The sequence below is a fragment of the Vibrio profundi genome (assembly GCF_043642225.1).
GTDB lineage: Bacteria > Pseudomonadota > Gammaproteobacteria > Enterobacterales > Vibrionaceae > Vibrio > Vibrio profundi_A.
The window spans coordinates 1-57,671 of sequence record NZ_JBHZSF010000007.1 but is presented as its reverse complement, the minus strand read 5'-3'; the positions used below and the strand labels follow the sequence as shown (position 1 = coordinate 57,671).

Below are 57,671 nucleotides of genomic sequence, written 5' to 3'. Positions count from 1 at the left end.
ATGGGTCTAACGCCACATCAGTAATCACGCCCATCTGAGGGATGTGCTCTTTCAAAGAACGTACAGCACGCTGCACTAGGCCTTCAGGGTTGTATGCCTCTGTCGCACACAAGCTTTTCGCATCTTGATTAACAACTGGGAACAACGCTATCGCTGGCACCCCAAGGTTCGCAAGATAAAGAGCTTCTTCTAGCATTAAGTCGATTGAAAGACGTTCAATACCCGGCATAGAGTCAACCGTTTCACGACGATCTTTCCCCATCAAAATGAACATAGGGTAGATGAGATCGTTCACTGATAACTGGTTCTCTGCCATCAATCGACGGCTGAAATCGTGTTTACGCATACGACGCATACGTCGTCCTGGGAATTGACCTTGAATTGAAACAGACACGAGATTCTCCTTGCCCAATCTTATAACTTACGAATAAATACTTGGCAAAAGCATATCACTCATTATCTAAGACGCTAGCAGTAAAGAGAAAATCCGGGCCAAAAAAGGGGACTATTTACAAAAAATGACCTTCTCCTCACACTGCCGTATACTCTGCACAACTCAAGCTGTTCAGGACAACACCATGATAGATACACACGCTCATATCTATGCCAGCGAATTTGATAACGATAGAGAAGAAGTCGTGCAACGTGCTTTGGCTCAAGGCATTGATAAAATTCTACTACCGAACATCGACTTAGAATCTATTGAACCGATGCTAAAAACTGAGGCTCAATTTCCTGAGGTGTGTCGTTCAATGATGGGGCTTCACCCATGTTATGTGGATGGTAACGTCGAAGAAAACTTAGCCACCATTCGCCACTGGTTTGAAAAACACGACTTCATTGCTGTTGGGGAAATTGGCATTGATCTCTACTGGGACAAAACATTCAAAGTAGAGCAAGAGATGGCATTTGTCACCCAGTTAAACTGGGCAAAAGAACTCGATTTACCTGTAGTCATTCACACTCGTGATTCCATTGACGAAACGCTAACCTTACTTCGCCAAGAACAAGATGGATCATTACGAGGCGTCTTCCACTGCTTTGGGGGCAGCGTTGAAGAAGCTAAAGCCATTAATGAATTAGGTTTTCACTTAGGCGTGGGTGGTGTATCGACCTTCAAAAATGGTGGGATGGATAAAGTGATACCTCACCTAGATATGGATTATGTCATTTTAGAAACAGACTGCCCGTACCTTGCACCTGTTCCACATCGTGGGAAAAGAAATGAACCTGCTTTTACACACTTGGTCGCTCAGCGTGTGGCTGAATTAAGAGAGGTGAGTATTGAAGAAGTCGATACCATCACTTCTAGAAATGCCAGAGCACTATTTAATATATAGCATGATATTTCATATAATACCTTAGGGTTATGTATTGAAGTGCATAGGCATCTCATTTATTATACGCGCTTACAATAAATTACAAATAAAAGTGAGCCGTATATGTGTGAACACACTATTCACTTACAACGTCATCATAGAAAACTTTGGCATAAAATAGTCGGCATAAAAGAGCTTTATGTTTGTGCTGTATGCGGAAAGAAACTAAAAATCCGCTAGTAACAAATAAAAACGGTTGGCATAAGCCAACCGTTTTTATTTCTACGCTCTGAGATTTAAGCTTCTTCTTGCTCTTCATCTTCTTCAGATGGCTTACGCACATAAAAACGTGCGAAGAACAAACCAACTTCAAATAACAAACACATTGGAATCGCCAATAGAGTTTGTGAAATCATATCGGGTGGCGTCAGCATCATACCGATGATAAATGCCCCGACCACAATATACGGACGCTTTTCTGATAAGCTCTTTGGCGTCGTTGCCCCAGTCCAACACAACAATATAATTGCCACGGGCACTTCAAACGCGATACCAAAGGCTAAAAACAGCGCGAGAACAAAATCAAGATAGCTTGAAATGTCGGTCGCAAACTCTACTTGCCCCAGAGAAATAGCGGTAAAAAAGCCAAACACCAATGGAAACACAACAAAGTAAGCAAACGCCACACCGCAGTAAAATAGCAATGAGCTAGATGCCATAAGCGGCATAATCAGACGCTTTTCATGCTTATATAAGCCCGGTGCAACAAACGCCCACACCTGATAAAGAATAAACGGCACCGCCACAAAGATAGAGGCTATCAGCGTTAACTTTAAAGGCGTAAAGAACGGAGACGCGACATCCGTAGCGATCATGGTAGCGCCTTCAGGCAAGCGATCTACCAAAGGTGCAGATACGAATTCGTAGATATCATTTGAAAAATAAATCAGCCCTAAGAACACCACAATTACGGCCAAAATAGCTCGTAATAATCGATTACGCAGTTCTAATAAGTGGGTGATTAAAGGTTGTGTCTGCTCATTCGAAGACATGTCAAACCTCTTAAACAGGAAGATCGAAAAGGAGCCACTCGAATACTAATCATCATAAGTATATCGCGGCTCCTCCGTGCGAGACTATTCGGCTTTCTTATCTGGCGCTGCTGCTTCGCCGCTACTCACAGGAATACTTTCATGAGTGGCTTGTTCAGTCACACTGCTTTCAGTGTCACTTGGCTTATCAGACTCAGGCTTAGCATAAGGGCGTTGAACTTGAGCAGCGGCTTGTTTTAATTCGTCAACCGATGCTTTTAGCTCTGGAGATAAATCATCCATCCCCATTTGTTCCGCCTTACGCAGGTTATCTTGCAGCTCTTGCACCTTAAGTTCATGTGAAAGCTCATCTTTCACACTGTTTGCCATGCTTTTCGCTTGTCCAATAAATTTGGAAACGCTGCGAATTGCTACTGGTAAACGCTCAGGACCAAGAACGACTAACCCGACGACAGATATTAATACCAGTTCCCAAAAACCGATATCAAACACGACTTACGCCTGCTCTTTGTCTTTCTTAGTTTCAGCAGTGGCTTCAGTCTTCTGCTGTTGCTCAATGTTCTTTGGTTCGAAGTCTGCGTCTTTCTTTTCAGCAGGCTTATCTTCATCGCTCATCGCTTTTTTGAAGCCCTTCACTGCAGAGCCTAAGTCGCCGCCCATGCCGCGTAATTTCTTAGTTCCGAACAGTAAGATCACAATTACAGCAATGATCAGAAGTTGCCAAATACTAATTCCACCCATTCTATTTACCTCGGGTCTGTCTACACAAAAAATTGATTAAGAGAGTCTACCGCTTAACGACGGTAAGCTCGCCAACTTAGCAACCAAAATGTGACACCTGCGATGCCACAGCCCAAACTCAGCTGCTCATAAGGGCTTGAAACTAATATTGCGGAGCATACGACTAAAGTGGCTCCAACACCAAACAGAAACTTACCTGTCGCTTGTTGGCGTTTGCTATCACGGTACCCTTGGTAAAGCTGATCCATTCTTTGATTCATGGCTTTACCTTGGCGCAAACTATCGTAAAGTAGCTCTGGTAATTCTGGTAGCTTTTCAGCCCAGAAAGGCGCGCGTTCTTTCACAGCATTGATGACAGCCTGCGGGCCCACTTGGTTCATCATCCACTTTTCTAAAAATGGCTTCGCCGTTTCCCACAAATCAAGTTGTGGGTAAAGCTGTCGACCCAAACCTTCGATATACAGCAGAGTCTTTTGCAACAACACTAGTTGAGGCTGAACTTCCATATTAAAGCGTCGTGCTGTGTTGAATAAATTCAGCAACACATGGCCAAACGAAATCTCGCCTAATGGTTTCGCGAAAATAGGCTCGCATACAATACGAATAGCGAACTCAAAGTCATCAACGTTAGTGTCGTGCGGTACCCAACCAGAATCGACATGCAACTCGGCAACTTTACGGTAATCTCGATTAAAGAATGCCAGTAAGTTTTCCGCCAAATAGCGTTTATCTTCGCTATTTAATGTGCCAACGATGCCACAGTCCAACCCGATCCATTGTGGGTTATCCGGGTTTTCTGGGTTTACAAACACATTACCAGGGTGCATGTCTGCATGGAAAAAGCTGTCTCGGAACACTTGGGTAAAGAAAACACTCACCCCTCGCTCCGCCAGCAATTTCATGTTTGTCCCGTTCGCTTCAAGCATTGGAATATCAGACACTTGAATGCCATATATTCGCTCAGAAACCATGACAGTTTCATTACTCAGATCAGGAATAACCTCCGGAACATATAATTCTTCACTTCCCTCAAAATTACGGCGCAGCTGTATCGCATTAGCGGCTTCTCGGCGTAAATCGAGTTCGTCTAACAGCGTTTTTTCGTACTCTCGTACCACTTCAACGGGTTTCAAACGACGTGCTTCAGGAAGTGCTTTGGCGACTATACGCGCCATTCGGTACATCAGTTTTAGATCTGCATCAATGACAGGGCGAATATCTGGTCGAATAACCTTCAAAACGATTTCACGCCCGCTATCTTTCAGCTTAGCAGTATGCACCTGAGCTATTGATGCGGAAGCCAATGGTTCAATATCAAAATCCGTAAACCAGGTATCTAAACTGCCACCAAGAGCCGCTTCCATCTGCTGTTTCGCAAGTTGACCATCAAACGGCGCTACTTGGTCTTGCAACAATGCCAACTGATCAGCGATATGTGGGGGAAATAAGTCTCGACGCGTCGACATCATTTGACCGAACTTAATCCACACAGGCCCAAGCTCCTGCAACGCCAATCGTAGACGATGCCCTAGCTCTTTTTCAGGGTGCTGATTTTTAATCCAGAATAACGACTTACGAGCAAGCAAAGGGGCTTTCGTTAACTGATGCACTGGCATCAGTTCATCTAAACCATACTCAAGTTGAACTTTAACGATATGATAAAGGCGTTTTATTTCCGCAGGGGTCATACGTTCTCCAGCAAGCGGTTAAGCTTCGCCTCTAAACGTGCAGTCGCACTTTTTACATCGTCCACTTGGTCACAAAAATGAGCAACTTCCAACGGAGCTGGCGCTATTTTCCATTCTTCCGTTAATACTTGAGCAAAGTGGCTTTGGTGCTTACCGGCTTGTTGTGACACAAAGCCACCGACATTTTTCAGCCCTTGCACTAAGGTATGCGCAACCACATCACCGGTCACTCGAGATAACCACTCTTCGATATCCGGTTTGCAATCCGTCATCAATTGCGCAAATTTCTGAGCAAGCTGAATGTCGCCTTCAAGAACCAGCTTATCTTGCTTGATCAGCTGAGTAATATTCGACTGTTCGCGAAGCTCTGGTAACACAGAAAGGTTCAGCGACAAGTAGCAATCAGGTTGCCCCTCGTAGTCTGCCAATACATCGATTTGTTGGCTAAAAACAAAGGTCAGCGTTTTGTTCAGCTCTTTCAGATTTACCTGAATCACCTGACCTTTTAAACGAGATAAACGACGACCCAATTCTGGATCGTCGTTTACTAACGTATTCAAAGAGGTTTCAATTACCGCGGTCACTAATGGATCGAATGGCATATCAGTCCTTAATTAATTCATACAATCGTGATTACAACTCAATGGCTTAAAATTTGTAGCCACGGTGAAGCGCAACAATGCCACCCGTTAAGTTGTAGTACTTCGTATTTTCAAAACCGGCATCTTGCATCATGCCTTCCAGCGTTTCTTGATCTGGGTGCATGCGGATAGATTCTGCTAAGTAACGGTAGCTATCAGCATCGTTCGCGATGATTTCGCCCATTTTTGGCAATAGGTGGAACGAGTAAGCATCGTATACTTTTGACAACGGCTCTAAGACTGGTTTGGAAAACTCAAGCACCAATAGACGACCGCCTGGCTTTAGTACACGATACATTGAACGCAATGCCTTATCTTTATCGGTCACGTTACGTAGACAGAAGCTGATAGTGATCGCGTCAAAGTAGTTATCTGGGAATGGCAGTTCTTCAGCATTAGCTTGAACATAATGCACGTTACCTACAATGCCGATATCGCGAAGCTTGTCACGGCCAACATTCAACATTGAGTTGTTAATGTCCGCAAGAACAACATGGCCAGTATCGCCAACAATGCGTGAGAATTTTGCTGTAAGGTCACCAGTACCGCCACCAAGATCTAGGATACGCTGACCCGGGCGAACGCCACTGCAGTCGATGGTGAAACGCTTCCATAAACGGTGAACACCACCAGACATCAAATCGTTCATGATGTCGTATTTAGCGGCTACAGAGTGAAAAACCTCTGCCACTTTCGCGACTTTTTCTTCTTTCGCGACTGTTTCAAAACCAAAGTGTGTGGTTTCTGATTCTACTGCTGAATTTGTCTGCACGCTTGTGTCCGTCATGCTGTTGTCTACCATGGTAAGTCCTCATCTACAGCGCTGTATGCCTGAGAGGGCGCTGCGGGCGATTAGTTTACTTTATCCTCAGCAGGTTGTCTTTCTACTAACGAGGCATTTTCTGAAAAAGCCTCATTTTGCGCCATTTCAGTGAGCCCGACCGAAATTGGTTTTTTCACTTCAACACCTAACTGCTTGAAGCTTTCCGCTTGGCGAATCACATTCCCTCGGCCTGTGACCAGTTTGTTCATCGCACCTTGATAACTCTGATTGGCTTTATCTAATGCGCCCCCCAACCCTTCCATGTCATCCACAAACAAGCGTAATTTGTCGTATAACTTACTGGCTCGCTCTGCGATCACTTTGGCATTTTGATTCTGCCTTTCATTACGCCACAAATTATCGATGGTACGCAGCGCCACCAATAAAGTGGTTGGACTGACCAAAATAATATTTTGCTCCATCGCCTCTTTTACCAGGCTAGGGTCAGCTTGAATCGCCACTTGAAATGCAGGTTCAACAGGAATAAACATCAGCACATAATCTAAAGATTGAATGCCTTTTAACTGATGATAATCTTTCTGACTGAGCCCTTTGATGTGCGCACGTAAGGCCAACAGATGATCACGTAAAGCGCTATCTCGCTCTTGATCCGATTCCGCATTAAAGTAACGCTCATAAGCTACTAACGCCATTTTCGAATCCACTACTACCTGTTTGTCTTGAGGTAAGTGAACAATCACATCGGGCTGATAGCGCTTGCCGGCCTCATTTTGCAAATTCACCTGAGTTTGATATTCATGCCCTTCACGAAGCCCCGAGTCGGCAAGCACACGAGCAAGCACTACTTCACCCCAGTTACCTTGCTGTTTGTTGTCACCTTTCAGTGCTTGAGTAAGGTTGACGGCTTCGCGAGTCATGCTTTCATTCAGGCGTTGCAAGTTTTTCAGCTCATGCACAAGGGTATGCCGTTCTTTCGCTTCTTGACTGAAGCTGTCATTCACCTGTTTTTTAAAACCTTCAAGCTGCTCTTTCAATGGCGAAAGCAGCCCTTCTAAACTCTGCTTGTTTTGCTGATCGACCTTCGCTGTTTTCGCTTCAAAAAGCTGATTCGCTAAATGCTCAAATTGCTGCTTTAAGCGATTCTCGGCCTGTTCCAGCAATTGCAGCTTTTCATGATTCGCTAAGTTTTCTTGATCGTGACGCGCTTCTTGCTCACGCAGTTCCGCTTCTAGCTCCGCTTTATGATCTTTGAGGTGATTAATTTCGTCGGCGTACTGCTGACGCTCTTGCTTCACCGCCTCAAAATAGCGCAGCTTTTCCATTGCAGCCATCACTTTGCCGTGTGCTTGTTTAAGCTCATGAGCCGCTTTATCACGTTCATCATCCAACTCATCGAGTTCTTGCTGCGACTGCTCTAATGCTTTTTTAAGTTGAGCAGTATTGGATTCATGCAATTTCTGATTCGCGTCAATCTGCTGTTCGAGTAACTGGTTCTGGAACGACATTTTCTGTTTTATCCACCAGCCAACAAGCGCGCCGCTGCTAATAGAACCCGCTAACGCCGCCAATAATGTGGTTTGATGCTCAATAATCCATTGCATGATAATGATTTAGCCTAAATAGAAATGCTTACTAGAATGGTATTTTGATACTGGATAAATGTCCAGTTTGTCGTATTGAAATTCGCCAGATAGACTAGGCGTCCGTACTCTATCGAATAACGTAATAACGAGATGCTATGAACGAACGTCGCGCTTTAGGCTTTGGCCTTGCAGCGGTACTGCTATGGTCTACGGTTGCTACCGCTTTCAAGTTGACCCTAGCTGAATTTACCCCAATCCAAATGCTCACAATTGCGAGTGTGGTGTCTTCGATCGCCTTGGTTGTCATTTGTTTTATGCAAGGCAAGTTATCTCAACTCAGCACGACATTTTTATCCAACCCTTGGTACTACTTATTGTTGGGGCTCATTAATCCGCTGGCGTATTACTTAATTCTCTTCAAGGCTTACGATTTATTACCCGCTTCTCAAGCGCAAGCCATTAACTACAGTTGGGCGATCACCTTAACGCTTATGGCTGCCGTTTTTCTTGGCCAGAAAATTCGCAAGCAAGATTGGATTGCCTGCGCATTCAGTTATTTGGGTGTCATCGTTATCGCCACCAAAGGCGATGTACTGGGTTTGCAGTTTGATAGCCCTCTCGGCGTTGGTTTAGCTCTATTATCCACACTACTTTGGGCTGGTTACTGGATCCTTAATACCAAAAACAAAGCCGACCCTGTCATTGGCGTGCTCCTTGGCTTTTTGGTCGCCTTGCCATTTGCAATTGGGATCAGCATTTACGAAGGCGCGAACTGGAGCCAAATCAGCACCAAAGGTTGGTTGGCAGTCACTTACGTCGGGCTATTCGAAATGGGCATCACCTTTGTTCTATGGTTGAGCGCGCTGAAGTTAACCAATAACACCGCTCGTATTAGTAACCTGATTTTCGCTTCTCCATTTATTTCTCTAATGCTGCTTGCAACCATTATCGGTGAAGAGATTCACCCAACCACCTTGATTGGCTTAGTGTTAATTATTGCCGGGCTAGTGATCCAGCAAGTGAAGCTATCCAAAAAAAATAAGACGCTCGCCAGCGATAAATCGTAGCGTAAATATCGTCTACGAATAAAAAAGGCTAGCACACGCTAGCCTTTTTTAATCAATCAAGTACCTAATCTGAAAACAACTCGTACGCTAGCTCACTCCCTTCACCGCGCACACCATCGATCACCGAAATGACACTATCAGGAATGTTTAACGCTTTGGCAGCAGGATGGCTATGCAGAAACTCCGCTTTCTCGCTTTCATCCAACATTGAGTCCCAGCGATTATGGATTTCACGTGATAGGTACATCAGACAAGCAAGTTTTTTAGAGACTCTGGCTTTACCTGGGCGGTTTACATTGGCAATCGCATCCGCCATTTCCGGTGGGAATTTCCAAGCTTGCGCCAATCGCGAGCCTAACTCAGGAGCATCAGTCTGAAGCACTTCTCTTTGCACTGCCAAAGCACTTTCACCCGCTTCCACACGTGCGGCTATCTCCGTGGCTTGCTCAGGAACTAACGAGTGAATCATCAACTCTCCGATATTATGGAGCACACCCGTTGTGAACACTTCATTTGGGTCTAACCCGACTTGCCCGGCTAACTTGCTGGCAATCATCGAAATCTCAAACGTGTTGGACCAATAGTCTTTCACATTTAGCGTTTCAATCTTGGGAAAAGCACTGGAGAGAATGGAAGAAGACACTAACGTCCGCACTGCACCACTTCCAACTCGTATAATCGCATCGTTAATGGTGGATACGGGTTTATTGCCGCCAAAATGGGCAGAATTCGCCATCCTTAAAATACGGGCACTCAGCACTTGTTCCATGGACATTTTTTTGGAAAGCTCACCAAAATCGACGTTTTCTCGGTTCACCATTTCAAGCAATTCTTGGAGAATGCTCTCAATGCGGGGAAGTTCATTGAGACGGGATATCAATGCTTGCTGGCTCATTAGCTCACTCCTTTCGCGTATCACCACTCTTAATATAGAACAGTTTCGTCGCTTTAGAGTGAGCAATAATCTAATTACTTTCTAGAGGAGATACCTTACACCCACTGACCTGCAACGTAACCACTCGACCAGCACCATTGGAAATTATACCCTCCCAACCAACCAGTTACGTCCATCACTTCACCGATGAAATACAGGCCAGGCACCTTTTTACATTCCATGGTTTTAGAAGAAAGGTAATCCGTATCTACACCACCTAACGTCACTTCAGCGGTTCGATACCCTTCGGTGCCGTTTGGAGCAATCTTCCAGTTTTCTAGGTGCTCAACAATGGCAGCTAACTGCTTTTCATTGAACTGTTTTAACGGTTTGTCATCGAGATCTTTACGCTCAACCAATACTTCAACCAAGCGCTTGGGTAACACTTTCGCTAAGGTATTTTTCAAGCTCTGATTTGGGTGTTTTTCTCGTGAACGTTCCAATAACTCAGCCACATCGGCGTCTGGTACTAAATTAATAGAAACCGCTTGTCCCGCTTTCCAAAACGAGGAGATTTGCAGCACAGAAGGGCCAGATAAACCACGGTGGGTAAACAACAATGCTTCTTTAAATAACGTGCCATCTTGCGCAGTAATCTCAGCCGGAATGGCGATACCAGAAAGCTCTGAAAAATCTTCTTTATCTTGCTTATGCAAAGTAAAGGGAACCAGCCCAGCCATTGTTGGCAATACAGGCAATTCAAATTGTTCCGCCACTTTATAGCCAAATGGCGTCGCACCAAGCTTAGGCATTGATAGGCCACCCGTCGCCACAACTAATGACTCACATTCCAGCACGTCAGTATTCACGTTCAAGGTAAAGCCTGATTCTGTCTTTTTGATGGAATGAACATCGCACTGATAACGATGTGAGATATTGGGCATATCACATTCGCTCAACAACATTTTGACGATATCTTTTGCGGTAAAGTCATTCACACAAAACAGCTGGCCATGATCGCGCTCTTCAAACTCAATGCCGTGTTTACTGATCATGGAAATGAAATCCCAGTTGGTATATTGAGACAATGCTGATTTCACAAAGTGTGGGTTTTGGCATAAGTAGTTGTTCGCACTGACATCGTAGTTAGTGAAATTACAACGACCACCACCAGAAATTAGGATCTTACGACCTGGTTTTTTTGCATGATCCACGACCAGAACTCGCCTGCCTCGCTTGCCCGCTTCCGCCGCACACATCAACCCTGCGGCGCCTGCGCCAATTACGATCACATCAAATTTTTCACTCATAGCTATCGTTTACCACTGTCTTCTACGATCCGCCAAACCACATGTTGTAGCTGGTACTTCACCCAATAAAAAAGGATGTGCATGACAGCACATCCTTACTCACTTTGCCGCTATTCTAACGGCAAATTTCTACAATGCAATTGGTGAACAATCGCACAATTTCGCGCATCTTTCCTTTCGCAACCTTTCCAGTGGCTTAGCTACACAATAAAGGCAGCAAATAGCGTCACCGCCAATAGCGATACCGATAGGATAAACAGTTCTCTTACTCGGTCACACTTCGATGTAAAAACCGTATCATGGTGATGATGATACTCTTTACTTTTGATGTAGTGGAAAAGACGAACTTGCTTGGTGACATTACCGTGAGTGGTAAAAAAGCCACCGCCATCGACTTGTTGATAAAGCAATGGATGCGCTTCACGCATGATGTAAATAAGCGTGCGCAATGCCGTTAAATAACGAGCCCAATTGACACACGTCACCACCATTAGTGCAAATAGAATAGTGTCTCCGCTAATCATCTTTTCCTCCCTACATCTTCATGAAGCTCAAGAGAAAAAGACAACTAGATGACTACTTTCTCACAGCATTAAGCTGTCGGAGCTTCCATGATTGAAGATGAACCTTCCTTTGCCAATTGCGCTAAATCTTTATCAATGAAGAACAACGCTTTACCGTCTTCACCAACAAGTTCTAGCTTATCCAAAATACCTTTAAACAGTTTTTCTTCTTCGTGTTGCTCTGCAACGTACCATTGCAGGAAGTTAAACGTTGAGTAATCCTGGTTGCTGAACGCAACATGAGCCAGCTTATTGATTTTTTGCGTAATCATTTGCTCATGTTCGTAAGTTTCACGGAAGACTGCACCTAGGCTCTCAAAGTCATGGTTAGGCGCTTCAATCGCACCTAAAATAGGCATTGCACCTGTCTCACTTACATAAGTAAATAGACGTTGCATGTGCTCCATTTCTTCGACTGCATGAGCGCGTAGAAACTCAGCTGCGCCTTCAAATCCTTTGTCTTCACACCAAGCACTCATTTGTAAGTATAGATTGGATGAGAAAAATTCTAGATTAATTTGCTCATTCAGTTGTTCGACCATAGTTTTAGACAGCATTGAAGTCTCCTAGTTACGCCGTAAATTTTGTCTACTATATCATTAATTAATCGATATCTCGTAGCCTATTCCTCATTCACTTTGCTACGCAAACCGATGGATATGCGATCACTTCGCCAAAAATTTAAGATGTGAGCTGCTAATCTATAAGGAGTTAATTAATAGGGAGATAGTCGTATGAGTTACCAACATATTTTAGTCGCCGTCGATCTATCCGACGACAGCAAAGTTCTCGTAGACAAAGCGGTTGCCTTAGCCAAGCCTTTAAACGCCAAGGTTTCGTTCATTCACATCGACATTAACTACGCGGAGCTCTATACCGGGTTAATTGATATCAACATGGCAGAAACTCAGCATCAAGCCATGGAAGCGTCTCGCATTCAACTGCAAAACTTCGCGGAGCACGCGCGCTATCCGGTGACTCATACTTTGGTCGGCAGCGGCGATCTCAGTCATGAACTTTGCGACACCATCAACGAATTTAATATCGATTTAGTGGTGTGTGGACATCATCAAGACTTCTGGAGCAAATTACTCTCCTCCACACGGCAGCTAATTAATGCCTCTCCGGTAGATATGTTAGTTATTCCACTGAAGGATTCTCAGGACTAATATTCCAAACTCAGATAGACTGCAGCGTATCCATTAACGAAATGATTATTATTTATGAGTTATCTCGCTGCTGTCACCTTGCTTTGGGCCTTTTCATTTAGCCTGATCGGCGTTTACCTTGCGGGTCAGGTTGATTCTTGGTTTTCTGTTTTAATGCGCGTTGGCCTTGCTAGCCTCGTCTTTCTCCCTTTCTTAAAGTTTCGCGACATTCCTAAATCGTTAATTGCGAAGCTGATGACAATTGGTGGCATACAACTTGGCCTGATGTACTGCTTCTACTACCAATCTTTTCTACTCCTTTCTGTACCAGAAGTGCTGCTATTCACCGTCTTCACCCCTATCTATGTGACGCTGTTTTACGATCTATTGAAAGGCCGCTTCTCGCCTTGGTATTTCGTGACCGCAGCTATCGCAGTAGTGGGAGCCGTATTCATCAAGTTTGCAGGGGTCAATGAGAACTTCCTGTTTGGATTTCTCGTGGTGCAAGGCGCGAACCTATGTTTTGCCATCGGGCAAGTCAGTTACAAAGTCGTCATGGAAAAAGAGTCCATCGAGCTGCCTCAACATACTGTGTTTGGGTATTTTTACTTAGGCGCGTTATGCGTTGCCTCCGTTGCGTTCATGCTGCTTGGGAACATCGAGAAGCTGCCGACCACTTCGTTGCAGTGGGGCATTCTCATCTACTTAGGGTTGATTGCCTCCGGGGTCGGTTACTTTGTATGGAATAAAGGGGCGTGCTTAGTGAATGCTGGCGCACTTGCGGTTATGAATAATGCACTAGTTCCGGCAGGGCTTGTCGTAAACATCTTGATTTGGAATCGTGATGTTGACTTGTTCAGGTTAAGTATTGGCGGCGGTATAATTTTGCTTTCATTGTGGATCAATGAAACTTGGGTGAAAAAGCGCATCGCGTAATCATAGAGTCCTACAGCTAAGTCGTTTACCAACCAAACGAAAAAGAGCGCCAAATTAGGCGCTCTTTTTTATGAATATCCAACACAACTTAGTGTACTTGCTGCTCAACCACTCGATTAACAGATTCAAAACTGTCCATGGTTTGATTCAAGCGACTAAACTGCTTTTCTAACATTTGGTGTTTTTTAAGCAGCTTTTTCTGTTTTTTAACGACTTTAGCCAGCTTCTTAGCGTGTTTCTTCTGCTTCTTCAGCGATTTTTTCGCTTGTTTGATGGCTTGCTTATCCAGCACTTCACCAGCTAGCTCTTGGCGAGGGTCGACAACATTCACAACAGATTGATCGGTGCGGCTAGGAAGAGTTTCAGCCAGTAAGCCACACGCTGCTTTTTCGGAGTCGGGTTTAGATTGGCAGCTCGCCGGTGGAATCGCAGCAGGTTTGCAGAGGTTATCTTTGTCGGATGAAGAACGGGCACATGAACGACACACGAACTTTGGTTGAGTCACTAAGCTATGGATTTCACCCAAATGCTCCGTAATATCACGACGATTTAACTTACAAAAACGTTTAGCCATGCTACGACTCCAGCTAAGAATAATAATGATTCTTAGTTAGATATACCTTCTGATTTGAAGATAAGCAAGGACTAATTCGTGAGTTTGTGTCACCCACTTTCTAAGTCATTGATGCCTTTACATACACATCAAAACGATTCTTTTTAGTTTCAATCGCCATGCTCGGTTTTTGCTCATCTAACCACGCAGCATAGTCGGGTCTTTTCACGACCACACGCTTACTTGCCAACGCTAATGCAGGCACTAATAAACCATCTGCATCTAAATCGGCGCCAACTAAAGATTGGAAAACTCTCATCTCTTTTTTGACCAATGCCGATTTCTTTTTGTTCTCAGGATGCGGGTACATCGGATCAAGGTACACCACGTCGGGTTGAACAAAATCTGGATCCTGAGCCAACTTGTCGAGCGCATCGTGGCTAGACGCATGCAAAAGCTTCATACGCTCACCAACCCATGCGCCAATATCTGGGTCTTGTTTCGCACGCTCGATACCATCATCTAACAACGCAGCCACCACAGGATGACGCTCAACCATCTGCACTGTGCAGCCTAGAGAGGCCAGCACAAACGCATCACGGCCTAAGCCAGCAGTACCATCTAATACCGTTGGTGTCGCGCCTTTATTCAAGCCAGCCGCTTTCGCGATGGCTTGACCTTTGCCGCCCCCAAATTTACGTCGGTGACCCACTGCCCCACCAACTAGGTCGACAAAAATAGCCCCTAGCTTAGGCTCATCAACTTTTCTAAGCTCAAGTCGCGTTTGCGTGAGCACCAAAGCAAACTCACTGTTTTCATCGTGGGTTAAATGCCAACGCTCAGCCAGTGTGGCTAAACGTTCGGTTTGATTGGAATCTTCGCAAATAAGTTGAAGCTGCAAGGGGTTCTCCACCAAGGTGAGGTTGTCAAAGAGGCCGCAGTGTACCCGATTGATTACAAAATAAGAATGAGTTAGTCAGAGGCACGCGTACGCACACATGCGTTACTTGTTTTTCTCTTGCATAAGTTCAGTCACTAACTCTGCCAGTGGTTTCGGTCGGCCGATGATATAACCTTGCCCATAAGTCACTCCTAACTCGAGGAGCTTATCAATGATTTGGGTATTTTCGACAAACTCGGCCACGGTGCGCTTACCCATTTGCTGAGCCAAATCATTGATAGAACGCACCATCACATGATCCATCTCGTTTACGTCAATATCGCGCACAAACAAACCATCAATTTTTACTATATCGACGGGTAACTTTTTAAGATAACCAAACGAAGAAAGCCCCGAGCCAAAATCGTCGAGCGCAATCAAGCACCCCAACTCTTTTACTTTGGTGAAAAACTCAATGGCTTGATTCATATTACTCATGGCAGCGGTTTCAGTGATCTCTAAGCATAGCTTTTCACATGACACCGAAGAATGCTGAAAACTATCCAGTAAGAAATCGATAAACTCCTGATTTCCCATTGAATGGCCCGACAGATTAATAGAGCACATCCCTAACGCTTCCAACGCCTGAGGGTTATCTTCTAGCCATGCCAGTGTTTGGCTGATGACCTGACGGTCAATCAGGTGAGCAATGTTATATCGCTCTGAAGCCGGCATAAAAATTCCAGGGGAAATGTATTCGCCGTCGCTATTACGAATACGCACCAGAATCTCAAAGTGCATTTTCTCATCATCGTCTTCCAAGCTAAGAATACGTTGGGCAAACAGCTCTAAGCGGTCATTTGCCAAGGCGTCATGCACCAAATTCACGCTTTCCATCTCCAGATGACGCCGCTGCTGAACTTCATCATCTTCATGGAACAAGTTAAAGCGATTACGCCCTTCTTCCTTCGCAGCGTGACAGGCTGCGTCCGCTTGTGCGTGCACCGTTTGTGCAGATGAAGCGGTATGATCGATCAGTCGAATCCCTATAGAACAAGTCAGGTGCAAACGAATGTCATCCCACAGGAACGCTTGTTCGCTCATCATAGAAATAATACTTCGACAGGTATTCACCGCATCACGCTCGGTACAGTCTTTCAGTAATACTGCAAATTCGTCACCGCCCATACGCGCCAATATCGCGTTATACGGCAAGACTTCTTCTAACAGCCCCGCACAAAACAGAATGGCGGCGTCCCCCGCTTCATGGCCGGCGGTGTCGTTCAAGACTTTAAGCTGGTCTAAGTCCAAATAGAGCATCGCATGAGTTCGGATATGGCTTTCCACTTCTTTTAACGCTTTGGTTAACACCATTTCGAAGTAATTTCGGTTATAGGTATCCGTTAGTAAGTCATATCTTGCTTGATATTCTAATTGCTCGGCCAAGGCTCGAGTTTCAGTAATGTCTTCACCGACAATCAATAGTTGTTCGGAATCGACAAGGGGACGAATATTTTCTCGTACCCAAACCGTGTTGCCATTGGCATGACGATACTCAATATCACGACGCCACACCCCTTTGATCGTTTCTTGAGGAAGCAGCAACACTTGGCGCGGGATCAGAGCATTTTCATCGACATAAAATTCACGAGGGCGATGCCCTAGAATGTCTTCCGAGGCATACCCAAGCAACTGCTCGGTAAACTGATTCACTTGCTGAATGCGGTTATTAGCATCAAGAGTGATCATCATGACAGGCTGCTTGTCGTAATACAGACGTAAATTGGACTCACGTTGAAACAACTTATTTTCGGCAAACTTACGAGAAGTGATATCACGAGCTTCTAATAAGAACTGCGTGATACTTAGCTCTTCATTCGGTAAAGGTTTTAAAGACACTTCCAATACCAATCCACCTTGATCACGACACCAGATCTCACCTTCAAAGTGCAAGGTATTGTAGGGTTCGCCAGTCTCAAAATAAGATTTCAACTTTTCAGTGGAAAACTCATCCCAATGTTTATGCTCCCATAACCCACCATCTAGCTGAAAGCCATGACTGTACAGCAAATCATGAAGCTTACTGTTACTGGACACCAAGCGCCCTTTCTCATCAACAATACCTATGTATTGCAAGCTTTGATCAAAAATGGACTCTAGCAATAGTTGGTTCTTACGACTTTTGGTTTCACTGTGCTTCAAGCGTTTAAGATAGTACGCCAGCACCAAAATAATCATCGCCATCCCCAAGAACACACTGCTTAAGGTTTGAATTTCCACTTGGTAACGAACGAAGAAAGGCTGAGGCTTATTGAAGAACGTAGCCGCCGATTCGTTATCCGCCCCTAAGTTCCAACGCTGTATCATCTCGTAATCGAGCTTAATTTCTGGCGATCCAACAACTGGTTTCGGGAGCGGTTGGTCTTTTGCACTCAAGACTTTAAGTAACATCGCGCCAGTTTCTCGGCCTTGAACGTAGCCACTTTGGATCACGCCCCCGACGGCACCATGCCCCAATCCCAAATCATGCACCATATAAATCGGCACACTGGACTCACGATTCAGCGCAATCCAATCTTGGTCATCACTGATGTAGCCTTGTTTGTCACGGTAGTAGACCCAAAACAACACACTGTTCTTGCTTTCCATTTCACGCGTGGCTTTTCTCAATTCTGAGTAGCTTTCAGGTACGTAGTGTTCAAGCAAAGAAGCGTATTCTGGGTTCATGTTGATAAAGCGATCAATCTGCGCCCGCACAGCTTCGCCCGTGATCGAGAAATCGGTCACGACCACAATTTTTTTCACTTCACTCTGCAGGCGCTGAATCAGTGAGATGTTGCTCAGAATATCGATATCTTCAATCACACCGGTCGCATTAATGTCGCTGTGCATTGCCGATGAGTAGTTGTTGATCCCCCCAAAAATCACTGGCGTATCGCCTAGCTCAGGCGCAAGGCGCTGCATAATGTTGAGCGCATTATTGTCACTCACCACAATCGCACTAAACTGCTCATTGGAAAATTTGGTTCGATACAGTTGGTACAACTGCTCTAGATATTCATCGCTTTGGGTGCGCTTGGTGTCTAAATACACCACGCGGTAGGAAATATCAGTTTCTTCATTGTCGATCTGACTTGCCAGCCCCGATTGAAAACGGTCTGTCCAAAAGAAACCGTGATGGTAAGAGTGCACAACCAGAACATCTCGTGATTCAGCCGCAGCAAAAAAACTCCAGAACATCGCGAGAAAAATAAAAGAAAAGCGCACTGATTTCACCTTAACAACATGGATACTGCTAATATTATCACCCCTGAGTATTAAATGTACTCCATCCAATAAGTTTTCGCTCAGTAACAAGGACTTGATATGCCCACTTCACAGGCTCGTTTAGACGACTTAGATCGCGCGATTTTAAAGACGTTAATGGAAGACGCGCGAACGCCTTACGCTGAAATGGCCAAGCTGTTCGACGTGAGCCCTGCCACTATTCATGTACGTATCGAGAAAATGAAGTCGGCCGACATCATTCAAGGTACAGAAGTGATCGTCAATACTAAGAAGCTGGGTTACGACGTATGTTGCTTTATTGGCATAAACTTAAACGCTGCGCGTGATTACCATTCTGCGATTAAAAAGCTGAATGCATTGGATGAGGTCGTCGAAGCCTATTACACCACCGGCGCGTACAATATTTTCGTAAAACTCATGTGTAAATCGATAGAAGAACTGCAATTTGTACTGATTGATAAGCTACAAGCCATTGATGAAGTGCAGTCGACCGAAACACTCATTTCCTTGCAAAACCCTATCAACCGCAACGTAAACCCTTAGCGAGTTTACGGATGCCAGAAACAAAAAGAGCCTCAACAGAGGCTCTTTTTTATTTGTCGTACTCAGCAGTTACGCTTGAATCCCGGCATGACGCAGCATGGCATCAATTTGTGGCTCTCGGCCACGGAAGCGTTTGAATAGCTCCATTGGCTCTTCGCTGCCACCCATTTCAAGAATATTATTCAAGAAACGTTTACCCGTTTCTGTATTGAAAATGCCTTCTTCTTCAAAAGCTGAGAAAGCATCGGCAGATAAAACTTCCGCCCATAAGTAGCTGTAGTAACCCGCGCTGTAGCCACCAGCAAAAATGTGGCCAAAGCTATGCGAGAAGCGGTTCCACTCAATACTTGGAAGTACCGCCACTTTGGATTTCACATCCGCCAATGTCTCTAATACGCGAGCGCCAACTTCCGGATCGTACTCTGCATGCAAAGTGAAATCGAACAGGCCAAACTCTAACTGACGTAAAATAAACATCGCAGATTGGAAGTTTTTCGCCGCGAGCATTTTCTCTAGCATTTCTTTTGGCAGTGCTTCACCGGTTTCAAAATGACCAGAAATAAAAGCCAGTGCTTCTTCTTCCCAGCACCAGTTTTCCAAAAACTGGCTTGGTAACTCAACCGCATCCCAAGGCACACCGTTGATACCGGATACTGCGCCGGCTTCCACTTGCGTCAACATGTGGTGAATGCCATGACCAAACTCGTGGAACAAGGTAACGACTTCATCGTGCGTAAATAGCGCTGGCTTATCACCCACAGGTTTATTGAAGTTACACGTTAGATACGCAACTGGCGTTTGAAGCTCGCCCGATTCGGTCACACGGCGACCACGGCAATCATCCATCCACGCGCCACCACGCTTGTGTTCGCGAGCATAAAGGTCTAGATAGAAACTGCCACGTAAAGTGCCTTCTGCATCAAAGATATCGAAGAAACGTACCGACTCATGCCAAGTATCGACGCCTTCACGTTCAGTCACCGACATCCCAAACACACGGCTTAGCACTTCAAATAAACCGCTCACCGCTTTTGATTCTGGGAAGTATGGACGCAGCTCTTCATCCGAAATTTGGAATAAGTGCTGCTTTTGTTTTTCGCTGTAGTAAGCAATATCCCACAGCTCTAATTCAGAAACGCCAAACTCTTTTTCAGCAAACTGACGCAGCTCTTCGACTTCACGTTCACCTTGAGGTTTAGCTTTCACTGCTAAGTCATTCAGAAAGCCTAAGACTTGATCAGAAGTCTCGGCCATTTTGGTCGCTAGCGACTTTTCACTGTAAGTACCAAAGCCAAGCATTCGTGCAATTTCATGACGCAGTTTTAACTGCTCGGTAATGATCTCAGAGTTATCCCATTGGCCAGCATTTGGACCACGGTCAGAGGCTCGCGTCACATACGCTTCGTATAATTCTTTACGCAGCTCTTGGTTGTCGCAGTAGGTCATAACCGGCAAATATGATGGGATATCCAACGTCAGTAGATAACCGTCTAACTCTTTCGCTTCTGCCGCCGCTTTCGCCGCCGCCAGAGCCGATTCAGGCATGCCAGCTAGATCCGCTTCGTCAGCCACTTGCTTGGTCCACCCCATGGTGGCGTCTAAGACATTGTTCGAGAACTGAGAGCCTAGCTCAGACATGCGTTTACTGATTTCGCCATAACGGTGCTGCTCGTCTGCGGGTAGCGCAATACCAGACAGTTCAAAATCACGCAGTGCATCGGTAATGGTTTTCTTTTGCGCTTGGCTTAGTGACGCAAACTCATCACTGGCTTTGAGCGCTTTGTACGCTTCAAACAAGCCTTTATGTTGACCAACCCATGTACCGTATTCAGACAGCAGCGGTAAACAACTTTCGTACGCATCACGCAGTTCGTCACTGTTCACCACTGAGTTCATGTGGCTGACAGGCGACCAAATGCGGCTTAAACGGTCGTCCACTTCTTCAATTGGAGCAATAAGATTCGTCCAGCTTGGTGCGGTATTGCCTTCTAATACTTGTTCGATTTTACGGCGACAATCAGCAATTACTGTTTCTACCGCAGGTTTTACATGCTCAGGCTTAATAAGAGAAAACGGAGGTAAATCCGTAAAAGTGAGGAGCGGATTAGACATATAAACATTCCTTTGGTTTTCAGACTTTGTCGTCTTTCTTCGAATTGGATCGTCTTAAAGGTTATTCTCGTTCGCCAAAACGGCAAATCGCACTTTAAATACCTTAAAGTAATTAACTATTAAATAGTGGTAGCTTATAGAAATTTCAATAGTCGCGTATAATGAACTGATTATATCCACCTACACTAACTACACTCACCACGAGAGTGTTACGAGAGTTTAATTTGTTAAGTTATCGCCACAGTTTTCACGCCGGCAACCACGCTGATGTTGTGAAGCATATCGTACAGAGCCTGATTCTTAATGCTTTGAAACAAAAAGATAAACCTTTTGTATATCACGATACTCACTCTGGTGTAGGTCGTTACGATTTAACTCATGAATGGTCAGAAAAGACCGGCGAGTACAAACAAGGTATTTCTCGAGTCTGGGATCAACAAGACATTCCAGAAGACATTCAAAGCTACCTAAACGCAATTTCAGAGATCAATAACGGCGACAAACTGCGTTACTACCCAGGCTCGCCGCGCGTGGCTCGCGCTCACCTGCGCGAACAAGACCGCATGGTGTTAACTGAGCTTCACCCGGCCGATCACCCGCTACTAGAGCAAGAGTTTCACCGTGATCGCCAAGTATCAATCTATAAAGAAGATGGCTTCCAACGTCTAAAAGCAAGCTTACCTCCCAAAGAGCGTCGTGGCTTAGTCCTGATCGACCCGCCTTACGAGCTTGCCAAAGAATATCGCGATGTCGTGACGGCCATCGCTCAAAGTCATAAACGCTGGGCAACAGGGATTTACGCAATCTGGTACCCGGTTGTGAACCGCTGCGACATTGAAGACATGGTTGAAGGTTTAGAAGGCCTAGGGATTCGAAAAATTCTTCAAATTGAATTAGGCGTGTCACCAGACACCAACGAACGCGGCATGACAGCATCTGGCATGATCGTCATTAACCCGCCTTGGAAACTGGAAAGCCAAATGAACGCAATTTTGCCTTTCTTGAAGGAAGCTATTGCGCCAGCGACAGGTCATATTAAAGTCGACTGGATTGTTCCAGAATAAAAGACCAAGGTTAGCTCTTATGAACGTATAGAAGAATCGGCCATAAGAGCAAACAACTAATTACAAAGGATGGATTGAGTTCAACCGATCTATCCTCCATATCTAAAATAATAAATTACTATTTGTAGGTAATGTATGGCGCTGCTTCGTTAACCGAACGAGCCAAAACACCTCAGAACATGGAGAAAGTCATGGCGACTCATTTTGATTACATCTGTATTGGCGGCGGCTCTGGTGGTATCGCTTCTGCAAACCGCGCTTCTATGTATGGTGCGAAAGTAGCACTGATTGAAGCTCAAGATCTTGGTGGTACTTGTGTAAATGTTGGTTGTGTACCTAAGAAGGTCATGTGGCACGGCGCTCAGGTTGCTGAAGCAATGAACCTATACGCAGAAGATTACGGCTTCGACGTTGACGTAAAAGGCTTCGACTGGAGCAAGATGGTAGAAAGCCGTCAAGCGTACATTGGCCGAATCCACCAATCTTACGATCGCGTATTAGGTAACAATAAAGTAAATGTAATCAAAGGCTTTGCTAAGTTCGTTGACGAAAAGACGGTTGAAGTAAACGGTGAACAATACACGGCGGATCACATCCTGATCGCTGTTGGTGGTCGCCCAACGATTCCAAACATCCCAGGTGCTGAATACGGTATTGATTCAAATGGCTTCTTCGAGCTAAATGAACAACCAAAACGTGTCGCGGTGATTGGTGCTGGCTACATTGCGGTTGAAATTGCAGGTGTACTTCACGCACTTGGCACTGAGACACACCTATTCTGTCGTAAAGAATCTCCGCTACGTAGCTTCGATCCTATGATTGTTGAAACGTTAGTCGAAGTGATGAACACCGAAGGCCCAACGCTGCATACTCACTCTGTACCAAAAGAAGTGGTTAAAGAAGCGGATGGAAGCCTGACGCTTCACCTAGAAAACGGTGAAACTCAAAACGTCGATACGCTGATTTGGGCAATCGGTCGCCACCCAGCAACGGATGCAATCAACCTAGACGTAACTGGCGTTGCAACCAACGATCGCGGTTACATCAAAGTCGATGAGTACCAAGAAACCAACGTGAAAGGCATCTACTGTGTAGGTGACATCATGGAAGGTGGTATCGAGCTTACACCTGTAGCTGTTAAAGCAGGTCGTCAGCTTTCTGAGCGTCTATTTAACGGCAAAACGAATGCGAAGATGGACTACGAATTGGTTCCTACCGTGGTATTCAGCCATCCACCAATCGGTACGATCGGTCTTACGACTCAAGAAGCGGAAGAGAAGTACGGCAAAGACAACATCAAAGTCTACACCTCTGGCTTCACTGCAATGTACACAGCAGTCACCAAGCACCGTCAACCTTGTAAGATGAAGCTAGTATGTGCTGGCGAAGAAGAGACGGTTGTTGGTCTACACGGCATTGGTTTCACAGTTGATGAAATGATCCAAGGCTTCGGCGTCGCGATGAAGATGGGCGCAACCAAAGCAGACTTCGACTCTGTTGTAGCGATTCACCCAACAGGCTCTGAAGAGTTTGTTACCATGCGTTAATTCGTCGAATAATTTGACGAAAAAAGCAGGCTTATTCAGCCTGCTTTTTTATTTTCTGAACTTTACTCGCCGAGCTCCGTAAGAAACATAACACCCACACAATGGAGCTAACCATGAATTTACTCATTGAATCGTTCGAAGGCGGGATTTATCTCGCTTATAAAGTAGTGAATCAACAAAAGTATCTTATTAAAGATTGTGATAGCCATCCGATAAAGTTTTTGAGCCTTGATCAGATAAAGGACTACTTTAGACATGAAAGTTACTCATCCGCCACGTTAGTGCATAACAACGCTTACGATGAAATGTGTGGGGAGAAGGATGGAAATTCTCCGCCATTAGAGATCGATTTGAGCTGGCATTAAAGCGCACACCTCAAGTTACCCAACTCCAACTGTTGGCATCAAACCAAAAGACCTACCGGAAAGGTAGGTCTTTTTCGTTAGGACTGCTCATTGACGATACCGGTTTTGCCGACGCTTCACATTCGCTTCTTTCACCAAGAAATCCAATAAGGGTGCAAACAAATTAGCAAACAAAATCGCTAGCATTATCCCTTCGGGATAAGCCGGATTTAGCACTCGAATACCAACCGCCATTACGCCGATTAAAATGCCATAAGCCCATTTCCCTCGGTTAGTGAACGCAGCCGAAACTGGGTCTGTCGCCATGAAAAAGGCACCAAATGCTAAGCCACCCAAGACTACATGCCAATAGAAAGGCATCGAGAACATCGGGTTGGTTTCCGATCCAATCGCATTCAACAAACTTGAGGTTGCTGCAACACCAACAAATACACCAGTGACAATCCGCCACGACGCGATTTTCATCCCGATAAGCAACAAGCCACTCAACATAATCAATAAGGTCGACACTTCCCCCATGGATCCAGGAATAAAACCGAGGAATGCATCAAGCCAAGTGATCGCATCCCCTGTCATATTATTCACTAACGCTGAACTGCCGGCCTCATACCATTGGCTCAGTGGCGTCGCCCCTGAATACCCATCAGCAGCAACCCACACCAAACCACCCGACATGTTTGCGGGGTAAGCAAAATACAAGAAGGCGCGCCCGGCCAACGCTGGGTTGAGGAAGTTTTTTCCGGTACCACCGAACACCTCTTTGGCAACCACGATACCGAAAGTGATCCCGAGTGCGGCTTGCCACAAGGGTACGGTCGGCGGCAGTATCAGTGAAAACAAAACAGAACTGACAAAGAAGCCTTCATTCACTTCATGCCGGCGAACTATTGCGAAAAGTACTTCCCAAAAACCGCCCACGACGAATACCGTTGCGTATACTGGCAAAAAGTACAATGCCCCCAACAGCATCTGACTCGACCACCCACTTTCGATTAGGCCCTGGGCACTGCCAAACGCCCACCCAAGCCGCCAACTCTCTTCCACTAGAGCAGTTATCTCGACCAATGAATAAGTCGTGGAAACCGCCATCACGGTTTGGTGCCCAATGTTGTACATTCCCCAAAACATGGCAGGGAAAGTCGCTAACCACACCATGATCATAATGCGCTTCAAGTCGACACTATCTCTAACATGAGTTTGCCCTTTGTTGACTAATCCCGGTGTGTAAAAAATCGTCGCAATAGCTTCATACAACGGGTAATACTTTTGGTATTTTCCTCCCTCTTCAAAATTTGGCGACATTGCATCTAATCGTTTTTTTAAGCTCATAATCTCAACCACCTTTTCGCTTGAGTTATGAACTCCTACGCATCAAGGCTTCAATCAGCGCAAATTAATTGTATTTTTTTGACCCAATTGACCAGAAAGCACGTAAGTACAAACATCTTCTAAATAAGGAGAGTAGTATGGACACGCTAGCCATCGATCTCGCACGATTTCAGTTTGCTTTCACCGTCTCTTTTCACATTATTTTCCCAGCTTTCACCATTGGTTTGGCGAGCTATTTAGCTGTGCTTGAAGGATTGTGGTTAAAAACCGGGAACGACAAATTTCTCCAAATCTATAAATACTGGCTAAAAATTTTTGCCATCAGTTTTGGTATGGGCGTGGTCAGCGGGATTGTACTTAGCTATCAATTTGGGACGAACTGGAGTGTCTTTGCTGATAGAACCGGTCCGATTTTAGGTCCGTTAATGGGCTATGAAGTCTTTACGGCATTTTTCCTCGAAGCTGGTTTTTTAGGTGTGATGCTGTTTGGCATGGAACGAGTGGGGAAAAAGCTCCACTTTGCTGCAACATGTGTGGTCGCCTTCGGCACCTTCCTTTCAGCCTTTTGGATACTTTCTGTCAACAGCTGGATGCAAACACCTGCCGGCTACAGCTTTAATGAAGCGGGGCAATTCGTCCCAGAAAGTTGGTTCGACATTGTATTCAATCCGTCTTTTCCGTATCGACTCGTTCATATGTTACTGGCCGCTTACCTCACCACCGCTTTTGTCGTAGCGGCAGTCGGCGCATTCCATTTGTTGAAAGCCCCTCACAACCCATTGGCTCGCACCATGTTTTCGATGGCGATGTGGATGGCCGCGATTGTGACTCCAATCCAAATTGTTGCCGGAGACATGCACGGCTTAAATACCCTTGAGCATCAACCAGCCAAAATTGCGGCTATGGAAGGGCATTACGAGTCACAAAAGGGGGCACCACTCATTCTTTTCGGTCTGCCTAACGACGACACCAAACAAGTCGACTATAAAATCGAGATCCCCAAGCTCGGGAGTTTCATCCTCACCCATGATTGGAGCGGTGAAGTGAAAGGACTAGATGCCTTCCCCGAGAACGAGCATCCGCCCGTTTCGATCGTCTTTTGGAGTTTCAGAATCATGGTGGCCATAGGCTTTGGCATGCTGTTCATCGGTCTCATCAGCCTGTACTTACGTAAGGTGGATAAACTCTATCAATCAAGGTGGTTTCAGAGATTGTGTGTTGCATTTGGCCCGGCCGGTTTCGTCGCGGTGCTAGCGGGGTGGATAACAACCGAGGTAGGGCGACAACCCTTTACAGTTTACGGCTTATTGACCACAGCGGAATCGGCTTCACCGATAGATGCCGCGGCAATAAGCGTGTCACTGACCGCGTTCATCGTCGTCTACTTCGTTGTTTTTGGCGCGGGCTTCTTTTACCTGATTCGCTTGATGCGCAAATCACCGACTCGTTACGAACAAGCGCTCGACAGTCGACTTCCTGATGGCACAGAAGCCTCACCAATTTCTCATTCGAATCACCTAACTTAGGAGAACGATTATGGATTACGCTTTGATTTGGTATGGATTGATCGGGCTTGCGGTGCTGATTTATGTCGTACTCGATGGGTTTGATCTCGGAATTGGTATCCTCTTTCCTAGTGCCCACAGCAAAGAAGAACGCGACCTGATGATGAACAGTATCGCACCAGTTTGGGACGGTAACGAAACTTGGCTTGTGTTAGGCGGTGGCGGATTATTTGCAGTGTTCCCCCTCGCCTATGCCGTGGTGATGCCTGCGCTATACACCCCATTAATCATCATGCTATTGGGGCTGATTTTACGTGGCGTATCTTTCGAATACCGTTTTCGAACCAAACGAGGTGTATTCCTTTGGGACAGTTCATTTTTCATTGGTTCACTCATGGCAACCATGATGCAAGGAATCATGCTTGGGGCGCTCTTACAGGGCATCGAAGTCGATGGGAGAGCATACGCGGGCGGTTGGTTTGATTGGTTATCGCCTTTCAGCTTGTTTTGCGGTTTTGCACTGACATCCGCTTATGTGTTGCTCGGCGCTTGTTGGCTGATCATCAAACTTCCGCAAGACCTCGTTGGGCGTTACTACCAAATCGCAAAACGCTGGGGAATCGTGTTAGTCAGTGCCATCCTAATGGTCAGCTTATGGCTGCCGTTTAGTAGCGATATTATCGCTTCTCGCTGGTTCAGTTTTCCAAACTCATTGTTACTTCTCCTCGTTCCCATTACCGCCGGAATTTGTATTTGGCAACTCTTCGCATCTTTAATCGATCGTAGAGCAGTGCGCGCTTATTTGTTTGGCATTGCCTTATTTGTAATATCCGCAGTGGGCTTTGGAGTGAGCACCTTCCCTTACTTAGTGCCTTTCGTATTCACTTACCGAGAGGTTGCAGCACCAGATTCGAGCTTGGTATTTTTACTATCAGGAGCCGTCATCTTATTGCCAATGATCATTGCATACAGCGCCTATTCTTACTGGGTCTTCCGAGGCAAACTCAAACATGGTGAGGGGTATCATTGATGAAAAGGAAGATCCATAAATTAGGGTGGTTTATTAGTATTTGGATAGTCAGTGTAATGTCGCTGACTATTGTTGCCTATTTGATCAGGCTAGCTCTCGACCCTGCTCTGCAATAGCGAGTCACTATCGCATAAGCGACGACCAAATCAACGATAGAGCGACGATTAAAACCCAACGATTGTCACTTTCCCTTGCGCCATCTCACGTAACTGGCACGAAAAGTCGACCCGTTTGTCTGCAGGCTTATCAAACAACACTTTAAGCTTATCGAAGGCCGTCGGTACAAAACTGGCTGTTTTTAAACGTAAGCTCTTACGAGAGTTCGAATCTAAAAACGCTAGCGCCGATTTATCTAGCACCCGCTGGCACGTTTCAAATATGGCTTTACTGACCACTTTGCTATGAATCGACTTTTGCAGCTCCTGAGCAGACACACTTGGGTTAGCAGAAGCAAACACACACACAGCATAAATATCTAATATCGCGACCGCTCGCGGCTTCTGCGTTTCACCATCCGCGTAAATCGCCATCAGAAAAGGCAGCTTACTTTCATCAAACTCCTGCTGGCGTATATTGTTCAACTCGATTTCAGCATCCACGACTTTTTTAAGTAGCTTTTCAAATTGAGTCAGCTTAGGCAAAGCGAGCTCCTTTTGCACCTCAACCACTTGGTCTAATTCAAACTGACTTTCTTCTGCGCCTTGTACCAAAGGCAGTAATTTACGATGCAGCTCTTCGTCATCGAACGGCTTAGACAGAACAAAGCTTGCACCCGCCGCTTGGGCTTGGCCAATATGCGCGTCATCATCCACCGTCGTAATCATGGCGATTTTTACCTCCGGGAAGTTCGCTGACACTTTGCCCACCAGCTCTAGCCCGGTCATGTCTGGCATGTGCCAGTCCGTCAGCACGATTTCTGGGCGCCATTTCTCGATTTTATCTAACGCTTCCAGCGCGCAATTGGTTTTCTCTATCGACAAACGGCGGTATCCAAAGCTCTCAAGTGCCCTTCTCACGATTTCTAACGTCGCTTTGCTGTCATCTACTATGAGTATTTTCACCGACTCAATAACCCTGCCTTCATTAACTGTTTAAATTATAGGCATGATTATCGCTAGCACCTAAGCTTAATAGATTACCGACAGTTAAGGACGTTTCTGTTATGCCTCTTGATGGTTTTGTATCTGGACTGGATAGCCGCTTATTAGTGGTTCTCGCAATTAATATTGGCTTAGTTATTCTGCTGTTCTGGTTCGCTATTTTATGGCTCATGCTGCGCGAGTTTAGAAAATTCACCCATCAGCTACATACTCATCAACTTAGTGAAGACGAGAGACAAAAACACCAAGTGTCTTTTGACAATGCCATCAATGACGCCAATGATAACCGGGAAACTCTCACAACCTTGCTGCAGATTCAGCACGCGTTAGAGGCTCAGATATCAGAGCTTCAAGCATCCAACGCCCCCAAAACCGAGCAAGATTTAGAAGCGATCGACGACCTCAACAATAAGCTCAGTAAATCTCACCAACTGATCAAGAAACTCAAAAATGACCTTGATTCCAGTGTCCGCAGGCTCAGAAAAGCCAAAGTTATTCTGCTTGAAAAAGACGATACCGTTGAAAGCTTACGCCAACAAAAAGAGGAAATTGAAAAGCAATTTGAGCACTTAGAAAAAGAGTACATCATGATCAGTGAAAGCGGCGGCTTCCAAGACGTCGAACAAGATTTTAGAAAAGAAAAACAAAAACTGGTTGAGACCATTGAAGATTACAAGCGCCAATTATCCGCTCAACCAGGCACAGGAGCATCAGAAGAAGCAACCAAGGAACTCAAACAAAAATTGGTCGCCATGCAAAAACAAATGCAACACCAAGCCAAAGAAAAAGAGTTCATCGAAGCAAAATATTTAGAGCTGGTGGAAAAAACAAAACCGGTAGATTGAGCTCCCCACACCTCCCATAAATAGGCATCACTTCATGTACGCTCAAAAAACCAACAAAAATCTATGCACTTGTCGCAATATAAATACAAAATGCATCGCAAGTCACAATAAATGGGACAAACATCTCTTCTATATCAATAATTTCTTATAGAATACCGACACTAATAAAACTATAAATTATCGACGTGCAGCGGCTTAACACAGGTGCCACTGAGGTGTTTTACCATCTCATGGATCTCTCCGAGCCAGAACAAGAAGTGTATCTAAAAAAAATACAAACACTTCAGCCTGAGCTCTATAAACAACTTTCTCCGTTAATTTCGGAGCCTTCAGAGCAATTCACTCAATTGCTCGGCTTTCACGCGCATCAAGCAACCTATTCTGAACTCGATCTGACCGATACCCGTGTAGATAAATACTTCATTTCTAGAGAGCTGGGCCGCGGGGGAATGGGCATCGTCTATGCCGCGAGCCGCGCAGATAAGACGTTTGAACAAGACCTTGCGATCAAATTCATTCAACCCGCATTGAGCCATATTCTTGGGAAAGGTGCGCTGTTTGAAGAAGCACAACTGTTGGCACGATTAAATCACCCTAACATTGCCAAAGTGTTTGATGGTGGCGTCCATCAAGGTTCTGTTTACATTGTGATGGAGTACATTGAAGGCACCACGTTATCGCGTTACTTAGAGACGCGGCCTTTATCCGATAAGCAGAAACTGCGCTTATTCAAAAATATTTGTCTGGCGGTCGAGCACGCTCATCAGAACCAAATTCTCCACGCTGATATCAAGCCTGAGAATATCCTTATCGATAAGTCGTTTGAGCCTAAAATTCTCGACTTTAACCTCACGCAAAAATTAAAAAACTCTCAAGAAGAGCCCGCGGGTACTGTTTCTGCTTTTAGCCAAACTTACGCGAGTCCAGAGCAAATCAAAGGTCAGTTTTTATGTCAGCAAAGTGACGTGTACTCTTTAGGAAAAGTGCTGCAGTTGATGTTCCCAACGGCGACCAAGCGTTCAGACGTCGCTTGCATTATCAATAAGGCGACACAACATGATAAGCGTCACCGCTATAGTTCTGTCGTCGAAATGCGCCATGACATTCACCATGTGCTCACCTGCCGTCCCATTTCTCTGAAGTTACATAAGCCTTTATATGTAATGAAGCAGTTGCTTCAACGGCGCCCATTAGCCTCCATGCTCACCACGATGCTTGTGATCTCTGGCGTGACATTTTCAAGCGCATTAATTTATAAAAATAAGCAACTGGAAATAGAAAAACAAATCGCAGAAGACATGATGTTTGAGGTGACTAGCCTGCTATTCCACTCCAAAGGTGATAAGAATGCGCAAATGTCGATAACCAGCATGCTAGAGCTCACTCGACGACGCATATTATCGAATCCGGATATCCCCAAAGAAGTGAAGCAAAAAATGTTACTGGCGATGATGACGCCTATTCCCAGCAAACATAATTTACCCACCAGCTGTGCTGGCGACTGCCCAACAACGAACTAAAAGATAAAAGATGAAGCAGCTAATTTTACTCTTTTCCATCATGAGTCTAACGATGACGCCGGCCTTGGCAAATAAAGAAGCCACTCAGAAGACGGGTTACTTCATCGATTCTCCCGTGACAGGGCTTTATTACGAGACTAGTTCCCAGATCTCAGGGGTCACCAATAAAGGGGCGTTCCAATACGCTCCTGGAGACATCATCAGCTTTTTCATCGGCAACGATAGCTCTGGCTACCTACTGACCACACTGTCGGCACAAGAGGTTATCACCCCGACCTTGTCCACGACGAAGCCAAGTAAAAGCATCAACATGACACGCTTGCTACTGTCGCTCGACGAAACCCCCGAGAACCGAGAAGAAATCAGGCTCGCCAGTAAAGTACTCTCAGACAGCGGATTCCAAACCAAGCTGAAACACCTCGACCTGAACTATTTAGACGACACTGAAAATGCGCTTAATTTGGATCTGGTGTCAGCCAAAGAAGCGGTCGAACACCTTAGAGACAGCCAAGCCTACATTAAGGAAAACTTTACCTCGGAAGAGATCGTGTTTTCTCCTAAGAATATCAAGATGAGCAACGTCCTCATCATGAAGAAAGACATCATCGGCAAGATATGCGTACTCGACCTTAAGTATATAAACAACCCTCGATATACAGGCCCAATCGGCGAACTGGATTACAAAATCACCGATACAGAACTGATTCAATACCCAGGAACGGGGGACTACTTTAATGGTTGTCATGTGGTTCCGAGCAAAGCCATTAAAGAAATACTCCGAGAGCCGCGCCCTGATTTCACAGGATGGAGTGGGCTGTTTGCTTGCGCCGATACCGGTTGTACTCGCAGTGACCTTAGCGGTTTTGCCGTTGAGGACTACGATGATGAAGGCGACTGGAAGTATCGCACCATCGCACTAGATTTTGATCCATCAACCCAACTGCTGATGGAAAAAATACAAGGCTTAGGCCGCAGTGAAAAGGTGCATCACGACAACAAACAGGAAATGATTTGGTTCACCTACCCAGAGGGGAAAGGCGACAATATTTCCTACGAAGGTACATGGCAGCTTACTCAATACCAACAAGACCAGATCGTTCAGCAATGTTTAAACATTCGAGATCGTAGAGTCTACCTTGCACCAAACATGACGGAGCAGTGTCCCTCTGAATTGAAGCATTACAGTAAAGACGTTACCGATGCTTACGGCGATATGTGGTGGTTCAGGAACCAAACCCCGCATGCTTCCCTTGCACAGATGAACACCTTAGTGCGTTGGTATGATGCCACCTCCCAAGGCCAATTCACCTCTTGGGAATACTTACCCGCAGGGCAACAATGGGACGAAGGAATTTTGTACCGATTTAGACAAACCATCTCGCGCAATAATGAAGGTTCCTACGACATTCACACCTTTTCAGTATCCGAGCTCAAAAAAGTTCAAGGAGAAAGCTAAATGGCAAGTGCAGCTTTAAATATCACTCATATTATTAAGGAGTGGCAAAGTGGTAACAAAGACGCTGAAAAAGAGCTCTACCAATTTGCCTACCTACAACTTCGCCACATTGCTCAATCAGAGCGAGCCCGTAGTGCCAAGAAGCATGGCATCGATAATGATGTACTCAGCGACAGCGTCAACAGCACGACAGCGCTGATCCACGACGCGTATTTAAAAATGTCGAATACCGACTTACATCCGATTGAAAGCAAGCGAGACTTCTTCTTAATGGCGGCGAAGGTCATGCGTCAGATCTTAATTGATAATGCTCGAGCCCAGCAGGCTCAAAAACGCCAGCAGCTAACGCTGTTAACCGACGATGACCAAGATAAGTTTGAGCAGTTCATCATTATGGATAAAGCCATAGACAGCTTCAGCTTACGCTACCCAAGACAATCGAAGGCACTAAAACTCAAATACCTAATGGGGATGCAGAACCGAGAAATTAGCGAACTGCTTGAGTGCAGCGATAGTCTGATAGAAAAAGACCTGAAATTCTCGCGCAGCTGGCTGCAAAGTAAATTGGTTTGAACCCATGAAGAAAAAGGGATTCTTTGCCGCAGCACTCGGGGCTGTCGTCTTGTTTACCGCGCTTCAATACTCGAGTGCTGACAACGCTTCTCAGAGTGTTGCTCGCTCATTACTAAACGAGCCAGTCCCTCAAGAGAACACCGGCCGTGCGACCAATCACGTCCATGCGCCAATACCGATGCGTGACGTTGCGCAGGCAGCCTCACCTTTGCCTGTTACACCTGAAGTCTCAAGTGAGGCTGAAATAGCACAGCAACCTCAAGAGAAAGCACCGCAGGCTCTCTCTGATGAAAGTGTTCCGGTTGATACGCCTTTCTCCGGTACCACGGTGATTATTCCTAACACAGTCAAACAACTACCGGCGAGCAATCAAAAACCTGCCGTCAACTTAGCGATTCAGCAGAGTATCCAAAATGAAATCAATAAATGGGATCTCACTGAAAGTAGCCCAATTCAATACAGCGTAGACATCACGGGCTTATTCGAAGACCCGGACGGCGACCTACTCACCACTAGAGTATTCATCGACAGCGATTCTTTAAAAGTTTCCAACTTAGGTAGCGCTATTGCTATTCAAGGCGAACCAGAAGCGAGTGCCGATACAGTAACATTATTCGCCATGGCAAAAGATAACTATCACGGGCTAGATGAAGAGGCATGGACCAAAGTCAGCTTTGTGCTCCCCACCGTTCATGATGAGCTCGAAGAAGATGAGCCCCACCCTCTCATAGGGCATACGTGGTATCGCTTAGAAACCACCAATCAAATAGGTGGCAGACACTACAACTATGAAGTCATTTTCTGTGAAGCGTTTAAATTCATCAATGACCAAGTGTTCTATGCTTCATCTGACAATAGAATTCTATGCCCCGACGCGAAGGAGCTTCGCCTTATTGGGACTTACCACCAAAGTAAGGAAGCGTTGATCGTTACAAGCAACCAGTCTGCTTTTGATGCTGAAATGGCTTGGCGTATCCTTTCACACTACCCTGACGCCCCTCAAAAAGGCTCACGGTTACTCGCCGCCGTTCAGTCAGGGAATCACCATGAGGTGTATACCCTGCACACCAGTCAATATCAGGCAGAAGCTAGAATTAATGGCATCACTGGTCAATACGCCTATCAAATCGAAAAACATGATTACTTATATTACTTAGAAGAGGGGAAATACGTGCTGGGAGTGGCTGGCATGTATATGAGTGACAACCGCCTACATAATCCAGTACATGATGCGCAGGTCAGTGGTGATTTGAACATGCAGTCAGCCAATATGAATGTCACCTGCCAATACTTACTAAGCCAATTTGATACTTATACGGTTGCTGGCCAAGGAGTATACGGAGACATCATTGGCACGACCTCTAAATTTGATGGCGGCCCACTTAAATGTGATGAAATGTACCATAGAGATTGGGGCACAACCTTTTCCTATTTAGACGTGGCGTTTTCAAAGTTCTATGAATTTTCCGATGGCGAAGTGTTTAGCATTATCTTTCGCCCTAAGAAAGACTACGCCCACCTCGTCGAAGAGCTCAAATTGAACCTGCGTTATTACCATTCAGAGCAATACCCTCCCGGAACTTGAGCGAATTTGTAAGCGACGTGAAATCCTACTCCTATCTATTTATTGATAATTATTAAAAATAAATTTACGGATTTTTCGTCGTTTTACGTATCTTGAAACCCCGCACTCCTTTATGTAAAAACCTGCCTACGGGCTCAAAATGCTCCCTAAAAAATAGAGAACTTGGCTATTTCTCAACATAAAGGACATAAAATGAAAAAGGTTAGTTTACTAGCAGCGTCAGTGGCAATTGCGCTGACAGGCTGTGGTGGTTCAGATGGTGATTCAGGTTCAACTTCACCTAGCGGAGTGACGATTACTGGTTTTGATGGCTACTTTAATCAGGCGGTTGTGTTTGATGATAAAAACAATAACGGCACTTTAGACGTCAATTCTGACATCATCTTAGGCCTAACGGATTCAGAAGGTAAGTTAAGTTTATCCGATGATGAATTCGCTTCCATCACAAGCTTGGCGTTACAAACATTAACGCCGGGTGGCGCAAAACAAGCCGCATTGATTGCGAGCAACCCACAGCTGTTTGCTGGTAAATACACCATAGACATGGATCACCCAACGCAAGCAATGGAACATGAAGTTGTTTTCAGAACCTTGCCTGGTGGCGACGTAATTTCTCCGCTAACCGACTTGGTTGTGCTTGAAGCTGGCGCTAACCCAACAGAAGAGGCAATCACTGCAGCGAAGAAAACCGTAAACGTATCTCTAGGCTTACCAGAGGACAGCGAGGATGCATTTGGAGACGTTATCGCAAATGACGACGCGGAGCTTCATAAAACAGCGCAAATCCTGACGGAATCTAAAGCCAACGATCCAACCGGCTATGAATCTAACCCAACAGGTGTTGCAGAAGAAGCAACCAAAGTGGTTCAAGACAACCCAGGCAAAGTTAACGATGAAAACTTCAAACCAATCGTTGATGGCGACACGAATACCGCTCCAGTTTTAAACTCTAAACTTGTGGTTAATAAGGACGTCAAAAAGCACTTAGACTCGTTAGTCGATGCGCTAGAGCTTGATACTCATGAAGGCCTAGACATCACGCTACCTCTTGCATTAGAAGGTGAAGCGCTATTTAGCGATACCGACAATAACGATATCGAAATCAACGCAACATTCACGACTAAGATGCAAGAAACCATCACTGGTGTAACGTTATCTGCCGTTAATGGCGGTGACCTAGTTATCACTGGTACCCCATCTGAAGTTCGTGACACTTACATCATTACGCTTTCAGCGGATGACAAAGACGCTTCAGAGAACGTAGTCGGTGCAGCAACCACAACACTTGAAATCGGAATCACGCTAGAGAATGAAGCTCCAGAAGCTGACAAAGAAGTGACAGCAGAGGTTCAAGAGTGGGCCGATTCACTAGAGCTTGTGCAAGGTGTCGCTGTAAAAGACGAAAGCATTTCTATTCTAGATCTATTTACTGATTCTGATGACTCAAAGTTATCGTATTCAGCATACACTTCGGTTGCCGGTTTAGTTGTCGACGTAATGACAACTGGCGATGACATTATTTTAGATATTTCCGGCAGCACGCCTTTGTATAGCTACTCTGCTGGCGAAACTATTACGATTTCAGCGACAGACGGCATCAATACCACTTACGAAACCTTCACCCTTCCAGAAATTGCAAAGCAATCATTAGAAGCTGACCCAGAGGAAGTGACTGAGCTTCAAGAATACATCAACGAACTTCTTGCCGATCTAAAAGTGGGTGAAGAGATCGATGTGCACGGTATCGCGATTGACGAGCTGTTTGAAACTGACAGCGTTGCCGGTGTTTTAGAATATTACGTAGGCATTGAAGACGACAAAGAAGGCTACACCAGCATCCCAGGCGTGAAAGTGGCGATTGAAAATGATGTGTACTTAAAATTCTCCGGTACACCAACAGCCGCAACCAAAAATGGCTATTTCAATATCGCAGCAGGCGTGAATGTTGATACTGATGAAGAAATCGTTTCTGAAATGGTTCGTTTCTCCATCCCGGCAGTCGAGCCAGCAGATGACGTAACACCGCCACCAGCAGATTCTCACCCGCTAGAAGGTAAAACTTGGTACAACCTTGAGACTGGCTCAAGCGATGGTTCAGGGCAAAAGGGAGCAAGCCGCGTTTGGTGTGATTCGATTAAATTTGAGAATGGCATTATCTACGGCAACGTACGAAGCTTAGAAAACAAAACGTCATGTTCAGAAGCTGACACCCAAGAAGATGAAGCAACCTACCGCATCGAAGGTGACAAGCTAATTGCGACTTTCACTTGGAGTAAAGATGGTGAGACTGTCGTAGAAGAACATGCGCTTGTGGCGACAGAATCGTCTGAAATTGCTGACGGTGCAATGACGGTAGTGACTACATTCGAAAATATTGAAGATGAAAACTCAGGTATTGAGTCAGAGCGCTACACTTATTTCGCCGACAGGTCCGATGCTGAAAGAAGAATTACCACCAAATCAGACGACGGTCCAATGAAGCGCTTTGGCAAGATGTATATTCCTGCAGCTGAGCAAGACAGTGATAATTACTCTATGCAGTTAGGAAGAGTGAGCTACTCTATTTCTGATGAAGGTGACGCAAACGAACCATTTGATGCTGATATCTACTTTGATGTTGATGACATGAACGTAACATGTGACATGATCAACAAGACATACTCTAACTTTTTGATGACAAGCGATAGTGGTGTCACAACCGATAACTGGGGTTGTTTCGATAACATAGAAAACGAGGTTCACTATGCAACCGTTAACTTCTTCCCAGAATCAGGGCAATTAGTTGTTGGCGAGGTTTATAGCTTAATCGGTTATGTTGAAAACTATGATGGTGAGACAGAAGCCGTCAAATTCAATATTGAATGGACTGGTGAAGCAAACGAAGACTAGTCTTCTCCAAAACTAAAAAACCCCGCACTCGCGGGGTTTTCTTTATCTTAAACACAACACTATTTCACACAAAGTACATTCAGTAATGAAGTGCCGCGAAGCTGAGTGATATTACCGTTCGTAAATAACCCTTTCTTCAAGCTTCCCCAGTAAGGTAAGTGCATTGGCCAATTGTCTCTTTCCATCACCTTGGACTCTAACAAGCGCTGCCACTCTTCTTCTGTTGCTAAGTGCATGCTTTTTTCAAAACAAACTAACTTAGCACTTTCATAATCTAAGCGATTCCAAGGCTTGTTGTGCTCCATATAAAACTGATGCTCATCATCAAGTAAATATGGAACTAAATAAGAGCGCCCATCCACTTCGGCTTGCAAGCGAACTTGAATGTCTAACTTTGCGTGCTCTTTTTCTTTGGGATAAACCTTCTTAGGCTCCACTAACATCGGTTTGACTTTCTTCGGCTCTGGCGCTTTGGCTTTCATCGGTTGAGCGGCCGGCTTTTTATCAACCATGCGGATAAAGGCTTCTGGGTACTCTTCTAGCGTTCGAACTTGGCTGAGTTCTCGCTTGGCATCAGCGAACGTATTGTAAGGCCCAATTAAGCAGCGATAGCCTTTTTGTTCAGGCTTCATCCACACATTTGTCGTGATTTTTTGGTAAATAGGTTTCGCTTTTTCAAGTGGTAAAGGCTTAGCAAGTAATCCACATTGAATCCAATAAAGCGCATCTCCGCTGGATTTCTTTGGAGCAGAACCACCCCATAACCCTTTGCCTATCGGGCAAGATTGTTCCAATACCGGTAGTTGGTCTTTACTCGCTTGCGTCGCATCACACAAAAACTCTGCATTTGCTTGGCTAGCAAATAACACTGAAAGAGCCACAAGCCCCAGACGAGCACGATTGAATAGCGGGTGCCAAGATCCTAATGCTTTACTCATTTTCATACTTATCACTCAAATGTTTCGAGAGAGAAATTATTACCGACCCCTTGTCGATAAAAGATGAATTCCGTTCTTCCTTAAACTATAAGCAAAAAAAGAGCCGTAATTGCTTACGACTCTTAGTTTAGAGAGTTTTTTGATTAAAAATCAATTGGCTCCGATCACCCTTTGTAAATTTTAGGGTTAAACACGTCGCGTAACCAGTCACCAAGTAGGTTAATCACGAGAACGAGTGTCACAAGTAAGACACCAGGGAAAGCTGTAATCCACCAAGCACCAGAGAAGATGTAGTTAAAGCCAGTACTAATTAACGCACCCAATGAAGGTTGATCCACCGGAAGGCCTAAGCCTAGGAAAGAAAGTGCCGCTTCTGACATGATCGCGTTTGCCACCTGAACAGTTGAAATAACCAAGATTGGTGATAAACAGTTTGGAAGAATATGACGGAACATGATGCGTGGCGCTTTAAAGCCCATCACGCGTGCCGCTTCTACGTATTCTTTTTTCTTCTCGGCTAATACCGATGCACGAATAGTACGAGCATATTGCGGCCACTCCGCTATACCGATAATAACCACCAGCATGACAACCGCATATTGCGCGTAAAAGTCGCTACCAAAACTCGCTTTAAAGATTGCCGAGACAATGATCGCAACCATCATGGTCGAGAACGATAACTGGACATCAGCAAAACGCATCAAGAAGCTATCAATACGGCCGCCGAAGTAACCCGCAGACAAACCAATAATGATACCTAGAGTCAACTGAAGGCCTACCGCAAGGAAACCAATCGTCAATGACAGACGCGAGCCGTAAAGCATTGTAGATAAGATGTCACGACCTTGCTCATCAGTACCTAGCAGGAATCGTTCATCACCTTCTTCCATCCAAGATGGAGGTAACTCAGAATCCATGATATCGATAGATGTGACGTCATAAGGGTCCGTTGGTGCAACCAAGGGTGCCGTTAGTGCGGCTACAAGAAATACAGTAAAAATGGCAAAGCTGACCATCGCTACTTTATCGCGTAAAAAATAATACAGAATATCTGATTGTTTAAAGCGCTCCCAACGAGATGGAGCTTGAGACGTTTGTTCCATGATTATGCTCCTTTACCAGTTAGGTTAACCGTTGGGTTGATCACGCCATACAGCAAGTCAACAATCGTGTTTGTAACAACGAAGATCAGGCCTACAAAGATAACGTAAGCAGTGATCAGTGGAGTATCCACTCGGTTAATCGCTTCAAGGAAAAGGAAACCTGTGCCTGGCCACTGGAATACCGTTTCAGTCAAGATGGTATACGCCACCATAGTACCGATTTGAACGCCACCCACAGTTAATACTGGCAGCATGGTATTTTTCAGCGCGTGTTGGTAATAAATTTTATTAAGCGCCAAACCTTTTGCTTTACCGAACTTAATGTATTCAGAGCTCAACACTTCCAACATTTCAGAACGAACCAAGCGAATGAATAGTGGTAGCATGATAGAAGCTAGCGCCACACTTGGTAATACTAAGTGAGCCAAGCCATCAAGCGTTAGAAACCCTGATTCCCATCCAAACCAGTTCGCCGTTTCACCTCGACCAAACGATGGCAGCCAGCCAAGTTCGATAGAGAAAACATACATCAACATAATGGCCGTTAAGAAAACCGGTACTGAGATGCCGACACTACTTCCCGCCATAACAAGCTTAGTGAAAAAGCTTTTCGGGTGAATCGCCGAGTAAACCCCGAGTGGGATTGATAAGAAGACAATAATAATGGAAGCACCGAAGACGAGTTCCAGTGTCGCAACCAATTTGTCCATGATGACGTCCACAGCCGGACGCTTGAAGAAATATGATGTACCAAGATCACCCTGTAGAGCAGCGCCTACAAAGCGAGAGTATTTTGTAATGAAGGGATCATTTAGGCCAAGTTCATCACGTAGCGCTTGACGCTCCGATTCTGAAACAGACTGCCCAACTAACTCACGTAACGGGTCACCCAGGTTATCCTGAATGGCAAACGCCACCAAACTGATCACAAACATCACTATCAGTGCCTGAAACAGGCGCTTGACCAGAAACGTAAACATTCCTTGCCCCTTTTCTATCCATGACTATCTAGCTGAAAGTAGCTAGACAAAAATTCCAGTCTTTAAAAATGGCACTTAACCCGACTGAAGGTAGGCCAAGTACCAAAAACTTACACTTTCACTACTTGCTTTTCTTGAGCCTGAACATTCAGGCTCAAGAGCGAAGCAAGTTAGATTATTTTACAACTAGGTCGCCGAAGTATGGCATAACCATTGGGTTTACTACTGCTGCTGCACCTACGTTAGACTTCGCGCCCCACGCTTCACTTTGCCAGTGTAGCGGTACGAATGCTGCGTCTTGGTAAAGTGTTGCTTCAACGCCTTTCAGCATTTCAGAACGCTTCGCAGGGTCAGTTTCAGTGTTTGATGCTTCAACTACCGAGTCCATTGCTGTGTTTGAGTAGTGACCACAGTTGTACTGACCACGGCCAGTCTCAGTGTTACGAGTCATTGTTAGGAACTCGTTGAAGTTTGCTGAATCTTCAGTATCTGAGTGCCAGCCGATCATCATCATGTCTGCTGCACAAACATCAAACTCAGGCCAGTATTGCGCTTTAGGCATTGTTTTCAGATCAACTTTGATGCCAATCTTAGATAGCATTGCCGCTGACGCTTGAGCAACTTTCGCATCGTTCACGTAACGGTTGTTTGGTGCCATCATTGTCAGCGTAAAGCCTTTCTCGTAGCCCGCGTCTTTCATCAGCTGTTTAGCTTTCTTAAGATCGTAGCGTGGCACTAGCTCTTCGTTGTGACCAGCGTAACCTGTTGGGCTTTGTTGACCAGCAGGTGTCGCGAAGCCTTTCATGATCTTCTTAACAATACCTTCGTTATTGATCGCATGAACGATAGCTTGACGAACGCGCACATCTTTCAGCGCTTCGTTGCTGCTTTGGTTCATTTGGAAAGTAATGATACGAGTACCAGGAAGCGTAACTAGATCAATACCTTTCGCTTTCTTAACACGTTTGTGATCGTTTGGCGCAACAGGGTGGATCATATCCACATCACCAGAAAGAAGTGCTGCAACACGTGTTGCATCTTCTTTGATTGGAACCAGTGTTAGCTTGTCTACGTTACCGTCAGACTTAGTATCCCAGTAACCATCAAAACGTTCGAACTCAACTTTTACGCCTTGCTCACGCTCAGTCACGATGAACGGACCTGTACCTGAAACGTTAGTTGAAGCGAACGAGTTACCGTGCTTAACCACTTCAGATTTGTCTGTACCCGCTTCTGTCTTACCAGTGTAGAACTTGCTGTCCATTGGGAAGATGTAAGTCGCAGTTTGTAGGACTAGTGGGTATGCCGCTTTTGAGATTAGCTCAACTGTGTGGTCATCCACTTTAACCATTTTTTCGTATGGTGCGAAAATCGCTTTAAAGTCTGGAGAGTTTTGTAGGCGATTGAACGTCCAAATAACGTCATCAGCACTTAGTTCGTTACCAGAGTGGAACTTAACACCTTTGCGAAGGTTAAAACGGAAAGTCGTTTCATCAACACGTTCCCAGCTTTCTGCGATACGTGCTTCAAAATCCATTTCTTGAGTGAAACGTACTAGAGGGTCAAACACCATGTGAGACATTTGCAGTGTGCCGCCAGATAGCTGCTCATGCGGGTCAAGTGATACTGGGTCAGCTGCGTAGCCAACGGTAATATCTGCTGCTGCTGCACTAAAGCTTAGGCCAGCTGCCATCAAAGCTACTGCTAATTTGCTTTTCATGGTTTTCATTGCATAACTCCTTCATGCGGGAATCCAGATCCCTAGTTGTTGTATTTGCGTCTGTTATTGTTTTCAAGCACGGCCAATGTTTCTAGCCAACGTGAAACTTTTATACCGCGGCTTGTGCCGCTGTTGCATCTTCTCTTAGGCCTGTGAACTCAGGCATCAGAGAAATCAGTTGCTTGCTGTATTCATGCTGCGGGTTTTGGAACAACTGTTCCGTTGGAGCCACTTCCAGTAGCGTACCCATTTGCATTACGCCCACACGGTCACACATTTGACGGATAACCGGTAAATCGTGACTAATGAACAGCATGGTTAAGTTCAGCTCGTCTTGTAGGTCTTTTAATAGGTTTAGGATCTGTGCTTGTACCGATACATCAAGCGCTGATGTCGGTTCATCACAAATAAGAAGACGAGGACGCGTCGCCAAAGCACGCGCAATAGAAATACGTTGACGCTGACCGCCTGAGAATTCATGCGGATATTTCACGCCTGCCATACGACCCAAGCCTACGTGGTCGAGTAGGTCATGAACGATTTGACGAGTTTCATTTTCATTGCGAGTTAGCTTGTGGAAGCGAATCGGCTCGGCAATGATATCGAAGATCTTCATACGTGGGTTCATCGACGTATATGGGTTTTGGAATACCATCTGCATCTGACGACGCATAGGGCGACGTTCTTTTTCAGACTTCAAACCCGTTAGGTCTACACCTTCAAACGTTACTTTGCCCGAATTTGGTGCGTACAAGCCAGCAATCACACGAGCAATTGTTGATTTACCTGAACCTGATTCACCAACTAAACCAAACGTTTCGCCTTCATGTACTTCAAAGCTGACATTATTAGAAGCTTGAACGTACTCACGACGGCTTTCAAAGAACGAGTCTTTCGTCGTAAATCGTAGGTTTACGTTTTCCACATTCAGCAATGGACCTGTGTAATCACGGTGATCTTGGCTTTGACCTAACCAGTGATTTTTCACATCTAGCGGTTCCATCTCGTGTGCTTCTTCGATGTAACTCACAAGAGGGAAGCGATCCAATTTACGGTCCGAACGAGGAACCGCTGAAATTAGACTGTGTGTGTATGGGTGTTCTGGCGTACCAAGCACTTTCGCTGTTGGGCCAAACTCAACCAAATCACCACGGTACATTACCGCTACGCGATCAGTGACGTTAGATACCACACCCATATCGTGCGTTACCAACATGCAACCAACGTTTTTCTTAATACATAGGTCGCGAATCAAACCTAAGATCTGATCTTGAATAGAAACATCCAGTGCCGTTGTAGGTTCATCAGCAATGATAAGGTCAGGCTCACCCGCTAATGCAATCGCAATTACGACACGCTGACGCATACCACCAGAGAATTGGTGAGGATATTGCTTCAAACGGTTTTCAGGCTGAGGAATGCCCACTTGATTCATCAGATCTAAAGCGCGTTGATACGCTTCTTGATCAGAAACCTTCATATTGGCATGAATGGTTTCTTTTAATTGGTGTTCTACGGTAAATAGAGGATTAAGAGACGTCATTGGATCTTGGAAAATAAATCCAATTTTTGAGCCACGCACACTGCGCATCTCTTCAGGAGAAAGCCCTGATACTTTTTCCCCATCAAGGAAAACTTCGCCACTTGCAATGCGTCCAGGAGGACTCAGCAAGTCAATAACAGCATTGCCTACTGTTGATTTACCGGCACCGGATTCACCAACCACACCTACAATTTCACCACGTTCAATATTGAACGATAGTGACTTAACGGCGGCATGAACCCCATGACGAGATGGATATTCGATACGAAGATTTTTAACTTCTAAAAGTGACATTACCAGACCTCTACTGCTTTGGCAGCTTTCTGCCCTGTCTGCAAAATTGAATCCATTCTTACCAGAATAATGTTCTGATACTTTATACGGCCATCAATTTGGCAAAAAATTCACAGAAAAGCAACAAACATAGTATAAAAAGTCGATATCAGGCCTATCACAAGCCGAAAGACCGCATAAATATTCAAATTAAAGGCATAAGAAAAAGACAAAAACGCAACTAGATATGCAACTAAACTCTTCTTTTATCACTAAAAAATCGAGTTATATAATGAATTGTGGGACTTTGACCACACTATTCATCTAAACCTAGAATAAACATAATTATTCCAAGACAGGTTTAACAATAAAGAAACATAAACCAAATCACCAGGCTAATTAGAAATATTCCACTATTAAAAATATCAATATCTAGCTTTATCTTTCACACATTGACCCAATAACAAATTAGAACACTACATAAGAATATGTAGTGATCTCACCCGCAACTTATCAAGGTGTATGATTAATAAACAAATTATATCCTTCGCTACATAATCGATGTGCTACATGAGAGATTGGGCTCTTAGACCTATTTATTGTTCAAATAAAATAAAAACATCCACAAGCTCAGCAACCTTACTTTTAATCCAAAATTCAACTCAATCTAATTAAGGTAGACCAAATTTATCAAACGCCAAATGTGAGAGTGTGAACTTACTTACTCGATCACTTTCAGGCGCAAAAGTAAAAAATACTTTAACGAGTTAAATCGACCACTTTAGACGTCAAAAATCCCCACCAGAGCTGGTTAGGCTGTTCTTTGGTCTTCATAAGTAAGCTGATATAGATAAGGAAATATGGGAGTAAAGGGGTTTCGTTCAGAATACATCTAGCTTAAAGATCTCTTATTCCCTGATTATCTAAGCTCTGAATGCAAAACAGCCTCGTCATTTCTGACGCGGACGGCTAGTAGAGGCTTTCTTATAGTGGTCGGTGAAGAGGGATTCGATCTGGCTGGCGTTCCACCGGGCTGGCGATCCAGCCCACGACCTTCTGGTTCCAAATTATCTAGAACTCTAGATGTAAAAAAGCCCCGTCATTTCTGACGAGGCTTTCTTATAGTGGTCGGTGAAGAGGGATTCGAACCCCCGACCCTCTGGTCCCAAACCAGATGCGCTACCAAGCTGCGCTATTCACCGACAAAATTAATGGGGTGGCTAACGAGATTCGAACTCGCGACCACCGGAATCACAATCCAGGGCTCTACCAACTGAGCTATAGCCACCACTAATTTTTTTGTATAACCGCCTTAGCGATTATTGAAATAGTGGTCGGTGAAGAGGGATTCGAACCCCCGACCCTCTGGTCCCAAACCAGATGCGCTACCAAGCTGCGCTATTCACCGACTTTGTTCTCTATTATATAGAGAGTTTCGTTTCGAAGTAAATCAAAACTGGGAACCTTATTTACTTAGTAAATTCAGTTACCTAAATAATGGGGTGGCTAACGAGATTCGAACTCGCGACCACCGGAATCACAATCCAGGGCTCTACCAACTGAGCTATAGCCACCATTATGTTTTCGCCAATTTGCCACTTTATTAAAAGCGTCCGGATGGCGCGCCCGAAAGGATTCGAACCTTCGACCTTTGGCTCCGGAGGCCAACGCTCTATCCAGCTGAGCTACGGGCGCATGCCCTATCGGCGGAGTGGAATAATACGTATATCACCCTATGCCGTCTAGTACTTTTTTAACTTTTTTTATCGTTTGGTCTCTTTTTCGACAGTTCATATGTGATAACGGGGGATTTAGGATGTGATAAACCCCTTGAAGCTGATAAGTTGTTGTTTATTGCAACAAGTTATCAGGATATAATCACCCATTATTTACATTGATTTAACAGGCGTTCATTGCAGGTTGGATCAAAACAACCCTCTAACACAATAAATTGGTAAGCATGCACTTACCTTGGGAATGTAAAGTGAGTTTAATGGATATGTCTCGTCGAATCATAAGCGTTGTAATCGCGGCCTTAACTTTTTCTACAGCAGCTATGGCTTCTAACTTAAGCCAAGCAGAACAAGATCTCATTGCAGAGCGCATCAAACCTGTCGGTCAAGTTTACCTTGCAGGTAGCGAACCAGTAAAAGCAGAACCTACCGGTCCACGTGATGGTTCTACTGTTTACGGTACTTTCTGTGTTGCTTGTCACGCATCTGGCGTCAGCGGCGCACCTAAGACTGGTGATGCTGCAGATTGGGCTCCTCGTATTGCTCAAGGTCAAGACGTTCTAAAAGACCACGCAATTAATGGCTTCAACGCAATGCCTGCCAAAGGTTCTTGTATGGATTGTTCTGACGACGAGATCGTTGCTGCAATTGAGCACATGATTGCCGGCTTATAATTACCTGTTGTAATCCCATCGATTCCATAGAAAAAGGCTTGGTGAAAACCAAGCCTTTTCTTTTACTTCTTATTAAACATCGCTCTAATGTTCGCGATATGCGCCTGCCCTTTTTCCATCCGTTCTTCAGCTGATTGAGGCTTCTTCACCGTCTCCCATTCCACATCATCATGTGGTAGCTCATCCAGAAAACGACTTTGGGTAGGCTTAATAAGTTCTCCAAACTGTCGACGCTCACGACACTTCGTGAAAGTCAGCTCTTTTTGCGCGCGAGTAATGCCGACATACATCAAACGTCGTTCTTCTTCGACATTATCTTCATCGATACTCGCTTGGTGAGGAAGAATACCTTCCTCTGCTCCCATTAAATAGACATATGGGAATTCCAGACCTTTTGAAGCATGCAAGGTCATCAATTGAACTTGGTCTGCATCTTCATCATCTTCACCACGCTCCATCATGTCACGTAGCGTTAAACGTTGAACCACTTCTTTCAGTGTCTTCTCTTCTTTGTCGTAGTTATCCCCTTCAAGGTCTGCGACAATCCAAGAATACAGATCCGAAACGTTTTTCATACGCATCTCTGCCGCTTTCGGACTTGCCGATGTTTCGTAAAGCCAATCTTCATAGTTAATATCGCGTACCAAAGCACGCACCGCATCGACGGTATTACCGCGCTCAGCGTTATCGGCGATTTTTACAATCCATTCGGTAAAACGACGCAAATTTTCTAAGCCGCGCCCTGTTAAGTGTTGCTCCAAGCCAATTTCAAAACTGGCTTCAAACAAACTCTTACCGCGCATGTTAGCGTAACTGCCCAGTTTCTCTAATGTCACCGGACCAATTTCACGACGAGGTGTATTCACGATACGCAGGAAGCCGTTATCATCGTCTGGGTTCACTAGCACACGTAAGTACGCCATGATGTCCTTAATTTCAGCGCGAGCGAAGAACGAAGTCCCCCCTGAAATTTTGTAAGGGATACGGTTTTGCATTAAGGCTTTTTCAATCAAACGTGACTGGTGGTTACCGCGATAAAGCACCGCATAATCTTTATATTCAGTACGGTTCAAGAATTTATGCGCGATCAGCTCACCGGTAATACGCTCAGCTTCATGTTCTTCATTTTTCGCGTTAAGTACTTTGAGCTTCTCACCATCTGGGATCTCCGAGAACAGTGATTTCTCATACACGTGAGGGTTATTGGCAATCAAAATATTCGCGGCACGCAAAATACGACTGGTTGAACGATAATTCTGTTCCAGCTTAATTAAGCGTAGATTCGGATAATCTTCACCAAGTAACACCAAGTTTTGGGGTTTTGCACCACGCCACGAATAAATCGATTGGTCATCGTCGCCTACTACGGTTAAACGACCACGCTCCCCAACGAGCAAGCGCACCAATTCGTATTGGCTAGTATTGGTATCTTGGTATTCATCGACGAGTAGATAACGAATACGAGACTGCCAGCGCTCACGCACTTCTTGATTGGTTTTCAGCAACAATACCGGCATTGCGATCAGATCATCGAAATCGAGCGCGTTATACGCCTTCATTTGTTTTTGGTACATTTCAAAGCAGAATGCGAACAATTGTTGCTGCTCACCTTGAGCACGTGCTTTTGCCTGGTCGGGCGTGAGCATGTCGTTTTTCCAGTTGGAAATGGTGCTCAATAATTGACGCAACAGATCCTTATCGCCATCAATTTGCTTTTCCGTTAACTCTTTTAAGAGCGCAAGCTGGTCTTGGTCATCAAACAATGAAAAGCCAGCTTTTAAGCCGAGAGCCTTATACTCTTTACGAATAATCGTTAAACCCATGGTATGGAACGTTGAGACCATTAAGCCTTTGGATTCGTTTTTCCCTAACGTTTGGCCAACACGCTCTTTCATTTCACGTGCTGCTTTATTGGTAAAGGTCACCGCGGCAATATTTCGAGCTTTATAGCCACATTGCTGAACAAGGTAAGCGATCTTATTGGTGATAACGCGCGTCTTACCTGATCCCGCCCCCGCCAATACTAGGCAAGGTCCAGATACATATTTAACGGCTTCATCTTGTCTTGGGTTCAGCTTCATTACGATCTCAACTTGGGTTTACTTAGTTCATATTCAGTGCGCGCCTATAATAATCCTGCAACAGACCGATTGCTATCTTTCTCGTTGACAAGATTTTTACGCAACAAGTGTAATACTTAGTTGCATTAATGGGTGGTAATTGAGCTATAATGAATGAACGTTCATTCACAGGTGATGGTTTATGTCCATTCATACTACGAAGGATAAGCGTCTCCAAATACTCTCCGCTGCTGAAAAACTCATCGCTGAAGTTGGGTTTCAAGGCCTTTCAATGCAGAAACTTGCAAAGGAAGCAGGGGTCGCGGCAGGCACTATCTATCGCTATTTCGAAGATAAAGACCACCTCATTGATGAAGTTCGCTTGCTAGTAGCCCAGCGCTTAGCAGATGCAGTTCAGGCGGGAGTTGATGATTCTCAACCAATCAAACAACGTTACCGTACTATGTGGCTTAACATATGGAACTTAGCAAGAACCAACATAGCGGCCATCAAAAACCGTGTGCAGTACGACTCTTTACCCACGACAAATAGCCATAAAATAAGGGAACTTGAACGCAATATGTTTGCCCAAGTGGAATTGCTGTTTAATGAAGGGAAGGAACAAGGTGTCTTTAAGCCCCTTGATAACGAAATACTGACCGGGCTTAGTTTGGCTGTAAGTGTATCTCTAGCAAGAAAACACTCATTGGGATTATATCAACTGGACGACGACGCACTTGAAGCGGCCATCGAAGCCAGTTGGGATGCAATAATTACACACTAGATCGGAGTTCTTAAGAGAATGAAAAAGTGGACTTTCTTTATGTTGCTCATCGCAGTTGCCTTATTTGGCAGTGTGATTGGTTTTAACATGTTCAAACAACAAAAAATAGCGGAATACATGGCCAATCTACCGGAACCAGAGTTCCCGGTAACGGTAACGGAAGTTCAGCCTGTCGATTGGGTTCCTGTTATTGAAGCGATTGGTTTCATTGAGCCGAACCAAGGTGTAACAGTAGCCAACGAAACTAGCGGTGTGATTGATCAAATTGCTTTTGAGTCTGGCACTCAAGTAGAAAAAGATCAGCCATTGGTTCTTTTAGATTCTGATGTAGAAAAAGCGAATTTAAAAAGCACTCAAGCTCGCCTTCCTGCTGCTGAAGCAAAATACAAGCGATACAAAGGCTTATATAAGAAGGGTTCGATTTCTAAAGAATCTTACGATGAAGCAGAAGCAAACTTTTTCTCACTTTCTGCGGACATCGAAAGCTTGAAAGCGTCTATCTCTCGTCGTGAAATTAAAGCGCCATTTTCTGGCGTGGTCGGTATCCGAAATGTATACCTAGGCCAATACCTTCAAGCAGGTACAGACATTGTTCGCTTAGAAGATACTAGCGTCATGCGTTTGCGTTTCACAGTTTCTCAGAACGATATTTCCCGCATTAACGTTGGCCAAGCCATCGACATCTATGTGGATGCTTACCCAGAAAGACCATTCCAAGGCTCTATTAGTGCCATTGAACCTGCAGTCAGTGTTCAAAGTGGTTTGATTCAAGTGCAAGCCGACATTCCAAACAACGATGGCAAGCTTCGTAGTGGTATGTTCGCACGTGCAAACATCATTTTGCCTAAGATGACAGACCAAGTAACACTTCCTCAAACGGCGATTACATTCACACTATACGGCGACAATGTTTACATTATCTCTGAAGTTGATGGTGTTAAGCGTGTTAAGCAGCACGTAGTGAAAGTCGGTGAAAGAGCGAAAGACAAAGCCCACATTCTAGACGGTGTAAAACCTGGCGATATCGTGGTGACTTCTGGTCAAGTTCGCTTAAGTAACGACGCGAAAGTGAAGATTGTCGAAAGTGACTCTCTGACACCACCGTCTGAAACACCAATGCTGTAATTGGAGGCATAATGCGCTTTACTGATGTTTTCATAAAACGTCCAGTTCTAGCGGTATCCATCAGCTTTTTGATCGCCTTGCTTGGCTTACAAGCAATCTTCAAAATGCAGGTGCGAGAATACCCTGAAATGACGAATACCGTGGTCACCGTTTCAACGGGTTACTACGGTGCAAGTGCCGATCTTATCCAAGGCTTCATCACCCAACCTCTAGAACAGGCGGTGGCACAAGCCGATAATATCGACTACATGACTTCTTCTTCTGTACTTGGTAGTTCTACCATTACCGTGAACATGAAGTTGAACACCGATCCAAATGCCGCTCTATCGGACATCTTGGCCAAGACCAACTCGGTACGATCTCAGCTTCCTAAAGAAGCCGAAGACCCGACAGTAACCATGTCGACCGGTTCAACTACCGCGGTACTTTATATCGGTTTCACCAGTGATGAATTGGCTTCAAGCCAAATCACCGACTATCTAGAGCGTGTGATTAATCCGCAACTGTTTACAGTCAACGGTGTATCTAAAGTCGATTTGTACGGCGGTATGAAATACGCACTGCGTGTTTGGCTCGATCCGTCCAAAATGGCCGCTTTAAACCTAACGGCGACGGATGTTATGACGGTGCTGAATGCCAATAACTATCAGTCTGCGACAGGTCAAGCAACTGGTGAATTCGTACTTTACAACGGCAGTGCCGACACCCAGGTTTCGAACACTGAAGAGCTAGAAAACTTAGTGGTGAAAAGCGGTGAAGGTGAAATTATTCGCCTATCTGATATCGCAAAAGTATCACTAGAGAAAAGTCACGATGTTTACCGAGCAAGTGCTAACGGTCAAGAAGCTGTGGTTGCTGCGATTAACGCTGCGCCTAGCGCTAACCCGATTAACATCGCCGCTGATGTGCTTGAGCTTCTTCCTCAATTAGAGAAGAACCTACCAAGCAACATCTCAATGAACGTAATGTACGATTCGACTATTGCGATTAATGAGTCAATTCAAGAAGTTATTAAGACCATTCTTGAAGCAGCATTAATCGTTTTGATCGTAATTACCTTGTTCTTAGGTTCATTCCGAGCGGTACTTATTCCTATCGTTACTATTCCACTATCTTTGATTGGTGTGGCTATGGTAATGCAGGCCATGGGTTTCTCTTGGAACCTAATGACACTGCTAGCGATGGTGCTTGCTATCGGCTTAGTGGTTGATGATGCAATCGTAGTACTTGAGAACGTCGACAGACATATCAAGTTAGGGGAGTCTCCTTTCCGAGCAGCCATCATTGGTACACGTGAAATCGCAGTTCCAGTTATCGCCATGACATTAACACTTGGTGCTGTATACGCTCCAATCGCGATGATGGGTGGTATCACTGGCTCTCTGTTTAAAGAGTTCGCGTTAACCTTAGCTGGTTCAGTATTTGTATCCGGTATTGTCGCGCTAACGCTGTCGCCAATGATGTGTTCCAAAATGCTAAAAGCGCACGCTGAACCAAGCAAATTTGAACAGAAAGTTCACAGCGTACTCGATGGTATGACGAACCGATACGAACGCATGCTTGGTGCCGTAATGCAGCACCGACCTGTATTTATCGGCTTTGCTATCATTGTATTCGCTAGCTTGCCAATGTTGTTTAAATTTATCCCTAGTGAACTTGCACCTTCGGAAGATAAAGGTGTAATCATGTTAATGGGTACGGCACCTTCGAATGCAAACTTAGACTTCATGCAAAATACCATGAATGATGTGAATGCCATTCTTTCTGATCAACCAGAAGTGGCATACGCTCAGGTATTTACTGGTGTTCCAAATGCAAACCAAGCTTTTGGTATCGCCTCGATGGTTCCATGGAGCGAACGTGAAGCAAGCCAATCTGCAGTGGCTGATCGTGTAGGTAAACTGGTTAAAGATGTTCCAGGAATGGCTGTTACCGCCTTCCAAATGCCAGAATTACCAGGTGCAGGTTCAGGCCTTCCAATTCAGTTTGTTATTACGACACCAAACAGCTTCGAAAGCTTGTTCCAGATTACGACTGATATTTTGGCAGAAGTGACTTCAAACCCGTTATTTGTATATTCAGATCTTGATCTGAACTACGACTCTGCGACGATGAAAATCAACATCGATAAAGACAAAGCGGGGGCTTATGGCGTGACGATGCAAGACATCGGCATGACATTAGGTACCATGATGTCAGATGGCTACGTTAACCGTATTGACTTAAATGGACGTTCATATGAGGTTATCCCACAAGTTGAACGTAAATACCGTCTAAACCCTGAGTCGATGAATAACTACTACGTTCGCGCCGCAGATGGTAAAGCAGTCCCTCTAGGCAGTTTAATTACTATTGATGTTGTGGCAGAGCCTCGCTCACTGCCTCACTTCAACCAGTTAAACTCAGCGACGATTGGTGCTGTACCAGCACCAGGAGCAGCAATGGGTGATGCTATAGCATGGTTTGAAGATACTGCAGCGAACAAGCTTCCAAGTGGGTACAACCATGATTACATGGGTGAAGCGCGCCAATACGTTACAGAAGGTAGTGCACTGTATGCGACGTTTGGTTTAGCACTTGCGATCATCTTCTTGGTTCTAGCGATTCAATTTGAATCCCTAAAAGATCCATTAGTTATCATGGTGTCTGTACCACTGGCTATCTGTGGTGCCCTGATTGCTCTGGCATGGGGTGCAGCGACGATGAACATCTACTCACAAGTTGGTTTGATTACACTGGTTGGTCTTATTACCAAACACGGTATCCTAATTTGTGAAGTGGCAAAAGAAGAGCAACTACATCACGGTAAGACGCGAATTGAATCCGTAATGGAAGCTGCAAAAGTTCGTCTTCGCCCTATCCTAATGACAACAGCGGCGATGATTGCAGGTCTGATTCCGTTAATGTATGCGACAGGTGCAGGTGCTGCGCAACGCTTCAGCATTGGTATTGTTATCGTTGCCGGTTTGGCAATTGGTACTTTATTTACTCTGTTCGTTCTACCGGTTATCTACAGCTACTTAGCTGAAAAACATAAGCCTCTTCCGGTTTTTGTTGAAGATAAAGAGCTAGAGCAGTTAGCTCGCATTGACGAAGCAAAAGCTGCACAGCGAGAGTTAGCCGATAACAAATAAGCTAAACCACTATCCAAAGGCCACATTCGTGGCCTTTTTTATACCTGAAACTTACCAACCCCAGTCTAATTTTTCTTAGCAAAAGAGCGACTTTCTGATGCCGATTAAATAGAATGTACAAAATTATTCGGAGTTTAAGACACTATGTTTGATCCAAAAAAACTAGAACAAATTGCTAAGCAAATTCACGACTCTATGCCGCAACCTGTAAAAGAGCTAGGTTCAGACGTAGACCAAAAAGTACGTCAGGTTATTCAAGGCCAGCTCAACAAGTTAGATGTGGTAAGCCGTGAAGAATTCGACGTTCAGACTCAAGTACTCTTGCGTACTCGTCAAAAACTGACAGAGATGGAACAAAAGCTTGCCGATTTAGAAGCAAAGCTTTCTGATCAGTAGTTTATCGTGTAAATAAAAACAAAGGCTTGGTAATAACACCAAGCCTTTTTTCTATCTTTTATCTCTAAGTATTGCAGTATTAAAAAAGGCACTCAAATGAGTGCCTTTTTAGAAACTAGGAAGTGTTTCTAATTAACCGCCAACCGCGATACGTTGCATGTCAGTCATGTAACCACGTAGCTCTTCACCGATGTATTCTACTGGGTGATTGCGGATTGCATCGTTAACTTCGATTAGACGAGCGTTGTCTACTTGGTTTGATGCGTTAGCTAGGCCACGACCAATTACGTCTGTCGCTACTGATGGCATGAACTTCTCACGTAGAAGTGGAGTCGCAACGTTAGCAAATAGGTAGTTACCGTATTCTGCTGTATCAGAGATTACTACGTTCATTTCGTACAGACGCTTACGTGCAACTGTGTTAGCAATTAGTGGAAGCTCATGTAGAGACTCGTAGTAAGCAGATTCATCGATGATGCCTGATGCTGTCATTGCTTCAAACGCTAGCTCAACACCCGCACGAACCATTGCTACCATTAAGATACCGTTGTCAAAATACTCTTGCTCTGAGATCTCAACATCAGATGCTGGGTAATTCTCAAACGCAGTTTCACCTGTCTCTTCACGCCACCCTAGAAGGTTTGCGTCATCATTCGCCCAGTCAGCCATCATAGTGCTTGAGAACTCACCAGAAATGATGTCATCCATATGCTTGTTGTAAAGTGGACGCATTAGATCTTTTAGCTCTTCAGAAAGGTCAAACGCTTTCACTTTAGCAGGGTTAGACAGGCGATCCATCATGTGAGTCACACCACCAAACTTAAGTGCTTCTGTGATCGTTTCCCAACCATACTGAAGAAGCTTACCTGCATAACCAGGTTCAATACCATCAGCGATCATTTTCTCGTAAGAAACGATAGAACCCGCTTGAAGCATGCCACATAGGATAGTTTGCTCACCCATTAAATCAGATTTAACTTCAGCAACGAATGAAGATTCTAGACAACCAGCGCGGTGACCACCGGTACCAGCAGCCCATGCTTTAGCGATATCCCAACCTTCACCTTTAGGGTCATTTTCTGGGTGAACCGCGATTAGTGTTGGTACACCGAAACCACGCTTGTACTCTTCACGTACTTCTGTACCTGGACACTTAGGAGCAACCATAACTACCGTTAGGTCTTTACGGATTTGCATACCTTCTTCTACAACGTTAAAGCCATGCGAATAACCTAGCGCCGCGCCTTCTTTCATCAGAGGCATTACTGTTTCTACAACATTCGTGTGCTGCTTATCTGGAGTAAGGTTGATTACTAGATCTGCTTCAGGGATAAGCGTTTCGTAGCTTGCTACTTCAAAACCGTTTTCTTTTGCGTTTTTGTATGATTGACGTTGTTCGTCGATCGCAGCTTGACGCAATGCATAAGCTACATTCAAACCAGAGTCACGCATGTTTAGACCTTGGTTAAGGCCTTGTGCACCACAACCAACAATAACTACTTTTTTGCCTTTCAGAAACTCAGCTTCAGTTGCAAATTCTTCACGGTCCATGAAACGACAACGACCAAGTTGGTCTAGTTGCTCACGCAAGTTTAATGTATTGAAATAGTTAGCCATTCTAGGGCGCTCCTTTAAAATTTTGTCCGTAAGGTCGATATCTCTCTATCGAATGACTTCATACTAAAACAGACATTCCGTTGCTTAAAGTGATATATTCACAATTAGTTATTGCAATTTTCGCAACATGGAAACGATCACAAAACATGAATATAAAATGCTTACAACTCTTTATACATTTATGTGACAGCAAGAATTTTAGTAAGACCGCCTCCGCTATGCACGTAAGTCCATCTGCTCTTAGTCGGCAAATTCAAAAACTAGAAGATGAAACGGGACAAGAACTCTTAATTAGAGATAACCGTAGTGTAGACCTCACCCCTGCCGGCAAACAATTACTCCCAGTTGCTCTCAATATTGTCAGCGAATGGCAGCAATATAACGCTCATTTAAAAGGTGGTGAGCAAGAGCTAAAAGGAGAAATTCGTATATTCTGCTCCGTGACCGCAAGTTACAGCCATTTACCTGAGTTGATCGCTGAATTTAGAACCTTACACCCCTACATTGAATTTAAACTTTCTACAGGGGATCCAGCACAAGCAATTGATAAGATTCTAAACGATGAAGTCGACATAGCGATATCAGCAAAACCAGACATATTACCCTCACGTTTAGAGTTTGAAACCATTAGTGATATCCCCTTATCTGTGATTGCTCCAATAGGAGTCAGCAGTTTCAGCCAGCACCTTCAGCAAGACAAACCAGATTGGTCACAAATTCCTTTCATCATCTCAGAAGCAGGAACAGCAAGAGATAGAGCTAATGCATGGTTCAAGAAAATGAAGATAAAGCCTAACATCTACGCTCAGGTATCTGGGCATGAAGCAATAGTCAGTATGGTTGCACTAGGATGTGGAATAGGTATTGCGCCAGACGTTGTCATCAACAACAGTCCAGTAAGGGATAAAATTGAAAGGCTTAAAGTCGAGCCGATTAAACCTTTTGACCTAGGAGTTTGCTGTAAGCGCTCCCAACTAGATAACCCTCTCATCAAAGCGCTATGGCAAGTCGCTGAGGGGAAGTACATTTCCAGTTAATTTTCTACAAACGTAAAAAAGCCCGCTGATTTCTCAGCGGGCTTTTCAATGTGGCGGAGGGATAGGGATTTGAACCCTAGAAGAGCTATTAACCCTTGCCGGTTTTCAAGACCGGTGCTTTCGACCACTCAGCCATCCCTCCACAAATTGTCATCAATAGATTAGTACACTAATGATGTTGCTAGTTGCCTTTAGCAATTAGCGATATTTAAAGCCTGGCGATGTCCTACTCTCACATGGGGAAGCCCCACACTACCATCGGCGCTATTGTGTTTCACTTCTGAGTTCGGCATGGAATCAGGTGGGTCCACAACGCTATGGTCGCCAAGCAAATTCTTAAATTCGGAAAGCTATTAAAAGTGTCTCTTCAAACTCATTCAAGCGTTTGTTTCATTTGAGTCCATCAAAACCTCTTGGGTGTTGTATGGTTAAGCCTCACGGGCAATTAGTACAGGTTAGCTCAACGCCTCACAGCGCTTACACACCCTGCCTATCAACGTTCTAGTCTTGAACAACCCTTTAGGACGCTTAAAGCGTCAGGGAAAACTCATCTCAGGGCTCGCTTCCCGCTTAGATGCTTTCAGCGGTTATCGATTCCGAACTTAGCTACCGGGCAATGCCATTGGCATGACAACCCGAACACCAGAGGTTCGTCCACTCCGGT

The 57,671-nt window shown here is 44.8% G+C and carries 48 protein-coding genes, 6 tRNA genes and 2 rRNA genes (1 of these 56 running past the window's edge); 23 read left to right on the top strand and 33 right to left on the bottom strand.

Annotation, left to right across the window (positions count from 1 at the left end; genetic code table 11):
* Positions 1–394, bottom strand: the 5' end (the start) of a protein-coding gene (gene hemB, locus ACHUFI_RS12515) for a porphobilinogen synthase (protein WP_394249562.1). The gene continues 653 nt to the left of window position 1, outside the view; only the first 394 of its 1,047 coding nucleotides appear in the window; its start codon is at positions 392–394; its stop codon lies beyond the left edge, outside the window.
* 184 nt (positions 395–578) lie between these two features.
* On the opposite strand from hemB, the gene ACHUFI_RS12510 reads away from it, so the two are divergent.
* Positions 579–1,340, top strand: a complete 762-nt coding sequence (locus ACHUFI_RS12510) for a TatD family hydrolase (RefSeq protein WP_394249560.1) — start codon at positions 579–581, stop codon at positions 1,338–1,340.
* A gap of 275 nt (positions 1,341–1,615) precedes the next feature.
* On the opposite strand, the gene tatC is transcribed toward ACHUFI_RS12510, so the two are convergent.
* From tatC to rmuC, 7 genes are all read right to left on the bottom strand, one after another.
* Entirely contained in the window at positions 1,616–2,371 is a 756-nt protein-coding gene (tatC, locus tag ACHUFI_RS12505) for a twin-arginine translocase subunit TatC (protein ID WP_394249558.1), read from the bottom strand.
* A gap of 84 nt (positions 2,372–2,455) precedes the next feature.
* Positions 2,456–2,863: a Sec-independent protein translocase protein TatB gene (tatB, locus tag ACHUFI_RS12500; RefSeq protein WP_394249556.1), complete on the bottom strand. Its 408-nt coding sequence runs from the start codon at positions 2,861–2,863 to the stop codon at positions 2,456–2,458.
* A gap of 3 nt (positions 2,864–2,866) precedes the next feature.
* On the bottom strand, positions 2,867–3,112 hold the full coding sequence (tatA, locus tag ACHUFI_RS12495; RefSeq protein ID WP_394249554.1) for a Sec-independent protein translocase subunit TatA: 246 nt from the start codon (positions 3,110–3,112) through the stop codon (positions 2,867–2,869).
* 53 nt (positions 3,113–3,165) lie between these two features.
* A complete protein-coding gene (gene ubiB, locus ACHUFI_RS12490; RefSeq protein ID WP_394249552.1) occupies positions 3,166–4,800 on the bottom strand; it encodes a ubiquinone biosynthesis regulatory protein kinase UbiB in 1,635 nt (544 codons plus the stop codon).
* Complete coding sequence (locus ACHUFI_RS12485) at positions 4,797–5,402, bottom strand: ubiquinone biosynthesis accessory factor UbiJ (protein WP_394249550.1); 606 nt, start codon at positions 5,400–5,402, stop codon at positions 4,797–4,799. Before ACHUFI_RS12485 ends, ubiB begins: the two co-directional genes overlap by 4 nt.
* Before the next feature lie 46 nt (positions 5,403–5,448).
* Positions 5,449–6,228: a bifunctional demethylmenaquinone methyltransferase/2-methoxy-6-polyprenyl-1,4-benzoquinol methylase UbiE gene (gene ubiE, locus ACHUFI_RS12480; protein WP_394249822.1), complete on the bottom strand. Its 780-nt coding sequence runs from the start codon at positions 6,226–6,228 to the stop codon at positions 5,449–5,451.
* Between the two features lie 65 nt (positions 6,229–6,293).
* The gene (rmuC, locus tag ACHUFI_RS12475) at positions 6,294–7,826 is read right to left on the bottom strand and encodes a DNA recombination protein RmuC (protein ID WP_394249548.1); all 1,533 of its coding nucleotides are present in this window, start codon (positions 7,824–7,826) and stop codon (positions 6,294–6,296) included.
* A gap of 137 nt (positions 7,827–7,963) precedes the next feature.
* On the opposite strand from rmuC, the gene ACHUFI_RS12470 reads away from it, so the two are divergent.
* Complete coding sequence (locus ACHUFI_RS12470) at positions 7,964–8,875, top strand: DMT family transporter (RefSeq protein ID WP_394249546.1); 912 nt, start codon at positions 7,964–7,966, stop codon at positions 8,873–8,875.
* 64 nt (positions 8,876–8,939) lie between these two features.
* On the opposite strand, the gene ACHUFI_RS12465 is transcribed toward ACHUFI_RS12470, so the two are convergent.
* From ACHUFI_RS12465 to ftnA, 4 genes are all read right to left on the bottom strand, one after another.
* Entirely contained in the window at positions 8,940–9,770 is an 831-nt protein-coding gene (locus ACHUFI_RS12465; protein WP_394249544.1) for an HDOD domain-containing protein, read from the bottom strand.
* 95 nt (positions 9,771–9,865) lie between these two features.
* On the bottom strand, positions 9,866–11,059 hold the full coding sequence (locus ACHUFI_RS12460) for a BaiN/RdsA family NAD(P)/FAD-dependent oxidoreductase (protein WP_394249542.1): 1,194 nt from the start codon (positions 11,057–11,059) through the stop codon (positions 9,866–9,868).
* Positions 11,060–11,259: 200 nt separating this feature from the next.
* On the bottom strand, positions 11,260–11,583 hold the full coding sequence (gene uspB, locus ACHUFI_RS12455; protein ID WP_394249540.1) for a universal stress protein UspB: 324 nt from the start codon (positions 11,581–11,583) through the stop codon (positions 11,260–11,262).
* A gap of 68 nt (positions 11,584–11,651) precedes the next feature.
* On the bottom strand, positions 11,652–12,179 hold the full coding sequence (ftnA, locus tag ACHUFI_RS12450; RefSeq protein WP_394249538.1) for a non-heme ferritin: 528 nt from the start codon (positions 12,177–12,179) through the stop codon (positions 11,652–11,654).
* Positions 12,180–12,356: 177 nt separating this feature from the next.
* Here ftnA and uspA point away from each other — a divergent pair, with 177 nt between their 5' ends.
* Together uspA and ACHUFI_RS12440 are read left to right on the top strand one after the other, a co-directional pair.
* Entirely contained in the window at positions 12,357–12,791 is a 435-nt protein-coding gene (uspA, locus tag ACHUFI_RS12445; protein WP_394249536.1) for a universal stress protein UspA, read from the top strand.
* 54 nt (positions 12,792–12,845) lie between these two features.
* Entirely contained in the window at positions 12,846–13,706 is an 861-nt protein-coding gene (locus tag ACHUFI_RS12440) for a carboxylate/amino acid/amine transporter (RefSeq protein ID WP_394249534.1), read from the top strand.
* An 88-nt stretch (positions 13,707–13,794) separates the two neighbouring features.
* Here the strand turns inward: ACHUFI_RS12440 and ACHUFI_RS12435 are convergent, their stop codons facing one another.
* The 3 genes from ACHUFI_RS12435 to ACHUFI_RS12425 form a co-directional block, all read right to left on the bottom strand.
* Positions 13,795–14,280 carry a hypothetical protein gene (locus tag ACHUFI_RS12435; RefSeq protein ID WP_394249532.1) on the bottom strand — a complete coding sequence of 162 codons (486 nt, stop codon included), beginning with the start codon at positions 14,278–14,280 and terminating at the stop codon, positions 13,795–13,797.
* 100 nt (positions 14,281–14,380) lie between these two features.
* Positions 14,381–15,160: a class I SAM-dependent methyltransferase gene (locus ACHUFI_RS12430; protein ID WP_394249530.1), complete on the bottom strand. Its 780-nt coding sequence runs from the start codon at positions 15,158–15,160 to the stop codon at positions 14,381–14,383.
* A gap of 102 nt (positions 15,161–15,262) precedes the next feature.
* Positions 15,263–18,379: an ABC transporter substrate binding protein gene (locus tag ACHUFI_RS12425; RefSeq protein WP_394249820.1), complete on the bottom strand. Its 3,117-nt coding sequence runs from the start codon at positions 18,377–18,379 to the stop codon at positions 15,263–15,265.
* Between the two features lie 126 nt (positions 18,380–18,505).
* On the opposite strand from ACHUFI_RS12425, the gene asnC reads away from it, so the two are divergent.
* On the top strand, positions 18,506–18,970 hold the full coding sequence (gene asnC / locus ACHUFI_RS12420; protein ID WP_394249528.1) for a transcriptional regulator AsnC: 465 nt from the start codon (positions 18,506–18,508) through the stop codon (positions 18,968–18,970).
* Positions 18,971–19,039: 69 nt separating this feature from the next.
* Here the strand turns inward: asnC and prlC are convergent, their stop codons facing one another.
* Complete coding sequence (prlC, locus tag ACHUFI_RS12415; RefSeq protein ID WP_394249526.1) at positions 19,040–21,082, bottom strand: oligopeptidase A; 2,043 nt, start codon at positions 21,080–21,082, stop codon at positions 19,040–19,042.
* 224 nt (positions 21,083–21,306) lie between these two features.
* Here prlC and ACHUFI_RS12410 point away from each other — a divergent pair, with 224 nt between their 5' ends.
* From ACHUFI_RS12410 to ACHUFI_RS12400, 3 genes are all read left to right on the top strand, one after another.
* Complete coding sequence (locus tag ACHUFI_RS12410; protein WP_394249524.1) at positions 21,307–22,146, top strand: 23S rRNA (adenine(2030)-N(6))-methyltransferase RlmJ; 840 nt, start codon at positions 21,307–21,309, stop codon at positions 22,144–22,146.
* A 191-nt stretch (positions 22,147–22,337) separates the two neighbouring features.
* The gene (gorA, locus tag ACHUFI_RS12405; RefSeq protein WP_394249522.1) at positions 22,338–23,693 is read left to right on the top strand and encodes a glutathione-disulfide reductase; all 1,356 of its coding nucleotides are present in this window, start codon (positions 22,338–22,340) and stop codon (positions 23,691–23,693) included.
* Positions 23,694–23,806: 113 nt separating this feature from the next.
* Positions 23,807–24,058: a DUF6482 family protein gene (locus tag ACHUFI_RS12400; RefSeq protein WP_394249520.1), complete on the top strand. Its 252-nt coding sequence runs from the start codon at positions 23,807–23,809 to the stop codon at positions 24,056–24,058.
* Positions 24,059–24,145: 87 nt separating this feature from the next.
* Here ACHUFI_RS12400 and ACHUFI_RS12395 read toward each other — a convergent pair whose 3' ends face one another.
* Positions 24,146–25,387, bottom strand: a complete 1,242-nt coding sequence (locus ACHUFI_RS12395) for an NADH:ubiquinone reductase (Na(+)-transporting) subunit B (RefSeq protein WP_394249518.1) — start codon at positions 25,385–25,387, stop codon at positions 24,146–24,148.
* A 137-nt stretch (positions 25,388–25,524) separates the two neighbouring features.
* Here ACHUFI_RS12395 and ACHUFI_RS12390 point away from each other — a divergent pair, with 137 nt between their 5' ends.
* The 3 genes from ACHUFI_RS12390 to ACHUFI_RS12380 are packed head-to-tail and all read left to right on the top strand — an operon-like array spanning position 25,525 to position 28,038.
* Entirely contained in the window at positions 25,525–26,913 is a 1,389-nt protein-coding gene (locus tag ACHUFI_RS12390; protein ID WP_394249516.1) for a cytochrome ubiquinol oxidase subunit I, read from the top strand.
* A 10-nt stretch (positions 26,914–26,923) separates the two neighbouring features.
* Positions 26,924–27,922, top strand: coding sequence for a cytochrome d ubiquinol oxidase subunit II (gene cydB, locus ACHUFI_RS12385; RefSeq protein WP_394249515.1), 999 nt, complete (start codon positions 26,924–26,926; stop codon positions 27,920–27,922).
* The gene (locus ACHUFI_RS12380) at positions 27,922–28,038 is read left to right on the top strand and encodes a DUF2474 family protein (RefSeq protein ID WP_394249513.1); all 117 of its coding nucleotides are present in this window, start codon (positions 27,922–27,924) and stop codon (positions 28,036–28,038) included. The genes cydB and ACHUFI_RS12380 overlap by 1 nt, the downstream gene beginning before the upstream one ends.
* A 48-nt stretch (positions 28,039–28,086) precedes the next feature.
* On the opposite strand, the gene ACHUFI_RS12375 is transcribed toward ACHUFI_RS12380, so the two are convergent.
* Positions 28,087–28,983, bottom strand: coding sequence for a response regulator (locus ACHUFI_RS12375; protein ID WP_394249511.1), 897 nt, complete (start codon positions 28,981–28,983; stop codon positions 28,087–28,089).
* A gap of 101 nt (positions 28,984–29,084) precedes the next feature.
* On the opposite strand from ACHUFI_RS12375, the gene ACHUFI_RS12370 reads away from it, so the two are divergent.
* The 6 genes from ACHUFI_RS12370 to ACHUFI_RS12345 all read left to right on the top strand — a co-directional run bounded on the left by ACHUFI_RS12370 (position 29,085) and on the right by ACHUFI_RS12345 (position 37,890).
* Entirely contained in the window at positions 29,085–29,867 is a 783-nt protein-coding gene (locus tag ACHUFI_RS12370; protein ID WP_394249509.1) for a chromosome partitioning protein ParA, read from the top strand.
* A 230-nt stretch (positions 29,868–30,097) separates the two neighbouring features.
* Entirely contained in the window at positions 30,098–31,387 is a 1,290-nt protein-coding gene (locus ACHUFI_RS12365) for a serine/threonine-protein kinase (RefSeq protein ID WP_394249507.1), read from the top strand.
* 10 nt (positions 31,388–31,397) lie between these two features.
* Positions 31,398–32,843, top strand: a complete 1,446-nt coding sequence (locus tag ACHUFI_RS12360; protein ID WP_394249505.1) for a chromosome partitioning protein ParA — start codon at positions 31,398–31,400, stop codon at positions 32,841–32,843.
* Positions 32,844–33,416: an ECF-type sigma factor gene (locus tag ACHUFI_RS12355; RefSeq protein ID WP_394249503.1), complete on the top strand. Its 573-nt coding sequence runs from the start codon at positions 32,844–32,846 to the stop codon at positions 33,414–33,416.
* A gap of 4 nt (positions 33,417–33,420) precedes the next feature.
* The gene (locus ACHUFI_RS12350; protein WP_394249501.1) at positions 33,421–35,001 is read left to right on the top strand and encodes a hypothetical protein; all 1,581 of its coding nucleotides are present in this window, start codon (positions 33,421–33,423) and stop codon (positions 34,999–35,001) included.
* A gap of 192 nt (positions 35,002–35,193) precedes the next feature.
* Positions 35,194–37,890 (top strand): hypothetical protein, encoded by a 2,697-nt coding sequence (locus ACHUFI_RS12345; RefSeq protein WP_394249499.1) that lies wholly within the window; start codon positions 35,194–35,196, stop codon positions 37,888–37,890.
* 59 nt (positions 37,891–37,949) lie between these two features.
* Here ACHUFI_RS12345 and ACHUFI_RS12340 read toward each other — a convergent pair whose 3' ends face one another.
* The 10 genes from ACHUFI_RS12340 to ACHUFI_RS12295 all read right to left on the bottom strand — a co-directional run bounded on the left by ACHUFI_RS12340 (position 37,950) and on the right by ACHUFI_RS12295 (position 46,142).
* Complete coding sequence (locus ACHUFI_RS12340; RefSeq protein WP_394249818.1) at positions 37,950–38,828, bottom strand: SPOR domain-containing protein; 879 nt, start codon at positions 38,826–38,828, stop codon at positions 37,950–37,952.
* A gap of 164 nt (positions 38,829–38,992) precedes the next feature.
* Positions 38,993–39,931 (bottom strand): ABC transporter permease, encoded by a 939-nt coding sequence (locus ACHUFI_RS12335; protein ID WP_394249497.1) that lies wholly within the window; start codon positions 39,929–39,931, stop codon positions 38,993–38,995.
* 2 nt (positions 39,932–39,933) lie between these two features.
* Positions 39,934–40,911, bottom strand: coding sequence for an ABC transporter permease (locus ACHUFI_RS12330; RefSeq protein WP_394249495.1), 978 nt, complete (start codon positions 40,909–40,911; stop codon positions 39,934–39,936).
* Between the two features lie 175 nt (positions 40,912–41,086).
* Positions 41,087–42,640 carry an ABC transporter substrate-binding protein gene (locus ACHUFI_RS12325; protein ID WP_394249493.1) on the bottom strand — a complete coding sequence of 518 codons (1,554 nt, stop codon included), beginning with the start codon at positions 42,638–42,640 and terminating at the stop codon, positions 41,087–41,089.
* Positions 42,641–42,740: 100 nt separating this feature from the next.
* Entirely contained in the window at positions 42,741–44,468 is a 1,728-nt protein-coding gene (locus ACHUFI_RS12320; RefSeq protein WP_394249491.1) for a dipeptide ABC transporter ATP-binding protein, read from the bottom strand.
* Positions 44,469–45,572: 1,104 nt separating this feature from the next.
* Positions 45,573–45,649: transfer RNA gene (locus tag ACHUFI_RS12315), tRNA-Pro, on the bottom strand.
* Between the two features lie 10 nt (positions 45,650–45,659).
* Positions 45,660–45,735 (bottom strand) — tRNA-His (locus ACHUFI_RS12310).
* A 43-nt stretch (positions 45,736–45,778) separates the two neighbouring features.
* Positions 45,779–45,855: transfer RNA gene (locus tag ACHUFI_RS12305), tRNA-Pro, on the bottom strand.
* Positions 45,856–45,945: 90 nt separating this feature from the next.
* Positions 45,946–46,021: transfer RNA gene (locus ACHUFI_RS12300), tRNA-His, on the bottom strand.
* Positions 46,022–46,065: 44 nt separating this feature from the next.
* Positions 46,066–46,142 (bottom strand) — tRNA-Arg (locus ACHUFI_RS12295).
* A 298-nt stretch (positions 46,143–46,440) separates the two neighbouring features.
* Between ACHUFI_RS12295 and ACHUFI_RS12290 the strand changes: the two genes are divergently transcribed.
* Positions 46,441–46,854 carry a c-type cytochrome gene (locus ACHUFI_RS12290; protein ID WP_394249489.1) on the top strand — a complete coding sequence of 138 codons (414 nt, stop codon included), beginning with the start codon at positions 46,441–46,443 and terminating at the stop codon, positions 46,852–46,854.
* Positions 46,855–46,916: 62 nt separating this feature from the next.
* On the opposite strand, the gene rep is transcribed toward ACHUFI_RS12290, so the two are convergent.
* On the bottom strand, positions 46,917–48,935 hold the full coding sequence (gene rep, locus ACHUFI_RS12285) for a DNA helicase Rep (protein WP_394249487.1): 2,019 nt from the start codon (positions 48,933–48,935) through the stop codon (positions 46,917–46,919).
* 181 nt (positions 48,936–49,116) lie between these two features.
* Between rep and ACHUFI_RS12280 the strand changes: the two genes are divergently transcribed.
* The 4 genes from ACHUFI_RS12280 to ubiK all read left to right on the top strand — a co-directional run bounded on the left by ACHUFI_RS12280 (position 49,117) and on the right by ubiK (position 54,353).
* Positions 49,117–49,698 carry a TetR/AcrR family transcriptional regulator gene (locus ACHUFI_RS12280; RefSeq protein ID WP_394249485.1) on the top strand — a complete coding sequence of 194 codons (582 nt, stop codon included), beginning with the start codon at positions 49,117–49,119 and terminating at the stop codon, positions 49,696–49,698.
* Between the two features lie 18 nt (positions 49,699–49,716).
* Positions 49,717–50,823 (top strand): efflux RND transporter periplasmic adaptor subunit, encoded by a 1,107-nt coding sequence (locus ACHUFI_RS12275; RefSeq protein ID WP_394249483.1) that lies wholly within the window; start codon positions 49,717–49,719, stop codon positions 50,821–50,823.
* A gap of 11 nt (positions 50,824–50,834) precedes the next feature.
* Positions 50,835–53,957 carry a multidrug efflux RND transporter permease subunit gene (locus ACHUFI_RS12270; protein WP_394249481.1) on the top strand — a complete coding sequence of 1,041 codons (3,123 nt, stop codon included), beginning with the start codon at positions 50,835–50,837 and terminating at the stop codon, positions 53,955–53,957.
* A gap of 144 nt (positions 53,958–54,101) precedes the next feature.
* A complete protein-coding gene (gene ubiK, locus ACHUFI_RS12265; protein ID WP_394249479.1) occupies positions 54,102–54,353 on the top strand; it encodes a ubiquinone biosynthesis accessory factor UbiK in 252 nt (83 codons plus the stop codon).
* Between the two features lie 132 nt (positions 54,354–54,485).
* Here ubiK and ilvC read toward each other — a convergent pair whose 3' ends face one another.
* Positions 54,486–55,970, bottom strand: a complete 1,485-nt coding sequence (ilvC, locus tag ACHUFI_RS12260) for a ketol-acid reductoisomerase (RefSeq protein ID WP_394249477.1) — start codon at positions 55,968–55,970, stop codon at positions 54,486–54,488.
* A gap of 146 nt (positions 55,971–56,116) precedes the next feature.
* Here ilvC and ilvY point away from each other — a divergent pair, with 146 nt between their 5' ends.
* The gene (ilvY, locus tag ACHUFI_RS12255) at positions 56,117–57,007 is read left to right on the top strand and encodes an HTH-type transcriptional activator IlvY (protein WP_394249475.1); all 891 of its coding nucleotides are present in this window, start codon (positions 56,117–56,119) and stop codon (positions 57,005–57,007) included.
* Between the two features lie 51 nt (positions 57,008–57,058).
* Here the strand turns inward: ilvY and ACHUFI_RS12250 are convergent.
* The 3 genes from ACHUFI_RS12250 to ACHUFI_RS12240 form a co-directional block, all read right to left on the bottom strand.
* Positions 57,059–57,149: transfer RNA gene (locus ACHUFI_RS12250), tRNA-Ser, on the bottom strand.
* 71 nt (positions 57,150–57,220) lie between these two features.
* A 5S ribosomal RNA gene (gene rrf, locus ACHUFI_RS12245) occupies positions 57,221–57,336 on the bottom strand.
* 95 nt (positions 57,337–57,431) lie between these two features.
* A 23S ribosomal RNA gene (locus tag ACHUFI_RS12240) occupies positions 57,432–57,671 on the bottom strand; the annotation flags it as partial.

Bases quoted from the DNA above. Each gene is read 5' to 3' on its own strand.
- ACHUFI_RS12485 (WP_394249550.1), bottom strand. From the start codon at position 5,402: ATGCCATTCGATCCATTAGTGACCGCGGTAATTGAAACCTCTTTGAAT.
- ACHUFI_RS12400 (WP_394249520.1), top strand. From the start codon at position 23,807: ATGAATTTACTCATTGAATCGTTCGAAGGCGGGATTTATCTCGCTTAT.
- ACHUFI_RS12290 (WP_394249489.1), top strand. From the start codon at position 46,441: ATGGATATGTCTCGTCGAATCATAAGCGTTGTAATCGCGGCCTTAACT.
- ACHUFI_RS12330 (WP_394249495.1), bottom strand. From the start codon at position 40,911: ATGTTTACGTTTCTGGTCAAGCGCCTGTTTCAGGCACTGATAGTGATG.
- ACHUFI_RS12360 (WP_394249505.1), top strand. From the start codon at position 31,398: ATGAAGCAGCTAATTTTACTCTTTTCCATCATGAGTCTAACGATGACG.
- ubiK (WP_394249479.1), top strand. From the start codon at position 54,102: ATGTTTGATCCAAAAAAACTAGAACAAATTGCTAAGCAAATTCACGAC.
- ubiB (WP_394249552.1), bottom strand. From the start codon at position 4,800: ATGACCCCTGCGGAAATAAAACGCCTTTATCATATCGTTAAAGTTCAA.
- ilvC (WP_394249477.1), bottom strand. From the start codon at position 55,970: ATGGCTAACTATTTCAATACATTAAACTTGCGTGAGCAACTAGACCAA.
- ACHUFI_RS12340 (WP_394249818.1), bottom strand. From the start codon at position 38,828: ATGAGTAAAGCATTAGGATCTTGGCACCCGCTATTCAATCGTGCTCGT.
- rep (WP_394249487.1), bottom strand. From the start codon at position 48,935: ATGAAGCTGAACCCAAGACAAGATGAAGCCGTTAAATATGTATCTGGA.
- ubiE (WP_394249822.1), bottom strand. From the start codon at position 6,228: ATGACGGACACAAGCGTGCAGACAAATTCAGCAGTAGAATCAGAAACC.
- ACHUFI_RS12435 (WP_394249532.1), bottom strand. From the start codon at position 14,280: ATGGCTAAACGTTTTTGTAAGTTAAATCGTCGTGATATTACGGAGCAT.
- uspA (WP_394249536.1), top strand. From the start codon at position 12,357: ATGAGTTACCAACATATTTTAGTCGCCGTCGATCTATCCGACGACAGC.
- ACHUFI_RS12380 (WP_394249513.1), top strand. From the start codon at position 27,922: ATGAAAAGGAAGATCCATAAATTAGGGTGGTTTATTAGTATTTGGATA.
- ACHUFI_RS12270 (WP_394249481.1), top strand. From the start codon at position 50,835: ATGCGCTTTACTGATGTTTTCATAAAACGTCCAGTTCTAGCGGTATCC.
- tatC (WP_394249558.1), bottom strand. From the start codon at position 2,371: ATGTCTTCGAATGAGCAGACACAACCTTTAATCACCCACTTATTAGAA.
- ACHUFI_RS12320 (WP_394249491.1), bottom strand. From the start codon at position 44,468: ATGTCACTTTTAGAAGTTAAAAATCTTCGTATCGAATATCCATCTCGT.
- ACHUFI_RS12350 (WP_394249501.1), top strand. From the start codon at position 33,421: ATGAAGAAAAAGGGATTCTTTGCCGCAGCACTCGGGGCTGTCGTCTTG.
- ACHUFI_RS12510 (WP_394249560.1), top strand. From the start codon at position 579: ATGATAGATACACACGCTCATATCTATGCCAGCGAATTTGATAACGAT.
- gorA (WP_394249522.1), top strand. From the start codon at position 22,338: ATGGCGACTCATTTTGATTACATCTGTATTGGCGGCGGCTCTGGTGGT.
- ACHUFI_RS12345 (WP_394249499.1), top strand. From the start codon at position 35,194: ATGAAAAAGGTTAGTTTACTAGCAGCGTCAGTGGCAATTGCGCTGACA.
- ACHUFI_RS12335 (WP_394249497.1), bottom strand. From the start codon at position 39,931: ATGGAACAAACGTCTCAAGCTCCATCTCGTTGGGAGCGCTTTAAACAA.
- tatA (WP_394249554.1), bottom strand. From the start codon at position 3,112: ATGGGTGGAATTAGTATTTGGCAACTTCTGATCATTGCTGTAATTGTG.
- rmuC (WP_394249548.1), bottom strand. From the start codon at position 7,826: ATGCAATGGATTATTGAGCATCAAACCACATTATTGGCGGCGTTAGCG.
- ACHUFI_RS12275 (WP_394249483.1), top strand. From the start codon at position 49,717: ATGAAAAAGTGGACTTTCTTTATGTTGCTCATCGCAGTTGCCTTATTT.
- ACHUFI_RS12440 (WP_394249534.1), top strand. From the start codon at position 12,846: ATGAGTTATCTCGCTGCTGTCACCTTGCTTTGGGCCTTTTCATTTAGC.
- ACHUFI_RS12325 (WP_394249493.1), bottom strand. From the start codon at position 42,640: ATGAAAACCATGAAAAGCAAATTAGCAGTAGCTTTGATGGCAGCTGGC.
- ACHUFI_RS12280 (WP_394249485.1), top strand. From the start codon at position 49,117: ATGTCCATTCATACTACGAAGGATAAGCGTCTCCAAATACTCTCCGCT.
- ilvY (WP_394249475.1), top strand. From the start codon at position 56,117: ATGAATATAAAATGCTTACAACTCTTTATACATTTATGTGACAGCAAG.
- prlC (WP_394249526.1), bottom strand. From the start codon at position 21,082: ATGTCTAATCCGCTCCTCACTTTTACGGATTTACCTCCGTTTTCTCTT.
- cydB (WP_394249515.1), top strand. From the start codon at position 26,924: ATGGATTACGCTTTGATTTGGTATGGATTGATCGGGCTTGCGGTGCTG.
- ACHUFI_RS12425 (WP_394249820.1), bottom strand. From the start codon at position 18,379: ATGTTCTGGAGTTTTTTTGCTGCGGCTGAATCACGAGATGTTCTGGTT.
- ftnA (WP_394249538.1), bottom strand. From the start codon at position 12,179: ATGCTGTCTAAAACTATGGTCGAACAACTGAATGAGCAAATTAATCTA.
- ACHUFI_RS12365 (WP_394249507.1), top strand. From the start codon at position 30,098: ATGGATCTCTCCGAGCCAGAACAAGAAGTGTATCTAAAAAAAATACAA.
- ACHUFI_RS12460 (WP_394249542.1), bottom strand. From the start codon at position 11,059: ATGAGTGAAAAATTTGATGTGATCGTAATTGGCGCAGGCGCCGCAGGG.
- ACHUFI_RS12395 (WP_394249518.1), bottom strand. From the start codon at position 25,387: ATGAGCTTAAAAAAACGATTAGATGCAATGTCGCCAAATTTTGAAGAG.
- asnC (WP_394249528.1), top strand. From the start codon at position 18,506: ATGCCCACTTCACAGGCTCGTTTAGACGACTTAGATCGCGCGATTTTA.
- uspB (WP_394249540.1), bottom strand. From the start codon at position 11,583: ATGATTAGCGGAGACACTATTCTATTTGCACTAATGGTGGTGACGTGT.
- ACHUFI_RS12390 (WP_394249516.1), top strand. From the start codon at position 25,525: ATGGACACGCTAGCCATCGATCTCGCACGATTTCAGTTTGCTTTCACC.
- ACHUFI_RS12370 (WP_394249509.1), top strand. From the start codon at position 29,085: ATGCCTCTTGATGGTTTTGTATCTGGACTGGATAGCCGCTTATTAGTG.
- ACHUFI_RS12465 (WP_394249544.1), bottom strand. From the start codon at position 9,770: ATGAGCCAGCAAGCATTGATATCCCGTCTCAATGAACTTCCCCGCATT.
- ACHUFI_RS12355 (WP_394249503.1), top strand. From the start codon at position 32,844: ATGGCAAGTGCAGCTTTAAATATCACTCATATTATTAAGGAGTGGCAA.
- ACHUFI_RS12470 (WP_394249546.1), top strand. From the start codon at position 7,964: ATGAACGAACGTCGCGCTTTAGGCTTTGGCCTTGCAGCGGTACTGCTA.